General features: G+C 65.3%; 54 protein-coding genes and 3 tRNA genes (2 of these 57 only partly in view). 15 read left to right on the top strand and 42 right to left on the bottom strand.

Annotated features, from left to right (window positions below; genetic code table 11):
• Positions 1 to 1025: the final stretch of an Hsp70 family protein gene (locus EYF70_RS06355; RefSeq protein WP_131144653.1), read on the top strand. 1798 nt of this gene lie to the left of the window's left edge; the window shows 1025 of its 2823 coding nt (coding positions 1799–2823); its start codon lies beyond the left edge, outside the window; it ends in the stop codon at positions 1023 to 1025.
• Between the two features lie 39 nt (positions 1026 to 1064).
• Here EYF70_RS06355 and EYF70_RS06350 read toward each other — a convergent pair whose 3' ends face one another.
• The 9 genes from EYF70_RS06350 to EYF70_RS06315 form a co-directional block, all read right to left on the bottom strand.
• Positions 1065 to 1670: a tRNA-uridine aminocarboxypropyltransferase gene (locus tag EYF70_RS06350; protein WP_131144652.1), complete on the bottom strand. Its 606-nt coding sequence runs from the start codon at positions 1668 to 1670 to the stop codon at positions 1065 to 1067.
• Positions 1671 to 1701: 31 nt separating this feature from the next.
• On the bottom strand, positions 1702 to 3306 hold the full coding sequence (locus tag EYF70_RS06345) for a methyl-accepting chemotaxis protein (RefSeq protein WP_131144651.1): 1605 nt from the start codon (positions 3304 to 3306) through the stop codon (positions 1702 to 1704).
• A gap of 78 nt (positions 3307 to 3384) precedes the next feature.
• The gene (tssA, locus tag EYF70_RS06340; protein WP_131144650.1) at positions 3385 to 4407 is read right to left on the bottom strand and encodes a type VI secretion system protein TssA; all 1023 of its coding nucleotides are present in this window, start codon (positions 4405 to 4407) and stop codon (positions 3385 to 3387) included.
• 12 nt (positions 4408 to 4419) lie between these two features.
• Positions 4420 to 4554: a hypothetical protein gene (locus EYF70_RS31820; RefSeq protein ID WP_259772417.1), complete on the bottom strand. Its 135-nt coding sequence runs from the start codon at positions 4552 to 4554 to the stop codon at positions 4420 to 4422.
• The gene (gene tssE, locus EYF70_RS06335) at positions 4551 to 5015 is read right to left on the bottom strand and encodes a type VI secretion system baseplate subunit TssE (RefSeq protein WP_131144649.1); all 465 of its coding nucleotides are present in this window, start codon (positions 5013 to 5015) and stop codon (positions 4551 to 4553) included. The genes EYF70_RS31820 and tssE overlap by 4 nt, the downstream gene beginning before the upstream one ends.
• A 54-nt stretch (positions 5016 to 5069) precedes the next feature.
• Positions 5070 to 5561, bottom strand: a complete 492-nt coding sequence (locus tag EYF70_RS06330) for an Hcp family type VI secretion system effector (RefSeq protein ID WP_131144648.1) — start codon at positions 5559 to 5561, stop codon at positions 5070 to 5072.
• Between the two features lie 21 nt (positions 5562 to 5582).
• Positions 5583 to 7085 (bottom strand): type VI secretion system contractile sheath large subunit, encoded by a 1503-nt coding sequence (gene tssC, locus EYF70_RS06325; protein WP_131144647.1) that lies wholly within the window; start codon positions 7083 to 7085, stop codon positions 5583 to 5585.
• A gap of 1 nt (position 7086) precedes the next feature.
• The gene (tssB, locus tag EYF70_RS06320) at positions 7087 to 7587 is read right to left on the bottom strand and encodes a type VI secretion system contractile sheath small subunit (protein WP_131144646.1); all 501 of its coding nucleotides are present in this window, start codon (positions 7585 to 7587) and stop codon (positions 7087 to 7089) included.
• A gap of 9 nt (positions 7588 to 7596) precedes the next feature.
• Complete coding sequence (locus EYF70_RS06315) at positions 7597 to 8256, bottom strand: tetratricopeptide repeat protein (RefSeq protein ID WP_229420724.1); 660 nt, start codon at positions 8254 to 8256, stop codon at positions 7597 to 7599.
• 186 nt (positions 8257 to 8442) lie between these two features.
• Here EYF70_RS06315 and tssJ point away from each other — a divergent pair, with 186 nt between their 5' ends.
• Positions 8443 to 9033 (top strand): type VI secretion system lipoprotein TssJ, encoded by a 591-nt coding sequence (gene tssJ / locus EYF70_RS06310; protein ID WP_131144645.1) that lies wholly within the window; start codon positions 8443 to 8445, stop codon positions 9031 to 9033.
• Positions 9034 to 9180: 147 nt separating this feature from the next.
• Positions 9181 to 9957, top strand: a complete 777-nt coding sequence (locus EYF70_RS06305) for a DotU family type IV/VI secretion system protein (RefSeq protein WP_131144644.1) — start codon at positions 9181 to 9183, stop codon at positions 9955 to 9957.
• A gap of 27 nt (positions 9958 to 9984) precedes the next feature.
• Here the strand turns inward: EYF70_RS06305 and EYF70_RS06300 are convergent, their stop codons facing one another.
• From EYF70_RS06300 to EYF70_RS06285, 4 genes are all read right to left on the bottom strand, one after another.
• Positions 9985 to 10776, bottom strand: coding sequence for an OmpA family protein (locus tag EYF70_RS06300; protein WP_131144643.1), 792 nt, complete (start codon positions 10774 to 10776; stop codon positions 9985 to 9987).
• 12 nt (positions 10777 to 10788) lie between these two features.
• On the bottom strand, positions 10789 to 11766 hold the full coding sequence (gene tagF, locus EYF70_RS06295) for a type VI secretion system-associated protein TagF (protein ID WP_131144642.1): 978 nt from the start codon (positions 11764 to 11766) through the stop codon (positions 10789 to 10791).
• A complete protein-coding gene (gene tssM, locus EYF70_RS06290) occupies positions 11766 to 15545 on the bottom strand; it encodes a type VI secretion system membrane subunit TssM (RefSeq protein WP_131148925.1) in 3780 nt (1259 codons plus the stop codon). Before tssM ends, tagF begins: the two co-directional genes overlap by 1 nt.
• 73 nt (positions 15546 to 15618) lie before the next feature.
• Positions 15619 to 16449: a M15 family metallopeptidase gene (locus EYF70_RS06285; RefSeq protein ID WP_174800389.1), complete on the bottom strand. Its 831-nt coding sequence runs from the start codon at positions 16447 to 16449 to the stop codon at positions 15619 to 15621.
• Positions 16450 to 16569: 120 nt separating this feature from the next.
• Here EYF70_RS06285 and EYF70_RS06280 point away from each other — a divergent pair, with 120 nt between their 5' ends.
• The 3 genes from EYF70_RS06280 to EYF70_RS06270 all read left to right on the top strand — a co-directional run bounded on the left by EYF70_RS06280 (position 16570) and on the right by EYF70_RS06270 (position 18608).
• Positions 16570 to 17220 carry a hypothetical protein gene (locus tag EYF70_RS06280; RefSeq protein ID WP_131144641.1) on the top strand — a complete coding sequence of 217 codons (651 nt, stop codon included), beginning with the start codon at positions 16570 to 16572 and terminating at the stop codon, positions 17218 to 17220.
• A gap of 87 nt (positions 17221 to 17307) precedes the next feature.
• Positions 17308 to 17853: a type 1 glutamine amidotransferase domain-containing protein gene (locus EYF70_RS06275; protein ID WP_131144640.1), complete on the top strand. Its 546-nt coding sequence runs from the start codon at positions 17308 to 17310 to the stop codon at positions 17851 to 17853.
• Positions 17854 to 18035: 182 nt separating this feature from the next.
• Positions 18036 to 18608 carry a hypothetical protein gene (locus EYF70_RS06270; RefSeq protein ID WP_131144639.1) on the top strand — a complete coding sequence of 191 codons (573 nt, stop codon included), beginning with the start codon at positions 18036 to 18038 and terminating at the stop codon, positions 18606 to 18608.
• Between the two features lie 41 nt (positions 18609 to 18649).
• Here EYF70_RS06270 and EYF70_RS06265 read toward each other — a convergent pair.
• From EYF70_RS06265 to EYF70_RS06255, 3 genes are all read right to left on the bottom strand, one after another.
• Positions 18650 to 18725, bottom strand: a tRNA-Asn gene (locus EYF70_RS06265).
• A gap of 82 nt (positions 18726 to 18807) precedes the next feature.
• A complete protein-coding gene (locus EYF70_RS06260) occupies positions 18808 to 21042 on the bottom strand; it encodes a TonB-dependent receptor (protein ID WP_131144638.1) in 2235 nt (744 codons plus the stop codon).
• A gap of 182 nt (positions 21043 to 21224) precedes the next feature.
• A tRNA-Asn gene (locus EYF70_RS06255) sits at positions 21225 to 21300 on the bottom strand.
• Between the two features lie 209 nt (positions 21301 to 21509).
• Here EYF70_RS06255 and EYF70_RS06250 point away from each other — a divergent pair.
• The 5 genes from EYF70_RS06250 to EYF70_RS06230 are packed head-to-tail and all read left to right on the top strand — an operon-like array spanning position 21510 to position 25790.
• The gene (locus tag EYF70_RS06250) at positions 21510 to 22163 is read left to right on the top strand and encodes a hypothetical protein (protein WP_131144637.1); all 654 of its coding nucleotides are present in this window, start codon (positions 21510 to 21512) and stop codon (positions 22161 to 22163) included.
• Entirely contained in the window at positions 22160 to 22852 is a 693-nt protein-coding gene (locus tag EYF70_RS06245; RefSeq protein ID WP_131144636.1) for an ABC transporter ATP-binding protein, read from the top strand. Before EYF70_RS06250 ends, EYF70_RS06245 begins: the two co-directional genes overlap by 4 nt.
• Positions 22842 to 24068, top strand: coding sequence for an ABC transporter permease (locus EYF70_RS06240; RefSeq protein WP_131144635.1), 1227 nt, complete (start codon positions 22842 to 22844; stop codon positions 24066 to 24068). Before EYF70_RS06245 ends, EYF70_RS06240 begins: the two co-directional genes overlap by 11 nt.
• Positions 24061 to 24792, top strand: coding sequence for an outer membrane lipoprotein-sorting protein (locus EYF70_RS06235; protein WP_131144634.1), 732 nt, complete (start codon positions 24061 to 24063; stop codon positions 24790 to 24792). Before EYF70_RS06240 ends, EYF70_RS06235 begins: the two co-directional genes overlap by 8 nt.
• A gap of 14 nt (positions 24793 to 24806) precedes the next feature.
• Positions 24807 to 25790, top strand: a complete 984-nt coding sequence (locus EYF70_RS06230; RefSeq protein ID WP_131144633.1) for a hypothetical protein — start codon at positions 24807 to 24809, stop codon at positions 25788 to 25790.
• A gap of 21 nt (positions 25791 to 25811) precedes the next feature.
• Here the strand turns inward: EYF70_RS06230 and EYF70_RS06225 are convergent, their stop codons facing one another.
• Complete coding sequence (locus tag EYF70_RS06225; RefSeq protein WP_131144632.1) at positions 25812 to 26603, bottom strand: LytR/AlgR family response regulator transcription factor; 792 nt, start codon at positions 26601 to 26603, stop codon at positions 25812 to 25814.
• Complete coding sequence (locus EYF70_RS06220; RefSeq protein WP_229420723.1) at positions 26600 to 27703, bottom strand: sensor histidine kinase; 1104 nt, start codon at positions 27701 to 27703, stop codon at positions 26600 to 26602. The genes EYF70_RS06225 and EYF70_RS06220 overlap by 4 nt, the downstream gene beginning before the upstream one ends.
• A gap of 304 nt (positions 27704 to 28007) precedes the next feature.
• Here EYF70_RS06220 and EYF70_RS06215 point away from each other — a divergent pair, with 304 nt between their 5' ends.
• Positions 28008 to 28502 (top strand): tlde1 domain-containing protein, encoded by a 495-nt coding sequence (locus EYF70_RS06215; RefSeq protein ID WP_131144631.1) that lies wholly within the window; start codon positions 28008 to 28010, stop codon positions 28500 to 28502.
• Between the two features lie 29 nt (positions 28503 to 28531).
• Positions 28532 to 28747, top strand: coding sequence for a hypothetical protein (locus tag EYF70_RS06210; RefSeq protein WP_131148922.1), 216 nt, complete (start codon positions 28532 to 28534; stop codon positions 28745 to 28747).
• Positions 28748 to 29877: 1130 nt separating this feature from the next.
• On the opposite strand, the gene EYF70_RS06205 is transcribed toward EYF70_RS06210, so the two are convergent.
• The 3 genes from EYF70_RS06205 to EYF70_RS06195 form a co-directional block, all read right to left on the bottom strand.
• Complete coding sequence (locus EYF70_RS06205; protein WP_131144630.1) at positions 29878 to 30126, bottom strand: hypothetical protein; 249 nt, start codon at positions 30124 to 30126, stop codon at positions 29878 to 29880.
• 95 nt (positions 30127 to 30221) lie between these two features.
• A tRNA-Asn gene (locus EYF70_RS06200) sits at positions 30222 to 30297 on the bottom strand.
• A 122-nt stretch (positions 30298 to 30419) separates the two neighbouring features.
• The gene (locus EYF70_RS06195; protein WP_131144629.1) at positions 30420 to 31622 is read right to left on the bottom strand and encodes an amino acid aminotransferase; all 1203 of its coding nucleotides are present in this window, start codon (positions 31620 to 31622) and stop codon (positions 30420 to 30422) included.
• 201 nt (positions 31623 to 31823) lie between these two features.
• Here EYF70_RS06195 and uvrB point away from each other — a divergent pair, with 201 nt between their 5' ends.
• On the top strand, positions 31824 to 33908 hold the full coding sequence (gene uvrB, locus EYF70_RS06190) for an excinuclease ABC subunit UvrB (RefSeq protein ID WP_131144628.1): 2085 nt from the start codon (positions 31824 to 31826) through the stop codon (positions 33906 to 33908).
• Positions 33909 to 34120: 212 nt separating this feature from the next.
• Here uvrB and EYF70_RS06185 read toward each other — a convergent pair whose 3' ends face one another.
• The 20 genes from EYF70_RS06185 to ndk form a co-directional block, all read right to left on the bottom strand.
• On the bottom strand, positions 34121 to 34768 hold the full coding sequence (locus EYF70_RS06185; protein ID WP_131144627.1) for an SdpI family protein: 648 nt from the start codon (positions 34766 to 34768) through the stop codon (positions 34121 to 34123).
• Positions 34765 to 35052, bottom strand: coding sequence for an autorepressor SdpR family transcription factor (locus tag EYF70_RS06180; protein ID WP_131144626.1), 288 nt, complete (start codon positions 35050 to 35052; stop codon positions 34765 to 34767). Before EYF70_RS06180 ends, EYF70_RS06185 begins: the two co-directional genes overlap by 4 nt.
• A 145-nt stretch (positions 35053 to 35197) precedes the next feature.
• Positions 35198 to 35929 (bottom strand): sterol desaturase family protein, encoded by a 732-nt coding sequence (locus EYF70_RS06175; protein WP_131144625.1) that lies wholly within the window; start codon positions 35927 to 35929, stop codon positions 35198 to 35200.
• Between the two features lie 2 nt (positions 35930 to 35931).
• Complete coding sequence (locus tag EYF70_RS06170) at positions 35932 to 36528, bottom strand: MarC family protein (RefSeq protein ID WP_130188248.1); 597 nt, start codon at positions 36526 to 36528, stop codon at positions 35932 to 35934.
• Positions 36529 to 36789: 261 nt separating this feature from the next.
• Positions 36790 to 37332 (bottom strand): phosphoribosyltransferase, encoded by a 543-nt coding sequence (locus EYF70_RS06165; RefSeq protein WP_131144624.1) that lies wholly within the window; start codon positions 37330 to 37332, stop codon positions 36790 to 36792.
• A 37-nt stretch (positions 37333 to 37369) separates the two neighbouring features.
• Positions 37370 to 38683, bottom strand: coding sequence for an adenylosuccinate synthase (locus tag EYF70_RS06160; protein WP_131144623.1), 1314 nt, complete (start codon positions 38681 to 38683; stop codon positions 37370 to 37372).
• A gap of 4 nt (positions 38684 to 38687) precedes the next feature.
• Positions 38688 to 39848: an ATP phosphoribosyltransferase regulatory subunit gene (locus EYF70_RS06155; RefSeq protein WP_131144622.1), complete on the bottom strand. Its 1161-nt coding sequence runs from the start codon at positions 39846 to 39848 to the stop codon at positions 38688 to 38690.
• A gap of 242 nt (positions 39849 to 40090) precedes the next feature.
• Positions 40091 to 40969: a protease modulator HflC gene (hflC, locus tag EYF70_RS06150; RefSeq protein ID WP_131144621.1), complete on the bottom strand. Its 879-nt coding sequence runs from the start codon at positions 40967 to 40969 to the stop codon at positions 40091 to 40093.
• Complete coding sequence (gene hflK, locus EYF70_RS06145; RefSeq protein ID WP_131144620.1) at positions 40969 to 42249, bottom strand: FtsH protease activity modulator HflK; 1281 nt, start codon at positions 42247 to 42249, stop codon at positions 40969 to 40971. The genes hflC and hflK overlap by 1 nt, the downstream gene beginning before the upstream one ends.
• Positions 42250 to 42252: 3 nt before the next feature.
• Positions 42253 to 43389 (bottom strand): GTPase HflX, encoded by a 1137-nt coding sequence (gene hflX, locus EYF70_RS06140; RefSeq protein ID WP_131144619.1) that lies wholly within the window; start codon positions 43387 to 43389, stop codon positions 42253 to 42255.
• A 63-nt stretch (positions 43390 to 43452) separates the two neighbouring features.
• On the bottom strand, positions 43453 to 43689 hold the full coding sequence (hfq, locus tag EYF70_RS06135) for an RNA chaperone Hfq (protein ID WP_093558029.1): 237 nt from the start codon (positions 43687 to 43689) through the stop codon (positions 43453 to 43455).
• A gap of 500 nt (positions 43690 to 44189) precedes the next feature.
• The gene (gene der, locus EYF70_RS06130) at positions 44190 to 45536 is read right to left on the bottom strand and encodes a ribosome biogenesis GTPase Der (protein WP_131144618.1); all 1347 of its coding nucleotides are present in this window, start codon (positions 45534 to 45536) and stop codon (positions 44190 to 44192) included.
• 120 nt (positions 45537 to 45656) lie between these two features.
• Positions 45657 to 46811 (bottom strand): outer membrane protein assembly factor BamB, encoded by a 1155-nt coding sequence (gene bamB, locus EYF70_RS06125; protein WP_131144617.1) that lies wholly within the window; start codon positions 46809 to 46811, stop codon positions 45657 to 45659.
• A gap of 106 nt (positions 46812 to 46917) precedes the next feature.
• The gene (locus EYF70_RS06120; protein ID WP_131144616.1) at positions 46918 to 47571 is read right to left on the bottom strand and encodes a YfgM family protein; all 654 of its coding nucleotides are present in this window, start codon (positions 47569 to 47571) and stop codon (positions 46918 to 46920) included.
• A gap of 18 nt (positions 47572 to 47589) precedes the next feature.
• Positions 47590 to 48942 (bottom strand): histidine--tRNA ligase, encoded by a 1353-nt coding sequence (gene hisS / locus EYF70_RS06115; RefSeq protein WP_131144615.1) that lies wholly within the window; start codon positions 48940 to 48942, stop codon positions 47590 to 47592.
• A gap of 6 nt (positions 48943 to 48948) precedes the next feature.
• Entirely contained in the window at positions 48949 to 50229 is a 1281-nt protein-coding gene (gene ispG, locus EYF70_RS06110; RefSeq protein ID WP_131144614.1) for a flavodoxin-dependent (E)-4-hydroxy-3-methylbut-2-enyl-diphosphate synthase, read from the bottom strand.
• A 5-nt stretch (positions 50230 to 50234) separates the two neighbouring features.
• Positions 50235 to 51284 carry a RodZ domain-containing protein gene (locus tag EYF70_RS06105; protein WP_131144613.1) on the bottom strand — a complete coding sequence of 350 codons (1050 nt, stop codon included), beginning with the start codon at positions 51282 to 51284 and terminating at the stop codon, positions 50235 to 50237.
• Between the two features lie 13 nt (positions 51285 to 51297).
• Complete coding sequence (gene pilW, locus EYF70_RS06100; protein WP_131144612.1) at positions 51298 to 52152, bottom strand: type IV pilus biogenesis/stability protein PilW; 855 nt, start codon at positions 52150 to 52152, stop codon at positions 51298 to 51300.
• The gene (gene rlmN / locus EYF70_RS06095) at positions 52152 to 53324 is read right to left on the bottom strand and encodes a dual-specificity RNA methyltransferase RlmN (protein ID WP_131144611.1); all 1173 of its coding nucleotides are present in this window, start codon (positions 53322 to 53324) and stop codon (positions 52152 to 52154) included. Before rlmN ends, pilW begins: the two co-directional genes overlap by 1 nt.
• A gap of 100 nt (positions 53325 to 53424) precedes the next feature.
• The gene (gene ndk / locus EYF70_RS06090) at positions 53425 to 53850 is read right to left on the bottom strand and encodes a nucleoside-diphosphate kinase (RefSeq protein ID WP_131144610.1); all 426 of its coding nucleotides are present in this window, start codon (positions 53848 to 53850) and stop codon (positions 53425 to 53427) included.
• 347 nt (positions 53851 to 54197) lie between these two features.
• Between ndk and EYF70_RS06085 the strand changes: the two genes are divergently transcribed.
• Positions 54198 to 54881, top strand: a complete 684-nt coding sequence (locus tag EYF70_RS06085; RefSeq protein WP_131144609.1) for a Bax inhibitor-1/YccA family protein — start codon at positions 54198 to 54200, stop codon at positions 54879 to 54881.
• 309 nt (positions 54882 to 55190) lie between these two features.
• On the opposite strand, the gene pbpC is transcribed toward EYF70_RS06085, so the two are convergent.
• Positions 55191 to 55287, bottom strand: the 3' end of a protein-coding gene (pbpC, locus tag EYF70_RS06080; RefSeq protein WP_131148921.1) for a penicillin-binding protein 1C. Its footprint extends 2015 nt past the window's final position; the window shows 97 of its 2112 coding nt (coding positions 2016–2112); the start codon falls outside the window, past its right edge — the gene reads right to left on this strand; it ends in the stop codon at positions 55191 to 55193.

Here is a 55287-nt window from a genome sequence, read left to right as displayed (position 1 = left end):
GCGGCGAGGAAGAGGCAGCCGAGCCGCAAGCGGAGGCGCCACCGCCCCGCTTTGCCGACGCGGTGGAGAAGATCGACCGCATCTTCGGTTCGCGCGTGCTGCACGTCGAAAGCAAGGAAGTGCGCCAGTTGCGCGGCCAGCTGGAACAGTTGCTGGGCAGCCGCGAACGCTGGCCGACAGCGCTGCTGCGGCACCTGTTCGATGCGCTGATGGCGCGCGCCAAAGGCCGCCGCCGCTCGCCCGAACATGAGCGCGTGTGGCTCAACCTGGCCGGCTGGTGCCTGCGCCCCGGCTTCGGCGCGCCGCTCGACGACTGGCGCATCGCCCAGCTGTGGGCCCTGTTCGACAGCGGCGCCCAGTACTTCAAGGATGGCCAGGTGCGCGCCGAATGGTGGACGCTGTGGCGCCGCGTGGCCGGCGGCCTGTCGACCGAGATGCAGCTGCGGCTGCTGGACGACTTCGCGTTCAACCTGCAGGCCAGCGCGGCGGAACGGGGGCGCCGCCCCGCCACGCTGGTCGACGGTGGCGAGGAAGACATGCTGCGGCTGGGCGCCTCGCTGGAGCGCATTCCCGCCGCCTACAAGGCCGAGATCGGCGACTGGATGGTGGGCACGATCGGCAAGCTGCCGGTCGCCGGCCCGAAGTTCGATGCCAAGGCGGCCGCCAGCTTTACCCGCTACCTGTGGGCGCTGGGCCGGGTCGGCGCGCGCAAGCCATTCCATGGCAGCGCGCACGAAGTGGCGCCGGTGGCATCGGTGGAAGCATGGCTGGGCGAGATCCTGAAGCTGGACTGGAAGAAGATCGAACCGGCCGGCTTCGCCGCCGCGCACCTGGCGCGCATGACCGGCGACCGGTCGCGCGACATCGCCCCGGCCCTGCGCGACGAAGTGCTGCGCCGGCTGACGGCCGTGGGCGCGCCGCCGACGTGGAGCACGATGGTGCGCGAGGTGGTGGAACTGGACCAGGCCACCGAGCAGCGCATGCTCGGCGACGCCCTGCCGCCGGGATTGAAGCTGATCAGCTGATCGATTGAGCGGTTGATCGTTGATCAGATGATCGGTTGATCAGCCAGGCCGGTGCGCGGCGGCCAGGGCCTGCTGCTGGCCGACGAAGCCGTCGAACGCGTCGAGCAAGGGCGCAAAGCGGCTGTCATCCCCTTCGAGCCGGGCCAGCGCGTACGCCGCGGCCTCCAGTGTCGACAGCTGGCCGGGCGCATGTGCCTTGCGGATCAGGTAGTGCGAGGCCGGTACGTCGCGCAGCGCCAGCCGTGGCAGCGCCTGCAGTGCCGGATTCAGGTACAGCATCTTGCGGCTCTTGCGCCACGTGGCGTCGAGCACGACCAGCAGCACCTGTTCAGGCGCCGCGCCGCCGAACGGCGGCGGTGGCGCAATGCCGAGCGAGCGGTCGCCGGGCGTCTCCGGGTACAGCAGCACCGGCTGGCGCGGCCCCGCCAGCAAGTCCTCCATGTCTTCAAAGGTTTCGCCGATGGCGAGCGTGCTGCCGGGCAGGCACAGGTGCAGCAGGCGCGCGCTGTTCTTGGCATTCGCCGTTTCCATCGGATGCTGCAGGATCAGCAGCGCCGCGCGGCTCTCGATCGGGCGGATCCAGTGGCAGATGCAGGCGCTGGCGGCGCGCAGGCAGGTGGGGCATTGCGCCCGTCTTGTCGTCATGCGCGCATTGTAGCCGGGGCGCCCCCTTGCTTCAGGCGGACAGGGCGATGCGCTGCTCGTGGCCGCGATGATCCTCGCGGCGGCGCAGCGGCTCGGCCGAATCGAGCCGGAACACGGCCACCGCATCGGCCAACCGGTTCGCCTGCGCCTGCATGGTCGCCGCCGCAGCCGCCGCCTGTTCGACCAGCGCGGCGTTCTGCTGCGTCACCTGGTCCATCTGCGTGATGGCCGTGTTGACCTGCTCGATGCCGTCCTGCTGCTGCGCGCTGGCATCGGCGATCTGGGTCATGATCTGCGTGACCTTGGCGATCGCGGCCTCGATGTCGCTCATGGTGTGGCCGGCGCGATCGACCAGCGCGCTGCCGGCCTGCACCTTCTGCACCGAGTCGCCGATCAGTTCCTTGATTTCCCTGGCCGCCGCGGCGGAACGTCCCGCCAGCGCGCGGACTTCGGATGCCACGACGGCGAAGCCCCTGCCCTGCTCCCCCGCCCGCGCCGCTTCGACGGCCGCGTTCAGCGCCAGGATGTTGGTCTGGAACGCGATGCCGTCGATCACGGCGATGATGTCGACGATGCGGCCCGACGAGGCGTTGATGTCGTCCATCGTGCGCACGACATCGGCCACCACGCTGCCGCCCTGCCCGGCGATGGCGGCGGCGCCATCGGCCAGCGTGCGGGCTTCGCGCGCATTGTCGGCGTTCGAGCGCACGGCCGACGTGAGCTGTTCCATCGTGGCCGCGGTCTGCTGCAGCGCGCTGGCCTGCTGCTCGGTGCGCGACGACAGGTCGAGGTTGCCGGCCGCGATCTCGGCGGCGGCGGTGGCGATGGTCTCGGTGCCGTTGCGCACCTGGCTGACGATGGCCAGCAGGCTGCCATTCATTTTTTTCAGCGCGCGCATCAGCTGGCCCGTCTCGTCGGCCCGGGAGTCGTCGATGGCGCTGGTGAGATCGCCGGAAGAGACATTTTCCGCCACTTGCACGGCTTGCCGCAGCGGCGCGGTGATGGCGCGCGTGAGGCGCCAGGCCACCACCACGCCCGCCACGGTGGCGCCGAGGCCCAGCGCCAGCAGCAGGTTGCGTCCGGCGGCGTAGTTGGCCTGGATGGCGGCGGCGGTGACGTCGAGCGCGGCCTGCTGGGTTTTCAGCAGGCTGGCCAGGGCGCCCAGGTAGGCCCCGCGTGTCGTATTCAGGTCAGTGGCATACAGGCGCTGGGCGGTGGCCATGTCGCCGGCGGCCTTGGCTGCCAGCATGGTCTTGCGCGTATCCGTGTATTGCTTGCGCGCGGCCATCACGGCCGCGTGGCCGCGGCGCGAGTCTTCATCGGCCAGCGTGCGCCCCAGCAGGTCCTGGATTTCGGTGGCCCGTTTCGACGACGCCGCCATCGTGGCCTCGATGGCCTTCTGCGTGGTCACGTCCGGCGCGAAGAAGGCGGCGATGGTGCGCGCCGCGTTGACCTCGATGACGGTGTTCCACTCGGTCATCAGCCGTTCATTTTGAACCCGCTGGGAGACCAGTTCCTCGGTCAGCCGGCTGGCGCCCTGCATGCGCAGCACGCCGGTGACCGTCATCGCGGCCAGCAGTGCCAGCACGAGCGCGAAGCCGAGCGCCAGGCGCGTGCCGATACGAAAATTCCCCATATTGCCTCCCTGCATGATCTTTGCAAGCCAGTCTGCCGATAACGCAGGGAGAATGCAAGCGGAACGCGGCGGCGGCGATCAGTTCCCCGCCGCCGAAGCCGTGCCCAGCAACTCGTCCAGCTGCGCCATCTGGCCGGGATCCTTGACCACGGTGCGCAGCCATTGATGTAATGGCATCGCCGCCCAGGCCGCGGCCTTGTCGGCCAGATAAGCCACCGGGCTGTGCGGCTCCATGCGACGGAAGTACTCGGCCACTTCCTGCAGTTGGTCGATGGCCTGCTGCCGGGAGGACACCGTGCCGTCGGCGTGCGGGCTGCGCGGCGGCTGCGTGGCGGCTTCGCCGGTGGCCGCCGGCGCGGCGGGCGCCGCCAGCAGGCCGATGAAATCGACGGCGTGCTGCAGCGCCTCGCGGGCGGCCGTGAAGCTGGGGCCGGCGCCGCCGAGCCGCTGGTCGACCACCTCTTCGAATGCCTGCAGCGTTTGCAGGCAATACTGCGCATCGGCCAGCAGCGCGGTATTGAATGCGGCGCGATTGCGGCGCCGGCGGGCGTCGAGTTCTTCCACCGTGGGCCCGGCCACCACCGGGCGATGGCCCCACTCATCCGCCTCCTGCGCACTGGCGGCACGCTGGCGCGCGGCGTCGAAGTCGCCCAGCGACACACCGCCATCCTCGGCCAGCGGAATTTCCCTGACCAGTTGCGGCGACCTTGTGAGCAGCCAGAACAGGTTGCCGATGCGCTGCTCATGGTCGCCCTCCTCGGCGGCTGGATACAGGCCATCCCAGAATCGTTCGCACAGCCCGGCCAGCAGCGCGTAGCCGTCGCCGAGGCCACGGAAATGGCGCGTCTTCGCGTGGGCTTCGGCGAGCCAGACGGCGAGGCGCAAGTCCTTGCTGCGCGAGCGGATCAGCGTCTCGCAATGGCTGGCCACGTACGGCCAGTCCGCTTCCTTCAGCGCTTCGACCCATTCGCCCTGGTCGAGCGCGGGGTCGTCGTGGCGGCGGGCGTGGGCAATCGTGTCCACCTCCGGCGAAAAGCTCAGGTCTTCGCCGCACACCTGGGCAATGCTGATCGGCACGAGCAGTTGGGGGATGTCGAGCATGATGATGTTCTCCTATCGAATGGTGTAGCGCGGGTGTTCCAGGCCGGCCTTCCCGTGGTCCGTTACCGGGCATGGCCTGGTGGTCCGCGTGGCGGCCTGGCGCGTGGTGCCGTGCGGTTTCCCGATCAGCGTGTCCAGCTGCTTCATGGGCTTCCCCTGGCGTTGCGGCGAATCGAGTAATGCAGCGTGGACGGCTGCAGCACGGCGTCGAAATTGATGGGCTCCGATACCCCGGTGACGTGCAGCACGCCGGTGATGACGAAGTTGATCCGGTTGACGGTGCCGGCCCGCTGTTCGACCCTTGCCACCACGCTGCGCAAGCGCGGCTCGTGCCGCTCGATCGTGGTGCGCAACCCGTCGCAGATGCGGGCGCGGTCCGCGGTACTGGCCAGGCACATGCCGGCGATGTCGATCAGGCCGTAGGTGAGGATCGATGCGGCGCATTCCGGCCAGCGTTCCAGCATCTCGTCCGGCAGCGCCATGCGGGTGTTCAGCAAGTCTTCCAGGTCGCGCGCCACGGCGTCCTTCAGTTGTTCCAGCGACAGGCGCGGGCCATGGCCACGGTCGCCGAGCAGGCGGTCGAACAGGCCGGGCATGCAGGCAGTCATAGATCCTCGCATAAAAAAAAACCGCGGCGTGAGCCGCGGCAAAGTCCCCGCAAATCAGACGATCCGGTTCGCTGCCAGATCCCAGCCGCCGGATGTATTGCCGCCCGCGCCGCCGGTAATCTTCTGCTGGGTATAGCGCCAGCGGATCTTGGAGAATTTCAGCGACACCGATTCAGTGAGGATGTCGCCTTCCTCGACCGATGGCGAGACGGCGCCGATCAGCACATTCTCGATCTCGATCTCGTAGTACTTGATGCGTTCACCCTGCGCATCGGCGCGCATGAACTCGAGCTTGGCCTTCGGGATCGTGCGGCCCGCCGAGCAGGTTTGCAGCAGCACGGGCGAAGCCAGGTCGGCCAGTTTCTGGATCATGATGTCCTGGTGCTCGCAACGTTCGGCGGTGTGGCCGCCGCCGGTGGACGACGTGGCCGATTTCGGTTGCGCCACGCCCCAGCTGACCGACTTGCACTCGATCCAGTCCTTGTGGCGGTCGTCGGCCGACTCGCCCTTGATACCGTCAATTTGCAGATAGACGTCAATTGCCATTGCATTCTCCTTCGTGGTTGATCAACTGGTTGCTTTCGGCAGCTCCGCCACCAGGCGCAGCGAAACGGTCAGCTCGTCGAGCTGGAAATGCGGCCGCAGGAAGCTGACGGCACGGTAGACACCGGGCCGGCCCGGTACTTCATGCACTTGCACCGACGCTTCCCGCAACGGGAATTGCGCCTTCTGTTCCTGGCTGGCGTTATCGTCCAGCAGCACGTAGCGCATCAGCCAGCGGTTCAGGAAGTCCTCGACATTGGCCGCCGAGGCGAAGCTGCCGATCTTGTCGCGCATCATGGCTTTCATGTAGTGCGCGATGCGGGACACGGCGAAGATGTACTGCAGCTGGGACGACAGCACGGCGTTCGCATTGGCCGCCTCGGTGCTGTAGCGGCGCGCCTTCTGTGCCGACTGCGCGCCGAAGAACGCGGCATACGAGGTGTTCTTGCAGTGGACCAGCGAGATGAAGCCGAGGTCCGACAGTTCCTTCTCGCGCCGGTCGGTGATGGCCACTTCGGTCGGGCATTTCAACGCGATTTCGCCTTCGTCGGTCTTGAACGTGTGGGTCGGCAGGTCGTCCACCAGGCCGCCGCCTTCCACGCCGCGGATCGCCGCGCACCAGCCGAATTCCTCGAAGGCCTTGGTCAGCTTGGCGCCGAATGCGTAGGTGGCGTTGCACCACAGGTACTTCTGGTGGTCGGTGCCATCCACGTCCTCGACGAAGTTGAAGCCGTCGACCGTCATGCCGTCGAGCGGATTGAATGGCAGGCGCCCGAGGAAGCGCGGCAGCGTCAGGCCCACGTAGCGCGAATCCTCGGATTCCCGGAACGTCTTCCACTTGGTGTACTCCAGCGTGTCGAACACCTTGGCCAGGTCGCGCGGCTTGCCCAGGTCGCCGAAGCCTTCCAGGCCGAACAGCTCGGGCGACGCGGCGGTGATGAAGGGCGCATGCGCGGCCGCGGCCACGTGCGACATCTGCTCGACGAAATACATGTCTTCCGGCTGGCGCGAGATCTCGAAGTCACCCAGCAGCGCCGCATACGGCGCGCCGCCGAACGTGCCGAATTCCTCTTCGTAGATCTTGCGGAACATGGCGCTCTGGTCGAATTCCAGCGCGCTCTGGAAATCGCGCACCAGCTCGCGCTTGGTGGCGTTCATCATGCGCACCTTCAGCCCCGTGCCCGTGGTGGTGTTGCGCACCAGGTAGTGCAGCCCGGTCCAGCTCCGCTCCAGCTTCTGGAAGGCCGGCGCATGCATGATGGCGGACAGCTGCTCGGAAATCAGCCGGTCCAGCTCCGCCACGCGCGCATCGATGGTGGCGGTCAGGTTGTGGGAGACGATCACCGTGCCTTCCAGCACCTGGCTCACCAGTTCGCCGATGATGTCCTTGGCGCGCTCGTGCTCCGCGCTGGACTTGGCGACCTTGCTGCGTTCGACGATCTGGTCCAGCAGCGCCATGCCATCACGATCGGGACGGTTCGCGTCGGCGGCCTGGGGCAACGCCGTTGCCTGCGGTTGAGCTGACATGTCATGCCTCCCCGGCCGGCGGTTTCAGTTGCGACAGCTGGTCGGTGTTCCTCAGCACATCGGTGAGGATGTCTTCCAGCTTGTCGTTGCCGGCCAGCTTGTTGCGCAGGTCGGCCAGCTTGGTGCGCGCATCGAGCAGCTTCGACAGCGGTTCGACCTGGCGCACGATCGACTCGGGACGGAAGTCGGCCATCGCGCGGAAGTGCAGTTCGACCGACAGGTTGCCTTCACCGGACAGGCGGTTCGGCGCCTGGAATTGCGCGGCCGGGGCCACGCCGGCCAGCACCTCGTCGAAATTGTCCCGGTCGACGTTGACGAAGCTGCGTTCCTTCAGGCGCTTCTGTTCCCGCTCCGGATTGCCGCCGTAGTCGCCGATCACGCCCAGCACGAACGGCAGCTCCTTGTTTTCGATGGCGTCGCCGATTTCCACGTCATAGGTCATCTGCACCCGAGGCGGCCTGACCTTGGTGAGACGCTTTTGCACACTGTCGCCTTTTGCCATTGCCTGCTCCTATTTCAGTGCGCCGAACGGATCGGCGCTGGTCGTTTGATTCGATGCGGTGCGCTTGATGGTGCCGGCCGGCTTCTTCGCCGCTGCCGGCTTGCCGTTCCGGTTCGGTACCAGCACCTCTTCGCCCAGCGTGGTGCGCAGCAGGCTGGCCAGCTGCTGGGCCTCGGTGCGCAGCGGGCCGCCCAGGTGGTTGTGCTGGCTCAGGTCCGCCACGGCCTTGGTCGACAGGCGCAGGCCGGCGACGGCCACGATGCTGTTGCCCTGCCGGTCGCCGGGATCGCGCTGCAGCGCTTCCAGTGCATGCGTGATCGCTTCGCCGTAGCTGCCGCGATCGAACTTCAGTTGGGCGATCTGCACCCAGGGGGCTTTCTCGGCCGGGAAGCGGCTGCCGGCGCCGCGCAGGATCGTGTAGGCCTTCTCGGCGTCGCCGGCCGCGACGCTGCGCTCGGCGTCGGCCATCGCCGCCTCGAGCGTCGCGGCGGCCGGTGCCGCCGTGGTGATGGCAGGGGTGGTGGAGACGGCGCAGGCAGACAGCAACAGGACGCCGGCGAAGCAAGGGATGAGGCTCGAGATGAAACCGGGGACGAGGCAAGCAGCGTGGCCGGGGGCGGAGCCTGGGGTGGAACTGGGGGCGGGACGGGAGATCGGGCGTCGTTTCATGGTTTCCTCCGTGCAATCGGTGAAAGCAATTATTGAAGAGTTGCTGTCAGGAGAAATTGCGTTGGCGCAAGCTCATGCAACAGTACTTGCGTGAACGCAAGTTCAGCCGGGAGCCCGGCCGGTTAAATGGAAGACCGTCCTGCAACGATCCACCACGATTCACGATGATCACCACGAGGAGCAAACATGAAGGCAACCGCATGCATCGCAGCGGCCGTCGCGGTAGCGACGCTCGGCGGCTGCACCGGCGCATCGATCGCCGGCGCCGTGCTGCAGATCGCCGGCGTCAACCGCCCGCCGGAACAGCCCGAGGCGCAGAAGCCGCCGCGCAACGTGAACATCAGGCTGCACGCGGCGCCCACTCTCAACAGCGGCAACGGCGGTCCGCCGCTGGCCCTGGTGGCGCGCGTCTACACGCTGCGCCAGGCCGAGGCGTTCGAGCGCCTGTCGTATGCGGCATACGCGGGCTCGGCCAGCATGCAGGCGGAACGCGAGCTGCTGGGGGCCGACCTGCTCGAGGTCAAGGAAGTGCTGCTGATCCCGGGGCAGCGCTACGAAGTGACAGAGAAGGTCAGCCGGGAAGCGGGCTATGTCGGCGTGGTGGCCCTGTTCCGCGCGCCGGACGGCAAGCGCTGGCGCGCCGCGTTTCCCGCCATCGACGCCGAGAAGTCCGGCATCACGCTCGGCCTGCATGCCTGCGCGATGACGGTCGGCCAGGGCGCGGCGGCGCGCCAGCCGCAGGTGGCCCGGCCGCTGCTCCAGTCGCCCTGCACGTGACGAGACCACTGTCCAGGCGCGATGCGCCTGATTCCACACCTTTCAGGCGCGATGCGCCGGATTCCACACCTTTCAGGCGCGATGCGCCTGATTCGATCACCTTTCAGGCGCCATCCGCCAGCTTCCATCACTTTCCAGGAGAACACCATGACGACGCAGATCGAACGGCGCGCCGCGCCATCCCTGTTCGCCGGCCGCCCCGTCGCGCCCGACGGCATGCGCATCCACTCGCTGCTGGACCTGATGCACGAGGGCTTCCACCTGCTGTTCCTGCTGAAGACGAGCTGCGCGCCGCCGTCCGAAGTGGAGTTCATGCCGCGGATCAGCGCCTTCCTGAACGACTTCGACCGCGAGGCAAGGAAGCTGCGCGCCGAGGGCGACGACATCGAAGCCGCCAAGTACGCCTGGTGCGCCGCGCTGGATGAAACCCTGCTGACCTCCGCGTCGCCGCTGCGCGACACGTGGGAACGGCATCCGTTGCAGTTGACGGTGTTCGGCGACCAGCTGGCGGGCGAGCACTTCTTCGACCGGCTCGAGGAGTTGCGCGGCAAGGGCGGCGCGCGGTTGCAATCGCTGCAGGTATTCCACATGTGCCTGCTGCTGGGCTTCAAGGGCAAGCACGCGATGGACAGCGGCGACAGGCTGGCCTACATGACGGCCCGGCTGGGCGACGAGATCGCCCACATCAAGGGCAGGAGCAATGGCTTCGCACCGCGCGCCGGGCGGCCCGACCAGGTGTTCCACAAGCTGCGCAGCGACGTGCCGCTGTGGGCCGTCTCCGCCGTGTTCGCTCTGGTGGGCCTGGGTGTGTTCACGGGGCTGCGCACGTCGCTGCGCACGGATGCACAACAGGCGATGGCCGGCTATTCCGACCTGGTCAGGCTGGCGCCCCGCGCGGCCAGCCTGACGATCACGCTGCCGTGATCACACGGCAGGCCGCCGCATGCCGCGTCACTCCACGACGCGGAATTCGATCCGGCGATTGCGGGCCCGCCCTGGCGCCGTCGCATTGTCGGCCACCGGGCGGTCCGGCCCCTGGCCCGACACGCTGATCATCGCCGGCGCGACGGCCTTGCCGGCCAGGTAGGCACGCACCGCTTCGGCACGCGCAAGCGACAGCGCGAGGTTGCTTTCGCGCAGGCCGGTATTGTCCGTGTGGCCGATCACTTCCACCCGCCTGCCCTGCAGCTTGAGCAGCGCGGCGGCCATCTCGTCGAGGATCTGCAGGCCGGACGGGCGGATCACCGCCTGGCCGCTTTCGAACTCGATGATGCGCCGCGCCAGCGTGGCGTCCAGCAGGTTCTGCTCGCTGGCGCCGACCCGCAAGCCGTTCTTGACGAGATAGGTGGGGTTCAGGCTGGCGGCGATGTCGCCGGCGATCTGCTGCCGCTGCGCTTCGTTGGCCACTTCGCCCTGCACGGTGACGTTGTTGCCATCCACCTTCAGCTGGCCCTTGCTGATCAGCTTCAGGTTCGGGCTGATGAGCTTTTGCACGTAGCCGTTCCAGTTCGGCGGCTGCACCACGTTGCCGATCGCGACCTGGTCCACCACGCGCCCGGCACCGTACAACTCGCGCACGCGCGCCAGCACGGCGGCCTTGCTGGCTTCGTCCGGCACCGTGCCGCTGACCAGGACCGGACTTTCCGGCGCGGGCGCCTGCGCCCCGGCGGCGCCGGCCACTATTGCCAGGATGGCCAGGATGGCCAGCGCCGGCAGCCGCGGCGTTCGAGTCATGCTCTTCATGTGGTTCTCCCGTCAGGCAAAGGTCTCGTGGAACAGCCCGAGCGCGGCGCCCAGCGACAGGCTGCCTTGCGCCAGGCAGGCGGACAGGCGCTGCACGGCGGGATCGCCGGCGATCATGCCGTCGACCCACGCCGTATCGTCGAAGCCGATCAGCCGGGCGGCCGCCGCTTCGGGATCGATGACCGCCTGGAGGGCCCCCGCGGAGGCACCGGAGAAGCCGACGACCAGCATCGGCCGCCCGCCGACCTCGGCGTGGAACAGGGCCAGTTCGATCGCCGCGCCGCGCAGGAAAGGCGCGATCAGCGCCAGCCAGAACGCCGCCACGGCGGGGCGATGCTCCGGCGCCCCGGGCAGCGGCAACGCCAGCGCGCGGTCCAGTTCAGTGCGGCCGGTCCAGCCGAACGGTTGCAGCAGCAGGCCGATACCCAGCACGATGCCGCGCACCGAGCTTGCCGGTTCACCGTGACTGCCGTATGCCAGCAGGGCTTCCAGCGTGGCCATGTCGGTGCCGGCCGCGAAGCGTTCCAGCGCGGCGGCATGGCTGTCGCCGCCGGCATCGGCGCCCAGCACCGCCCTGCTCAATGCCTGCAGCGGGACGGCGGGATCGGCGGCCACCAGCACCTCGTCCGCCAGGGTGCCGAGTTGCTGCCACAGCGGCGCCAGCGCAAATGCGCTCATGGCAAGGAAGGACTCCGGCTGCGGCACTTCCAGCGTGCCGGCCACGATGAACGGATAGCGGCGGCCCGCCTGGTCGTTGCTGGCCGCCAGGTGGCCGGCCACCGCGACATGGTTGCGCGGCCCCACGAACGCGAAATGCAGCGGCTGCACGGCGTCGTAATGCTGTTTCCAGCGCGGGTTGGTCGTCAGCTGGTTCATCATGCCCGCCAGCCACTCGTCGATCAGGCCGGTGAGTTCATGCTGGGCGCCGCCCTTGACGAAGTCGGCGCGGGCCGGCAGTTTGCCGAAATAACCGATATGGAACGTGCTCATCACTGTACCCCTCCCATGGTCGCGGCCGCCGCGCGGGTGATTGCCGCCGGCGCACCTTGTGTCACCGCCACGGGCGCGCCGCCGACGATGGTTTCCGGCAAGCGCATGCCGGTGAAGCCCTGCTGCGGCGACGCCGCATCGCTGGCCACGGCCGGACTGCTCGTGATGCGCAAGTCGACGGCGATGCTCAAGCCCTCGGCACGCCAGCGCAGCTCGTGCACGCCGCCCTCCTTGCGCTTCTTCTCGGCCGCCTCGATCAGCCGTTTCAGCCCGAACTGCCCGGCCTCGCTGAACAGTTCGACGGTGCGGCCATCGAACGCGACAGCCGTGACGCGCGCTCCGGGCACGCCCTGCGTGCCCGGATGGACCATGCTGGCCCACTGCGGCGGCGTGTTCCGGTAGCGCAGCTGCTGGCCATCGATCTCCACCGTGTATTCGATGGTGCCGGGCGACGGGATCGGCAGGAGCTGGAACACCGTCTGCGCCGGTGCGGCCGATGGTCCGGCGCCAGCGGCCGCCACCCAGCCCGGGAAACGCTGCACTGCCTGCGGCTGCAGCGTGATCCCCATGTCGGCCCAGGTGCGCGGCGCCAGCACGTCGCCGCGGCGCACCACCAGCGGCCCCATCGACGTGTTGACGAACTTCGCGACCAGCCCCTCCGGCCCGAAGAACTGGGCGATCTCCGCCTGGCTAGCTTCGATGCGCGCCGATTCCGCGAACGGATACTTGGCGGCCAGCGTGCGGTTGAACGGCTCGTACACCTGCGCCAGCCAGGTCTTGTTGATTTCCGCCTCGGCCGGGCCGACGATCACGGCGAACGTCTGCATCAGCGGGCGCACCAGCAGCGGCCGGATCGCGGCCCTTTGGGTATCGCTGATCCCGTTCAGCATCTGCTCGTCGACGAAGCGCAGGGCGTCGGCCAGCTCGGACCCGCCGCCTTCCAGCGTCTGCTGCATGAACGCCTTGGCCCCCGGCCCCGGGTCGCCCTGGTTCTTCAACGCGTTCAGGCGGGTGCGCAGGCGCGACAGCGTATCCAGGTAGGAGCGCAGCAGCGAGGCATCCTTGTCGTGCCGGCCGACGATCCGCGCCACCGGGGCGAATTCGCGGCCGACGGGGCCCGGTGCCCGGTCGAAGCCGCTGCCGGCCAGCTGGACATTGAGGTTGACATTCGCGTTCACCTGCGATGGCGCGCGCTGCATCACGCGCGTCTTGATCCAGTTGACGAAGCCGGTCTGCGCCTCCTTCATTTGCGCGTTCAGCGCCACCGGGTTGTCCCAGGCGGTCTGCTCGTGGATCGTGTCCAGGATCTTCGCGATCGGCGAGGCCTGCGGATCGCCCAGCCGGTTCATCGCCGCCACCGCGCCGTTGAAGCCGTGCATGTCGGCGATGGCGATACCCTGCACGAACTTCTGCCATTCGCGCGTGTAATCGGCCTTGTACATGGCGACCAGGTTCTTCTCGATCTGTTCCGGGCTGCCTTCCAGGGTCAGGTCGTCGCGGCTGGCGGTCTTCAGCACCCAGTCGGTGCTTTGCAGCTCCTTCGCCGACACATCGCGGATCGCGCCGGCGACGTATTTTTCCCAGGCCTCGCGGGTAAACGTTCCGGCAATCGCATGGCTGCCCTGCACCAGCGCCGCATCGTGCTCGCCGACGATGCGGCCCACCGTCATGGCTGGAAAACGTGTCGCGGCGCGGGCACGGATCTCGGCATACACGCGGTCGCGCGCCGGCATGCCGCGCACCACGCGCCGCAGGTTCTCGCGCGCGCTGTCCACCAATGCCAGCTTCTGCTCGATCCGGGGCCACGCCGGGTCGCCCAGCTGCGCCAGGTGGAACGTCAGCAACCGCTCGGCACTGCGGATCATCTGCTCGCGCGACATGGTGCCACGGTTGGCTTCCAGCCAGCCGCGCCAGAACCGCGTCAGCTGGTCGTTCAGGTGGCCCGGCTCGGCGAGCGCCGGGTCGGCCAGCATCAGGTAGGTCTTCAGCGCGTTATAGCCATCTTCCACGCTGGTTGGCGAGGCATCGGCATACGCGCGCGCGGGCGCCTGCACCGGTGGCTGCGCGGGCTGTTGCAGCGTTGCCGCCGGCGCGGCCAGCTGGCCGGCATTGGCGTTCATCTCGTACAGCAGCGCCTCGAGGTTGCCGGCCACCGGTTTCACCATCACCTCGCGCACGCCGCCGAAGAACTGCTCGCGCAACTTGAACTCGAGCAGCTCGCCCTGGTAGAGACCCAGCGACAGCGCCCACGGGCGCTCCCGGCGATACTGTTCGAGCTGCTCGATGCGCCGCTGCAGCACGTCCAGCGCTTCGAGCCGCGCCTGCAGGTCGAGGCGGCCATCCTGCAGGCGCACCACCTTGTCGAGATCGCCCTGCACGGTGGCCAGCAACTGCCGGTTGCCGAGGTAGGACCAGCTCCATCCCGCCAGCGACAGGCCGAGCGCCACCGCCACCGCGATGAAGGCACCGTACTTGAACTGGATCTTGCTGCGGCTGGCGTACTGGGACACCAGGTTGCGGTCTTCGAAGATCACCTTGCGGAACAGGTCGAGCAGGAAGTAGCCGATCTGGCGCATGTCGTGCACCGGGCCTGGCTGCGCCGTTGCCGCCCGGCGCGACAGGGCGAAGCGCTGCATCACGTGGCGCGACTGCGCGCATTCGGGCAGGCCTTCCTGCTGGGCGCTGGTGAAATAGAAGCCGCGGAACACCGGCTTGAACTGGAATGCGTTTTCCTCGAACAGCGTGGCGAGGAAGGCGCGCAGCGGCACCCGCAGCGACGCGAACTCGAACGGGAATGTGAAGATGCCGGATGGCAGGCTGTCGCGCCGCTGCAGCGACATGTTGGCGATGCAGGTCTCCTTCAAGCCTTCATGCAGCTCGTCGAACGCGCCGTCGAAGAAGGCCAGGATTTCCTGCGTGCCGGCGCGGCGCTGGTAAGGCATGGTGGCGCCCCACGGCCGTTCGCGCTCGGCCCGCTCGAACGGCGCGAAGAAGTCGGCGAATCCGGCGATCAGGTCGGCCTTGGTGAATACCACGTAGACGGGCGCGAACACTTCGAGCCGCTCGATCAGGTCCTGCACGCGCTTGCGCAGGTTGCGGGCCAGCCGGATGCCGGCATCGGCGTCGGCCCCGCGCAGCTCGGCGATGCTGACGGCGACCAGGATGCCGTTGACGGGCGCCCGCGCACGGTACTTCTTCAACAGGTCGAGAAAGCCGTGCCACTCGCCGCGGTGCTCGTCGTCGACCGAATAGCGGCCCGCGGTATCGAGCACGATGCCTTCGGTAGTGAAGAACCAGTCGCAGTTGCGGGTACCGCCCACGCCCTGCACCACCTTGTTCTCGGCGATCGGAAACTGCAGGCCGGAGTTGACGATGGCACTGCTCTTGCCGGCCGCCGGATTGCCGATGATCATGTACCACGGCAATTCGTACAGCGCGCGGCTGCCGGTCTTGATGCCCAGCTTGGATCCGCGGATCGTGTCGATCGCTTTCAGCAACCCGCTGCGGAGCACCTCGACATCACCCTCGACAGTGGCCGCGGGCGGTGCGGAGCTTTCCTCGATCGCCCGCTCCAGCCGCGCTGCGCTGCGCGCGGCCAGCACACGCCGCAGCCAGCGTACCAGCAGCCAGCAGAGCACCGTGGCGCACGTGGCCGCGATCACCCAGATCAGCGCCAGCTCCAGCAGTTCGGCGCCGAGATAATACAGGCCCGCCGTCGCGGCCAGTCCAAGGATTGCAAAGTGACGGGAGTCCGTCAGGAACAGCCAGATTCGTCGCATCATGGGGCACCCGTTTGTTTCGTCGGATGATGGTGCCACTATCCACGGGGCAATTTGTTGACTATGCGCAATTTCAACGGCGGCGTGTGCGCAATTCCACATGGCCGAAATCCATCATCTTCCAGCGCCCGCCCCATGTCAGCCCGGCCGCTTCCGCCACCTGCCCGTACAGCGCGTAACCGCGCATCGCCCACGGATCCTTTTCCGTGATCACCACCTTGCCGTTGCGCAGGAAGGCACAGTCGCCGGCCAGGCCGAACTGGTGCCAGCTCTGGAACGCGCGCGCGTTGGTGACGTGCCCGCCGGCGTCGGCCAGCCGGTTCTGCCGCTCGGGACTGCGATAACCCTCCAGCAGCACCATGTCATAGCCGTACTGGTCGCGCATCACCTTGAACACCAGCAGCAGCCGCTGCGTGAAGTCCGGGTCCAGCAAATCCCAATTGCGGTTCGCGCTGGCCAGTTGCGGGCGCACCAGCGTCACTTCGGCGGTGGTGAAAGCGGCCGGCGGCAATGGCGCCGGAGCGATCAGCCGTTCACCGCGCAGCAGCTCGGCCACCTGCCTGTTGATGGCATGGTCCTGTGCCGCGACACCGGGCAGTTCCGCGCGCCCGGCCAGCAGCAGCGCGGCCAGCGGAGGCAGCAGCACCAGGGCTGCGCAACCGGAGGCCAGCAGCGGATAGCGACGCAGCAGCCGCGCCCCGCGGGCAAATGCGGCCCGCGCGCCTTCTCCGGCCGAGCACACGCCTCGCGCTCCCTGGGCAGCCATCTGCCGCCATGCGCGGTCGGCATCGCGGCCGAGCCGCCCCGCCACGGCACCAGCCCCGTCCCGGCCTGCCGGGAACAGCATCAGCCAGCCGGCCAGGCAGGCGCCCACGAACAGCATCAACATGTAGATGGGAAACATCGTGCGCTCCGTCAACACCATAAAAAGTGCCGGCGCGAAACTGTCTGTCGACCGGACGCCCATCGTATGACACGGACCGGCCGGCGCAAGACCGTCCACATCAAGCTTTGGAGAAGCAACTTGGATTCATCAAAATCCGGCAGGGGCATACTGGCCAGCCTCGAACGCAAGGCCGCGGCACCGGTGCGGCGCCCCGCCATTGCCACGCCTTCGGCAGTACATGGCGTTGCCCTGATCGTCGGTAGCGGTGTGGTGACCGGTGCGCTGCTGATGTGGTGGCTGTCCAGCGGCCCCTCGCCGCTGATCGTGCACGAAACGCTGCCGCCCTTCGTGCAGGTTGCCCCGGTCCTGCCTCGGCCCGCCCCGCCGGGGCCGATCGAGGCCGCCGCCATCGTCGACGAAGTACCGGCGTCGGCGTTATTCCCACCGGCCGCCGTGCTGGCGCCTGCACGCATTCCGGCAGTCGCGATGGGCTACGACCAGGCGGTAATGGGTCCGTCGCAGACAGCGCTGAAACCGATGACGAAACAGGCCGTGGCGGCACGCGAGAAGGCGCGCCGCACGCCGCATGCGGTCGCCGATACCGACGTGGAGTTGCTGTCGGCCCTGGTCGCCCATGCCAACGAGGTCGACATCGTCGAAGCGCGCCTTGACGACCCTACGGAAGACCTGCTGCAGCGTTGCCGGCGTGTCGGTGGCGAAGAAGGCCGCCTGTGCGGCATGCGCATCTGCGCCACCCGCGCCGGCGATACGGCCTGCCACGTCGAATAGAACCTGGCCTGGAGCGTACGCGCACGCACATCCCGCCGCGAGGCGCCGTGGCATGCTTTCGCCCTCGTATTCACACAGGAGAACACGATGACGCAACAACTCAATGGCAAGAAAGTGGCGGTACTGATGACGGATGGCGTGGAACAGGTCGAATATACCGAACCTCGCAAATTCCTCGAGCAGCATGGCGCGCAAGTCACGCTGGTGTCGCCGAAGGGACAGGGCGAACAGATCCAGGGCTTCGACCACCTCGACCCCGCGGAGAAATTCGAAGTGGAACGCGATGTGCGCGATGTCCGCCCCGCCGATTTCGATGCGCTGGTGCTGCCGGGCGGCGTGGCCAACCCGGACCAGCTGCGCCTGTCGACGGAAGCCATCACCTTCATCCGCGAATTCGGCCGCGAGAACAAGCCGATCGCCGCGATCTGCCACGGCCCGTGGACGCTGATCGACGCCGACCTTGTCAAGGGCAAGCGCGTGACCAGCTGGCCGACCTTGCAGCGCGACCTGCAAAACGCCGGCGCCCAGTGGACCGATGAACAGGTGGTCGTGGACGGCAAGCTGGTCACCAGCCGCAAGCCGGATGATATCCCCGCGTTCAACGAGGCAATCCTGAAGCAGCTAGCCGCCTGACGCCGCACCGCCGTAAACGGAAAAAGCCCAGCATCGCTGCTGGGCTTTTTCAATCCGTTGCCCGGAGTGATGGCTCCCGGGTATCGATTCAAAGGGACTCGGCCGCATCTCTACACGTGCCGCGTGTCAAACAATCCTCCCATTCAGCTCGATATGATCGGCGACATCCAGGAGGAGACACAATGCGCGCTTATATGATTTCCCTGTCATTCTCGGTCCTTCTAACGTCGAGCATGAATGCCGCGGCACAGAAAAATGCTGCCGCGATTTACACAAATCTCTCCGGTAACGCTTGTAGCAAGGCCATCGACGATGTGGCAACCGGCGCCCATACATTGGACTGCCCTGGAATTGCAGGCTATCGTCTGCAGGTCCTGCTGGACGATGAGCGCAATTCCCTCAATGTCGTGACGCCGGGCAAGCGAGTACTTCCACTCGATTACTGGGAAGTGGTCACGCGCGGGTTTTCAACACTGGGCGAAAAGGCCGAGTGGCGCATCGCCAAGACTAGGGGACGGATCACGCCCATAGCGATCATTGTCCGCGTTGACACCTTTGAGCAAGGCAATCCGGAGCAGCCGAAACGCGTACCGATGCTGGTCATTGCCAGGATCTTCCATGACACCGCTTGCGTTACAGGAGCCATGAACGCAAATGTTCGTGACGCAAGCGTGAAGGCACGGCGAATTGCCGACGACGAGCACCTGCCTTGCCTGCTTCGCGAGTCGAATCCGCACGAAGCGATCCAGCCGTAAATGCAAAAAGCCCAGCATCGCTGCTGGGCTTTTCTGTATTCTGGCTCCCCGACCTGGACTCGAACCAGGGACCTGCGGATTAACAGTCCGTCGCTCTACCGACTGAGCTATCAGGGAAAAGAGGCCGTATTATAGCGGCCGCTTTGACCGCTGGCAAGAAGGAATATTTCTTTCGCCAGCGGCATCAAACAATGGACTCTTAGAAGAGACCTTTGAGCTGCACACCCCACTGGCGCGGCTCGTTGACGAAGCCGGTCAGGTTGTTGAAGTCGATCGCGCCCGTGATGCGGCGCTGGTCGGTGATGTTGCGGCCGAACGCGGCCACTTCATACTTGCCGCCCTGCCAGTTGTAGCCGACGCGCAGGCCGCCTTCCGTCAACGGCGCGCCGGTGAACTCCTTCGCCTCGTACAGGAAGAAGTTGACCTTGCTGCGGTACGACCAGTCGGTCAGCACGAACAGGTTGCCTTCGGCCAGCGGCCAGTTGTAGCGCGCCGACAGGTTGACGATCCACTTCGGCGCCTGCGGCAGCGCGTTGCCGTCGATGACGACGCGGCCGGCGGCGTTGAGCGGGTCCAGCACCGTGCACTGGGCGCACTTGTTGACCGACAGCGAAGGATCCTGGATCTTCGTGTAGTTGTAGCTGGTCGATGCCGACACCTTGAAGTCCGGCGTGACGAAGCCTTCGATCTCCGCTTCGATACCGCGGCCCTTGGTCTTCTCGGCGTTGATCAGCGCGGTCACGTTGGAATTGCCGCCCACCACCGTCAGCTGCTGGTCCTTCACGTCATAGTCGAAGATCGACAGCGAGGCGCGGGCGCGGCGGTTCAGCAGGTCGGCCTTGATGCCGGCTTCATACGAGGTGATGGTTTCCGCATCGGCGATCGTGGCCGGACCGGAAGCCGACGGCGCGCCGATCGACGGTGCGCGGAAGCCCGTCGCCACGCGGGCGTAGGCCGACACGTCCGGGTTGATCGCATACGTTGCCGACAGGTCCCAGTTGGTCTTGTGGCGTTCCGCGTTGATCGTCGACGGGCCCTGCAGCGTGGTGCCGCTCGCCTCGATAGTGCGGAAGTCCTTCTTGTCGTTGGTGTAGCGCAGGCCGCCGCGCACGGTCAGCGCATCGGTCACCGCGTAGTTGACGGAACCGAATGCCGCCCAGGCCTTGTTGCGCTGGTTGCTCACGACGCGGCTGGTGCGCGCGCCGGCGGTGTTGAAGTTGTCGCTGCCGCCAGTGGCATCTTCATCGAAGTAGTACACGCCGGCCTGCCAGCTCATCGGGCCAGCCTTCTTCGATTCGATACGGAATTCCTGCGTGTACTGCTTCAGGTCGGGCAGCACGGAAGCCGTCTCCACCTGGAACGGCACCACGCCCGGGCCGTAGACCGGATTGCCGCCGTCGATGTCGCCGCGGCTGTTGTACTCGGTGATCGACTCGTAGCCCGTCACGGAGTACAGCTTCACCGCACCCAGGTCCCACGACAGGCGCACGTTGCCGCCGCGCGTCGTCAGGTTCTGGTAGTTCTGGCCGTTGGTGAAGACCGCGCCTTCATCGTAGTTGTCGACCAGCTGGTTGCTGCCCTTTTTGATGATGTTGGCCTGGAACAGGCGCGAATTGCCGCTGGTGGTACGCTGGTGCACGTTGAACAGCGCGTTGAACGTGCCGTTCGGCTGGTACAGCACCTGCACGCGTTCGGCGTGCTCGTTGTAGCCGTCCAGCGACTCGCGGCCGTCGGTGAATTCGTTGCGGATGTAGTCGTCGCGGTGCTGGCGCAGCGTCGATACGCGCAGTGCCCACTCGTTCGACAGCGGAATGTTGGCCGCGCCTTCGACGTTGGTGGTGCCATGCGACGCCACGGAGAAGTTGTAGTAGCCTTCCACGCCTTTCAGGCTCGGCTTGGCCGATTCGAACTTCACCACGCCGGCCGGGGTATTGCGGCCGAACAGCGTGCCCTGCGGGCCGCGCAGCACTTCGATGTTGGCCAGGTCGAACATCGGATAACCCTTCAGGATCGGGTTTTCCTGCACCACGTCGTCATAGATCAGCGACACGGGCTGCGAGGCGAAGATCGAGAAGTCGGCATTGCCGTAGCCGCGGATGTAGAAGCGCGGGAACACGCGGCCGGTCGACGATTCCACGTTCAGGCTGGGCGTCTTGCCGGCCAGCACGCGCACGTCCTGGCCGCCGGACAGGATCACGTCCAGCTTCTCGTGCTGCAGCATCGACACCGACACCGGCACTTCCTTGATGTTCTCGGCGCGGCGCTGGGCCGTCACCGTCACGGTTTCCAGCTGGCCGCTGGCGACCGGCTGCTGCGCGGCCTGCTGGGTGCTTGGTTCGGTATTTGCCTGGGTGGCGTCCTGGGCCATGGCGGCCATGGGCAGCGCGGCCGTCAGCGCGAGGAGACGCTTGTGCATCTTGGACAGTTTCATGATGTGCCTTCCTGGGTTAAGAATAATGCTGCAAGGGTGGTCAACGCTGTCTCCGGATTTTTAACGTCCTCGTGCGGATGCCCAACGGCGCGGCTCCGTCTCTGTGGTTGCACTGCCAACTACCTGTTCTTTCGTCATCGCCGCGGATAACAAAAAGCCGCGTCGAAACGCGGCTTTTGCAATTCTGGCTCCCCGACCTGGACTCGAACCAGGGACCTGCGGATTAACAGTCCGTCGCTCTACCGACTGAGCTATCAGGGAAAGGAGGCCGCATTATAGCGGCGCCCGGCAAAGTCGACAACACCATTTTTTAGCGCCCCGTCGTGACGCGAAGCAAAGGCAAGCCGGGCGGGCTGCCACACGCTGCCAGATCGCGGTTTCACCGCCGGCAAAACCGGTTTCGTCGCATCCCGGTGGAAGGCTCTCCGGATGGCCGGCAGCATGCGGCCATTACACCACCGGAGAACCCCATGAAATTGCCTTTGTTCGCGCTGCTGCTGGCGGCCAGCTTTGCCGCAGCAGGCGCCCCTGCCCATGCTTCCTCCCCGTTCGCGCAGGCACGCGACCAGTTCCTTGCTGCCACCCGTGGCGACACGGCCGCGCGCGACGCCGCCATCGAAGCGTTCGCGAAGCTGGCCGAGAGCCAGCCCGAACATCCCGTCTATCTCGCCTACCACGGCGCCGCGCTCACGCTGAAGGGCCGCGATGCCAGCAAGCCGTGGGAAAAGATGCGGTTCGCCGAACAGGGCGCCGACCGCATCGAGAAAGCCCTCGCCCGCCTTGGCCCGCAGCACGATGCTGCGATCGCCGACGGCAGCCCGGAAAGCATCGAAACACGCGCCGTCGCCGCCAACAGCCTGCTGGCGCTGCCCGCCATCATGCACCGCGGCGGCCCCGGCAAGCGTGCGCTGCAGGCGGCGCTCGACTCGCCGCTGCTCGATGGCGCGCACGCTGCCACGCGGGCCAGCGTGTTCGGCGCGGCCGCGCGGCTGGCCGCGAAGGAAGGCCGTGCCGCCGACGAGGCGCAATGGCAGCGCAGGATCGTCGCCCTGCCCGCCAACGCGGCAGGCATCGCGGCCATGCGCGAGCGCGCGGCGGCCCGCCTGAAGGAGCTCGGGCAATGAGGCCGGCGCTGCTGTCGCTGGCGGATGTGCGCCGCACCTACCGGCTCGGGTCCAGTGCCGTACATGCGCTGCGCGGCGTCGACCTGCACTTGCAGCCCGGCGAAATCGTCGCCGTCACCGGCCCGTCCGGCAGCGGCAAGAGCACGCTGCTGAACGTATGCGGCTTGCTGGACCGGGCCGACCAGGGCCAGGTGCTGTTCGATGGCACCGCGCTGCATGGCGGCGACGACGCCGGCCGCACGCGGCTGCGCCGCCAGGCGATCGGCTTCGTGTTCCAGAGCTTTCACCTGGTGCCGGTGATGAATGCGTACGACAACGTCGACTATCCGCTGGCGCTGCTGGGCGTGCCCGCTGCCGAACGGCGCTTGCGTGCTGGCGATGCACTGGAACGGGTGGGCCTGGCCGGCTTCGGCCGGCACTTGCCGGACCAGCTGTCGGGTGGGCAGCGCCAGCGCGTGGCGATTGCGCGGGCGATCGTCAAGCGCCCGCGCCTGGTGATCGCCGACGAACCGACCGCCAGCCTGGACGCGGCCACCGCCGGCCAGGTCACCGCGCTGCTGCGCCAGCTTGCGCACGAACAGGGCACCGCCTTCCTGGTGGCCACGCACGACGACCGCGTGCTGCCCCATTGCGACCGTGCGCTGGCACTGGACGATGGCGTGCTGGCGGGAGAACGCCATGCGCATTGATGTCACCTGGCTGGCCATGGCGTTGAAGAACACGCTGCGCAACCGGCGCCGCTCGCTGGTCACGGTGGCGATCGCCGCCACCGGCACGGCGGCGGCGCTGCTGGGCGCCGGCTTCGCGCAATACACCTACCAGTCGCTGGCCGAATCGGCCGCGCGCGACACGGGTCACGTGATCGTGGCCGCGCCGGGCGGCTTCGACGGCATCGACGACACGCCGCTGCAGCATGGCCTGCAGGGCGGCCCGGCGCTGGCGCGGCAACTGCTGGCGCGCAGCGGCGTGCGGCGCGTGCTGCCACGGCTGCAGTTTTCCGGACTGCTGAGCAATGGCGAGAAAAGCGAAGTGTTCGTTGGCACCGGCGTCGATCCGGCGCAGGAATTCGCCGTGCGCGGACCGTTCATCAAGGTGATCGCCGGCGACCTGCTGGAACCGGATGCCGCGCGGCCCGGCATCGTGCTGGGCAAGACGCTGGCGCGCAGCCTGGGCGCCGCGCCCGGTAACGTGCTGACCCTGCTGTCGACCACTACGGGCGGCAGCCTGAACGCGGTCGACGTGACGGTGACGGGTGTCGTCAGCAGCGGCTTCGCGGAGCTGGACAAGCGGATGGCGCTGGTCGACCTGGCCACCGCGCAAGGCCTGCTGGCCACGGATCGCGTGAGCACCCTGGGCGTCTACCTCGAAGCGCTGGACGACAGCGCCGCCACGGCGGCGGCCCTGCGCGGCACGTTCGGCAAGCGGTACGAAGTGCGCGACTGGCGCGACCTGGCGCAGGTGTACGCCAGCGTGCGCGGACTGTACGACCGCATCTTCGGCTTCCTCGGCGTGATCGTGCTCGTGATCGTGCTGGGCGCGGTGGCCAACACGCTGGCGATGGCGGTGGTCGAGCGCACCCGGGAGATTGGCGCGCTGCGCGCCATGGGCACCACGCCGCGCGAAGTGATGCGCCTGTTCACGGTGGAAGGCATGGCACTGGGTGCCACGGGCGCCGCGCTGGGCATGCTGGGCGCGGCCGGCATCGGCGTGGTCCTGCTGGCCGCGGGCATACAGATGCCGCCGCCGCCCGGCCGCACCGGCGGCTATCCGCTGGACATCGTCATCACGCCGGCGATGTACGCCGCCGCCGGCATCGCCGTTACCGTGCTGGCCGGCATCGCCGCGCTGGCCGTCAGCCGCAAGGCTGCCCATCGTTCCGTCGTGGAGGCGCTCGCCCATGTTTAAGACAATACTCCTCATGCTGTCGCTGTCCCTCGGCGCTTCCACCCAGGCCGCCGACGTGGCAGCCATCCTGAAACAGGCCGATGCCTTCCGCCTGCCGGAAGGCTCGGCCCAGCTGGACACCCTGGTGCAGACCACGAAGGATGGCCAGCCCGACCGCGAGAAGCGCTACCAGGTGCTGGTGCGCGGCGATGGCAAGGCACTGATCCTGTTCCGCTCACCGGGCGAGACGGGCCACAAGGTGCTGGTGTCGGGCGACGATTTCTGGATGCTGCTGCCCGGCAGTGCCCGGCCGATCCGCATCACGCCGCTGCAGAAACTGCTGGGCGACGCGGCCACCGGCGATATCGCGACGCTGACCTGGTCCGGCGACTACAGCGGCAGCGTGGCGCGCGAGGTCGATGTCGATGGCGTGCCCTGCCTGGAACTGGACCTGGCGGCGCGGCGCCCCGCGCTGAGCTACCAGCGCGTGGTGCTGCGCGTGGCGAAGCACGATTCCCGCCCTGTGTATGCGGACCTGTACGCGGCATCGAACCGCAAGCTGAAGCAGGCCCGCTTCGAATTCGGCACGCGCAATGGCCGTACCGTCGTCACCCGGATGACGCTGCAGGATGAAGTGCAGACCGGCCGCGCCACGGTGGTGACGACGTTGTCGTCCACGCCGCGCAAGTTCGCCGACGCGCTGTTCAATCCGATGACGCTGAGCCGCGGCGACGTGGCGCCATGAGGCGGACGGGCCCAATGCGCGTGCCTGCGGCGGTGCTGGCGGCGGCGCTGGCCCTGCCCTGCGCCGCCGAGAACATCGTGTCCGGCCAGGCACGCGCGCAGGCCGAGACCTGGCACAGCCCCTCCCCCGCACGAGATGGCACGCAGCCGCGCCAGGCCATCGACCTGCGCTGGCAGGTGGCCGCACCGGTGGGCGCGCAGCTGCATGGCAGCGCAGGTCTCCGCCACGATGCAGCGGGAACCGGCGTGCGCCTGTTCGAACTGGCACTGGAGCGGCCGCTTGCCGGCGGTTACGCGACGGCCGGCAAGAAGGTGATGAGCTGGGATGTCGGCTATGCGTTTCGCCCGCTCGACGTGGTGCAGCAGGAAGACCGCCGCGCGCTGTACCCCGGCACGCTGGAAGGCGTGCCGCTGCTGGCCTGGGAAGCGTTCGACGCCGAGCGCGCCGTGACCGTGGTGTGGTCCAATCCCGGCCACGGCAAGGCCGGCCAGCCCCGCGACGATGGCGCGCTGGCCGTGCGCCTGTACCGCCAGCGCGGCGCGCGCGATGAATACGCGGTGCTGCGCGCCTCGGCACGCAACGGCATCGAGGCCGGCGCCTCGTTTTCCCAGGTCGTCGACGAAGGCCTCGAGCTCCACGGCGCGCTGCTGGCCCAGCAGCGCCACGACGAATGGGACGGCATGCGCTGGCAGCCCCGCACCGGTGGCGGCAAGGCGCTGGCCGGCTTCACGTGGACCACCGAGGGGCGGTTGTCGGTACTGGGCGAGGCCTGGGTCGACCGCACGGTGCTCGCGGCGCAGCGCCGCAACCTGCTGCTGCGCGCCGCGCAAAAGCTCGGTGACGTGGAACTGGTGGCCGATGTGCTGTGGCGCCGCGCCGGCCGCGTGGCGACGCTGGGCGCCAGCTGGAAACCCGATGCCTGGCTGCTGTCGGCCACCTGGCGCCGCTACGACGGCATCGGCAGCGTGGCCTTGCTGACGGTCGAGCGGGGATTCTGATCACATGCCATGGCGCGCTTGTCACATCTGGCGGAACAGGTGCGCGTACAGTGGACTGACACGCACTTTCTCGGGCCGGTGTTTCATGTTCAGCGCGAGCTTGCCGGCTTCGTCCTTCACCGCGCTCAGCACGCACGTGGCGTTCACGATCGTGCCCCGGTGCACCTGCCAGAACTGCCGGTCGTCCAGCTGCGGCAGCAGGTCCCTGAGGCTGGTGCGGATCAGGGCTTCCCCTTCTGCCGTGACCACGTTGACGTATTTGTCGGTGGCTTCGAAATACACCACCTCGGCCACCGGGATCATCCTCACCTGGTTGCCGACGGCCGCGCGGATCACGGCCAGCCGCTCCACGGGCGCCTGCGCGGGCTGCGGCTGGAGCTGGGCGACCGCGCGCAGTTGCGCCAGCAAGGACTCCATGCCGCCGGCCGGCTGCGCTTCCAGGCGCTGGCGCAGCCGCTGCACGGTGCGGCCGAGGCGTTCGTCGCTGACCGGCTTGAGCACGTAGTCGGCGGCGGCGTTGTCGAACGCCTGCACGGCGTATTCGTCGTAGGCGGTGACGAACACGATCTGCGGGAACGCCTTGCCGGCCGGCCATGCATCGGCCAGTTCCTCCGCCACGTCGAGCCCGGTCTTGCCGGGCATTTTGATGTCGAGGAACAGCACGTCCGGCTGGCGCGCCAGCGCTTCGGCCAGCGCCGCCACACCGTGCGGGCACGTGGCCACGATCTCCAGGCCGGGCCACAGCCGCTTCAGGCTGGCCGCCAGCGTGGCGGCGAGGATCGGTTCGTCTTCGGCAATCAGGGCAGTCGTCATGTCTTGTCTTGTTCGAGGGGAATGGTGATGCGGGCCACCGCACCGCCGGTATCGGCCGGCTGCAGCGTGACGGAGGCGCGTGCGCCGAACAGGACGTCCAGGCGCGCACGGGTGTTGGACAGGCCCAGGCTCGTGCCGGCCTTGCCCGGCCCCGCCGCCAGGCCACGGCCGTTGTCGGCGACGCTGAGGGTCAGCAGCTTGTCTTCGCATCGCGCGGTAACGTGGATATGGCCGCCGTCGATGGTGGGCTCCAGCCCATGCGCGATGGCGTTTTCCACCAGCGGCTGGAGCAGCATCGGCGGAATCTCGACGGCGCGCAGCGCGTCCGGCAAGTCGAAACCATACGAAAGCCGGGCGCCCATGCGCACCGACATCAGGCCGAGATAGGCTTCCAGCAGCGCGAACTCCTGCGCCAGCGTGGTCCGCTGTGCGCGCGAGGACGACAGCGTGGCGCGCAGGTACTGGATCAGCTGGTCCAGCATCTGCTGGGCGCGTTGCGGATCGAGCGCGATCAGTCCCTGCAGGTTGGCCAGCGTGTTGAACAGCATGTGCGGCTCGATCTGCGCCTGCAGCAGTTGCAGTTGCGCCTGCAGCGCCTGGCGCTCCACGGCTTCCGCGCGCGCCCGCTCTTGCGCGGCAGCCGCCTCGGCCCGTGCAAGCCTGTCGCGGCTGGCGAAGAACAAGGTCACCGCGCCCGTGGCGAGCAGCGTGAACACGAGCATGCCGGTGGTGCGGCTGGATCCCAGCGTGTGCAACCCCGTCAGTTCGCGCCCGAGCAGCCACCCCGCCAGGCGCGCGCCGGCGATCTGCCCGACCGGCACGCCCACGGCGATCAGTGCGGCGAACGCCAGCCAGTGCGGCCGCACCTTCTCGCCCCAGAACGCCAGGCGCACGCCGTCGATGATGGCAAAGGCGATCGTGCCGATGCAGGCCGAGACCAGCAGGTTGATGCCGAAACCTGTGCCGTCGCCGAACGACCAGGTGATGACCACGGCGCAGATCACGACCAGCACCAGCATCCAGCATGCATCGGTGGCGAAACGCCGCCACGGGAAGCGCCGTCCGGGGCGGGGTCGATCGAGGGTGGCGGTATCGGTCATGGCGGCTCGCGGTGGGTGATCCGCCATTCTGGACCGGCACTGGCCAGGTTGGCAACGGCGGGGCGACGAAACCGCTGGGGCGGGGAGTGAATCGGGTGTGAGGCGGCGCCACTATTCAATCCCATGACTGGATTCGACCGGCACTCGCGCAGCGGTGACAAAAAAATGCTGGCGGTGGTACGCGCCCCTGCCTATATTACAAACCAGGGCACGCGAGTGTGTCAGGAGTTTTAGCGATTGGCGCCTGGCGGCCGCAGGGCCAGTTCCCAGGGAAAGTATTGAATTCTTGAATGCGAGGCTCCTCATGGGAGACAGGTACGCAGAAGAGCGATATGACCCCTCACTGGCGATGTGCAGCAAGCTCGCACTCACATTCAATGGGAAGACGCTTGCAATGACTGGCGGAAGCAAGACATATTCTTATCCAGCCGCCTCTGGGAAGCCGGACAAGAGTGGGGCGTTCAGCTACACAAAGGAAGCGCAAATTGCCGGGTTCAGCGGGCCCATACCGGAGGGCATTTACTGGATCAACCCCGATGAGCTATGGGTCAATCGCTGGTATAAGCGCGGAAGTGAGGCCTCGTGGGGGAAATACCGCATCACAATCCATCCGTTCACCACTACCGAAACCTACCAGCGTGGAGGATTTTTCATTCATGGAGGCAAAGTTCTCGGCAGTATTGGCTGTATCGATCTGACCTCGCATATCGATGCTTTTGTCGCCGATCTTCAGGTGGAAGGCGCGATGCGCAAGTGCCAGATCCATTTGTCCGTCCAATACGCACCGGCCACGCCGTGAAAACACCAGGCTTCGCGATCCTCACGTTCATCATTGCAGGCTTGCTGGTCGCCGGAGCGGCTTTCGTGAGCTACCAGGCGCTGGTGGAGGCATATGGCCCAGGCCCGCCGTACTACTCGCGCACCACCAATATGGACAAGTGGAGCGATCCGCTGCCCGAAATCGTCATTGCCGACGTCATCGCCCTGGCGATTGCAGCGGCTCTCGTGCGGACAGGAGTCCGCAGGCTGGGGAAAACCGACTGATGACAGCGTGGCGCGCAGGTACTGGGGGGCAGTATCGGTCACGGCGGCTCGCGGTGGGTGTTCCGCACTCTGGCCCGGCGCTGGCCCGCTTGGCAACGAAGGGGCGACGAAACGCTGCAGCGGGGAGTGAAACAAATAGACGACAGCATGAAACCTATGGCTTAGCGCAAGCCATATACTTGAAGATCACGGGTCGCTACTGTCAGACGATTGCAGTTGATCAGATCATCGCACCATGACACATTGCTTTCGAGTCGAACCAACTGAACGCGGCAACTATGCCACCGAACCTGAAGAAAAGCCCGCGGTCAATTGCGGGCTTCAAGATTTTCATTGACGCTGCTCTTTCGTGGCGCAAGGTATTAGCAATCTACATTGGTCTCGGTGTCACCAGTTACAAGATTGATTCCGATCCAGCACCGGTAGGGACCGCCTTTTGCTTTCACATCGGCCGGGTCATATACACAATAAATACCCTTCTTGCGTCGGTCTCGGTTCCCCGCCCCTCCATCACAAGTCGGCTGCACGTCAGGCCCGATCGAATCAAAGATTTCCCGTGCAGCATTGCCATCCACATGGACCGTCAGCTTGCGATCGCGCCCTGCTGGCGGCGTACGATCAGCAACACTTCCAGAGTGGACTTTGTAGATACCCGGGAAGATCTTCCATAGCCCGGATGGGTCGCCCGACAGATTAGCAGCTTGCGAGATGGAAAACCCTGCCGCCGCTACGGACGCTAACCAAGTTACGAGACGCACGATTAACCCCCTGATAGTGTCGATCTCTTTGAGGAATGGAACTGCCTGGCACGTTAGCGACTGCGATGCGCTGGCCAGTGCAGTGGAGGATGACTCCTCCTTCGGCATTTTCAATGGCTGAGATGCGCTTGACATTGAAACGCGTCAATATTGCTTTTCTTTACACAAAGAATATTGTTGACTGCGAATCCAGCTCAGTTGAGGATGCAGGAATCCAAGCTGCGGGCAGCAAGGTGGCGTAATGGAGCAAGATGACGACGGTGGTGAGAGCAAAAATAGAATGGCCGCGCTCGCGCGCGGCCATTTAGTCTGAAGCCCTGTTCGAACGACGTCCTACTGGCCCGTCGTAAGCCTCAAGACCTCAAAGCATAATTATTGCCCCAGGCAGATGATCTTCGTGTCGTATTCATGGGCGCCGGCTTTCTTCTTCTTCGCCCAGTCGACCGCTTCCTGCGCCTGCGCGATCGTCATCACGGTCGCCTTTTCCTTGTTCTTGATGAAGGAAACGCCTTCGAACACGCCTTCCTTGCTGCGCATGACCTTGGCGAACACGGGCGGCTTTTTGTCGCCGTCGCTGATTTTGTTTTGCTGGACCAGGTAGCGCTGATCGGTGTTGTCCATGATGGCTCGAATCGAAAAATGGATGAAAGGATCACAGCCGGGCCGTGAAATGCAAAAAGCCCAACCGGTTAAGGCTGGGCTTCTCACATGAATTCTGGCTCCCCGACCTGGACTCGAACCAGGGACCTGCGGATTAACAGTCCGTCGCTCTACCGACTGAGCTATCAGGGATTAGAAGCAGTATTTTATACGTTCAGAGCAACATTTGCAAGCTTGCTTTTTGGTACTGTCTACTGCCAACTACTTTGTTTCTAGCTTTCTTCGCTGACGTGCATCAACGAAGAAGCAAGATTTTAGAGAACTTTGGCGATCGCGTCAACAACGATGTCGATATTCTTGGAGTTCAGCGCGGCCACGCAGATACGGCCGGTGTCCACCGCGTAGATCGACTGTTCGCGCAGCTTGGCGACCTGCTCTTTCGTCAGGCCCGAGTACGAGAACATGCCGACCTGTTCGCGCACGAAGGCGAAATCGTGGCCGGGAGCTTTCTCTTTCAGCTTTTGCACGAACTCGTCGCGGGTGGCCTTGATGCGCACGCGCATGGCGCCCAGCTCGTCTTCCCACAGCTGGCGCAGTTCCGGCGTAGCCAGGACGGTGGCGACCACTTTGCCGCCGTGTACCGGCGGGTTCGAGTAGTTGGTGCGCACCACGCGCTTCAGCTGCGACAGCAGGCGGGACGCTTCTTCGGCGGTGGCGGCCACGACGGACAGCGCACCCACGCGCTCGCCATACAGCGAGAACGACTTCGAGAACGAGTTCGACACCAGCAGCGGCACGCCGGTGGCGGCGAAGCGGCGCACCACGGCGCCGTCTTCGGCGATGCCGGCACCGAAGCCCTGGTAAGCCATGTCCAGGAACGGAATCAGGCCGCCGGTCACGACGGCATCGATCACCTGGTCCCACTGCGGCTGGGTCAGGTCGGCACCGGTCGGATTGTGGCAGCAGGCGTGCAGCACCACGACGGCGCCTTGCGGCATCGCCTTCAGCGCGGCCAGCATGCCTTCGAAGTTCACGCCATGGGTGGCGGCATCGTAGTACGCGTAATTGTTGACCTTGAAGCCGGCGCTTTCAAACAGCGCGCGGTGGTTTTCCCAGCTTGGATCGCTGATGAAGACTTCCGACGATGGCGAGAAACGCTTCAGGAAATCGGCGCCCAGCTTCAGAGCGCCGGTGCCGCCCAGGGCCTGCACGGTGATCGCGCGGCGCTCTTGAACTACGGCACTGTCGGCCCCAAATACCAGTTCCTGCACCGCCTTGTCATACGCGGCCAGGCCTTCGATCGGCAAGTACGTGCGCGGGGCTGGCTGTTCAATCAGGATGTTTTCAGCTTTCTGCACGCACGACAGCAGCGGCACTTTGCCATTGTCGTCATAATAAACACCCACGCCCAGGTTGATCTTATTGGGGTTGGTGTCGGCGTTAAAAGCTTCGGTGATACCCAGGATCGGGTCGCGCGGAGCCATCTCGATGGCACTGAAAACGGAAGGATTCGTCATGATAGGATTGGATTCGATTGGATGCGATTCGCAGCGGATGAGCACTACAACATTACTGAGCAAATTCAGCGGCAATTACTCTGGACAGTGATGACGGTGCACAGCAATTCCGATGCGCGGCGTTGGCCAGGTGTGCCGGCCACCGCGCAATGACTGCACAATGTGGTGTGCAACTCCCTATTCTAGCAAAGGTCTGACTTCATGGCTGATTTATCACTGGCCGGCGCTCCCGAGCCCACCGTGCTGACGTTCCCGGATTCACCGTTCAAGCTGCACCAGCCCTTCCCGCCCGCCGGCGACCAGCCGACCGCGATCGAGGCCCTGTGCGAAGGCATTGGCGACGGCCTGTCGTTCCAGACGCTGCTGGGCGTGACGGGTTCCGGCAAGACTTACACGATGGCCAATGTGATCGCCCGCATGGGCCGTCCGGCGATCGTGTTTGCGCCGAACAAGACACTGGCGGCCCAGCTCTACAGCGAATTCCGCGAGTTCTTCCCGCAGAACGCTGTCGAGTATTTCGTGTCGTACTACGATTATTACCAGCCGGAAGCCTACGTGCCGCAGCGCGACCTGTTCATCGAGAAGGATTCGTCGATCAACGAGCACATCGAGCAGATGCGGCTGTCGTGCACCAAGTCGCTGATGGAGCGGCGCGACGTGGTCATCGTGGCCACCGTGTCGGCCATCTACGGTATCGGTAATCCGAACGAATACCACCAGATGATCCTGACCCTGCGCGCCAAGGACAAGGTCAGCCAGCGCGACATCATTGCCCGCCTGATCCAGATGCAGTACACGCGCAATGAAGTGGACTTCGGCCGCGGCACGTTCCGCGTGCGCGGCGATACGATCGACATCTTCCCCGCCGAACACGCCGAACTGGCGGTGCGCCTGGAAATGTGGGACGACGAACTGGAGTCCATCCAGCTGTTCGATCCGCTCACGGGCCGCGTGCGCCAGAAGATCCCCCGCTTCACCGTCTACCCCGGCTCGCACTACGTGACGCCCCGTTCGACGGTGCTGCGGGCCATCGAAAGCATCAAGGCCGAATTGCGCGACCGGCTCGAGTTCTTCCGCAAGGAAGGCAAGCTGATCGAGGAACAGCGCCTCGAGCAGCGTACCAGGTTCGACCTGGAAATGATGGCCGAGATCGGCTTCACGAAAGGCATCGAGAACTATTCGCGGCACCTGAGTGGCGCGCTGCCGGGCCAGCCGCCGCCAACCCTGATCGATTACCTGCCGCAGGATGCGCTGATGTTCATGGACGAATCGCACGTGCTGGTCGGCCAGCTCTCGGCGATGTACAACGGCGACCGTTCGCGCAAGACGAACCTGGTCGACTATGGCTTCCGCCTGCCGTCCGCGCTGGACAACCGGCCGCTGAAGTTCGAGGAATTCGAGGGCAAGATGCGGCAGACGATCTTCGTTTCCGCCACGCCGGCCGAGTACGAGCAGAAGCATGCCGACCAGGTCGTGGAACAGGTGGTGCGCCCCACCGGCCTGGTCGACCCGCAGGTGATCGTGCGGCCGGCGCGCACGCAGGTGGACGACCTGCTCTCCGAGATCAACGACCGCATCGCCAAGAACGAGCGGGTGCTGGTGACCACGCTGACCAAGCGGATGTCCGAGCAGCTGACCGAATACCTGTCGGACCACGGCATCAAGGTGCGCTACCTGCACAGCGATATCGAAACGGTCGAGCGGGTGGAAATCCTGCGCGACCTGCGCATCGGCACGTTCGACGTGGTGGTCGGCATCAACTTGCTGCGCGAAGGCCTGGACTTGCCGGAAGTGTCGCTGGTGGCGATCCTGGATGCCGACAAGGAAGGCTTCCTGCGCTCCGAACGTTCGCTGATCCAGACCATCGGCCGCGCCGCCCGCAACCTGAACGGCGTGGCGCTGCTGTACGCGGACCAGATGACCGATTCGATGAAGCGCGCGATCGACGAAACCGAGCGCCGCCGCGCCAAGCAGCTGGCCCACAACGAGAAGCACGGCATCATCGCGCGCGGCGTGAACAAGGTCATCAAGGACATGATCGACGGCGTGTACGACCCGAACAAGGCATCCACCAACCTGAAGGCGGCCCAGGAGACAGCGAAGTACGAAACGATGAGCGAGAAGCAGGTCTCGAAAGAGATCAAGCGCCTCGAAAAGCTCATGATCGAGCATGCCAAGAACCTGGAGTTCGAGAAGGCCGCGCAGGTGCGCGACCAGCTGCACCTGCTGAAGGAGCAGATGTTCGGCGCGCCGGGGGCCGACGTGATTTCGATCACGGGCAAGTAGGCCGGAAAATATGCTGCCGAACAAGCCAGCCCTGCATGAAAAACGCCGCGTTCACGCGGCAATGCTGTTCAGATAAGGCCACCCCAAGTGCAAATTCCGGGGTCAGACCCGGCGGGTCTGACCCCAGCCCTTCGCTGTTGGGGTGAATGCATGCACTATCGATGAGCCGGCGACGTTTAACTGAACGGCATTACCGCGTTACGCGGCGTTTTTTATAGCTGCCCTGCCCGCTCCAGCCGCTTGTACAGCACCAGCGAATACAGTACCGGCAGCAAGGCGCCGATGACGACGAGTCCAATCGCCAGCTCGCCCGATGCGCCGAGCAGCACCGCCAGCAGCCCCACCACGCCCGCCCCCACCATCAGCTTCGCACCCACGCGGTGGGTTGAATACCACACTCGCTCGCTCGCCAGCGTCCATGGGGTGCGGATACCGATATAGAAGTTGCGGCGCACCTTGCTCAGCGAGTTCCCGATCAGGGCCAGCACCAGGCAGATCCCGGCTGGCACGGCGCGGCCCACGTCGAACGTTGCGTTGAAGATCGAGGTCAGGAGCAGCACCTGCATCAAGCCCATCAAGCCAACCACCAGGGTCATGATATAGCCGGCTGTCGAGCCAGACGCGCCCACGTCGTACCCTTTCGGCGACAGGTAAGGCAGCGCGGCGCCGATCGCCAGGGCGAACGCCATCGTTCCCGGCCCGGTCAGCCAGACGATCCAGCGCGGACCGAAACCATCGGCTTCGCCCTGCGCATTCCAGTGGATGGGGATGGTCTCGGCGAGGCTGGGCCAGCACAGCGCGGTCAGCACCGTGGCGGCCAGGATCAGGGAAACGCTTGCAATCAGGTGCTGACGGTTCATGCCTTCCTCCTTTTGGTCTGTGGTTCGGTCAGGTCCATCATCCATGCCACGACATCCTGCAGCACCGTCGTGTTCAGTCCGTACCAGATCGTCTGGCCCTCGCGGCGACGGGTGATCAGGTCTGCGTCGGCCAGCACGGCAAAATGGTGCGACATGGTCGGCCGCGTCATATCGAAATGCTCGGCAAGCTGCCCTGCCGTCATTTCGCCGTCGCGCAGCAGGCGCAGGATCTCGCGGCGCGCCGGATCGGCCATGGCCTTGAAGGCATCGGTGGGGGCTGGCATCGTATTTCGATCAATCGCTAATTAGATGGATATCTAAATATAGGATAAAACGATTCCGTGCGCAAGCTGCGCATGAGGACGTCATGCGGTCGTCTCGCTGTTGCCACCCGGAGCTGCTTGCCGGACTGCCGCCCGGTCTTGCTGCTCAGCTGGGGCGATGAACATCCCGGAACAGCAGCATGTCGGCGATGCGCTCCGGCTTGTCGCCGTCGAATCCCAGCTCCGTGACCCGATGCTCGGGATTCGTCCACGTGCCGAACGCCAGGTCCCAGATGGGGAGGCCGTAATTCTGGGCGTGGTGGTGCAACTGATGGTGGACCGTGTGCATCTCCGGCCGCTGCACCAGGTAGCCGAGCCAGCGCGGTGTCGCGATGTCGCCATGCAGGAACAGGTCGAAGGTACCTGTCAGGAGCAACGCCACCGCGGCCGCAGCAGGACTTGCCCCCAGCAGCAGGTAGCTGGCGCAGCCACTGATGCAGATGGCCGCGGCCGAATCGAGCGGATGGGCATAGAAAGCCGTCAGTGCTTCCACCCGCCGCGCGCTGTGATGCAGCTGGTGGAAGACGCGCCACAACAGGTCGAAGCGATGCGTGGCGCGGTGCCACCAGTAAAACAGGAAACTGGTGACCAGGAAGCTGGCGAAGCCGGTAACGATGACCGGCCATCCGCTGCTGTCGATCAGCGCCGTTTCGCTGATTGCGGTACTGAAGAACCAGCCGGCGGCCAGCGTGACAGCCACGGTGGCCGCACCGGTACCACTGGCCAGGATCAGCCAGCGCCGGTCGCAATGATTGCGCGAGGCCGGCGCAATGACCTCGCGGGTGAACAAGGCAACGAAGGCGAGCGCCAGGAAAGGGAGGGCCAGCAACTCGCTCATGGCTACAGCGTCTTCACGAATTCGCGGATCCCGCCCAGCATCATCTCGACCGACATCGCCGCCAGGATAAGCCCCATCAGGCGCTCGAACGCCGTCATCACCTGCGTGCCCAGCACCTTCTGCAGGCGCTCGGCGCCCAGGAACACGGCCAGCCACACCACCACCACGGCGGCCAGCGCGGCCACGTGGATCATCACATCGCCGCGGGTTTCGCTGGAGAACAGCAGCACCGTGGCCAGCGCGGACGGGCCGGCCAGCGCGGGAATCGCCAGCGGCACGATGAATGGCTCGCCGCCCTCGTTCCGGCCGAGCACACCGTCCGGGTGCGGGAACACCATGCGGATGGCGATCATCAGCAGGATCACGCTGCCGGCGATGCGCAGCGAGACTTCGGAAAGGCTCAGCGCGTGCAGGAACGGCCGGCCGAAGAACATGAACACCAGCAGCACCGCGAAGGCGATCAGGCATTCACGCACCACGATTTTCGGCCGCCGGGCCGGCGCCACCGGTTGCAGCGCGGCGGCGAACAGCGGCACGTTGCCGAACGGGTCGGTCACCAGCAGCAGCAGGATGAAGGTCTGGAAGAAGTTTTCTGTCATATGCAGGGTTTACCCTTCTATTATTATCGGATCCTACATGAGGCAAGGAAAAGCTGGAGCAACAAAGCAAATGGCGGAAAGCCTTTCAGCTTTCCGCCATTTCCCAGTGTCCCACCAACGTCTCGGGACCTCGAGAAACCGTAATGAGCGGCGTCTGGTCTGGTCTCCGGTGCTCATCGTACTTTATGTACGATCGGTCCGCCGCAGCGGAGCACCGGAGACCAGCATCTGGCGCCGCGCAATAGGTTTATCGAGGTTCCTTCAGTTCTTTTCGCCTTTTTTTAGCCACGATGCCAGCTGGTGCGGGCGCAGGCCGTCGTAGTCCTCGAACGGCTGGTGGATCCACGGGTTGTGCGGCAGTTCCTGCATCTGGTAGTCCGGCTTGAAGGCCGAGCTGCCCTTGGTCCAGATCACGGCCGAACGCACTTCCTCGACATCCTTGTAGTTCGCTTTCAGATGGTCGATGACCTTCATCAGCGTGACGCCGGAATCGGCCAGGTCGTCCACCAGCAGGATCTTGCCGGCCAGCGAGCCGCGCGTCACCGTGATGTACTTGGCGATATCGAGGTCGCCCTGCACCGTGCCCTTGTCGGCACGGTAGGAGCTGGTCGACAGGATCGCCAGCGGCACGTCGAAGATCCGCGAGAACACGTCGCCGGGGCGCACGCCGCCGCGCGCCAGGCACAGCACCATGTCGAACTTGAAGTTCGATTCGTAGACCTTCAGCGCCAGGCCTTCGACCAGGCGGTTGTACTCATCCCAGGTCACCCACAGGTGCTTGTCGTCGGATTGAGGGGAGCTCATGTAATTCCTTCCTGCTTGTGGCGTGGTTTGCCTGTTTTTATTCGAACGGGTGACGGAGCACGATGGTTTCTTCGCGGTCCGGACCAGTGGATACCATGTCGACGGGTACGCCGACCAGTTCCTCGATGCGCTTGATGTAGGCGCGGGCGGTGGCCGGCAGCGCCGCCAGCGATTTCGCGCCGACGGTGCTTTCTTTCCAGCCTGGCATTTCTTCGTAGATCGGCTCGCAACGCGCGGCGTCTTCGGCACCGACCGGGAAGATGTCGACGTGGCGGCCGTCCAGCATGTAGCCGGTGCACAGCTTCAGCGTTTCCAGGCCATCCAGCACGTCCAGCTTCGTCAGGCACATGCCGGACACGCCGTTGATCTGCACCGAGCGGCGCAGCAGCGCGGCGTCGAACCAGCCGCAGCGGCGGGCGCGGCCCGTCACGGTGCCGAATTCATGGCCGACTTGCGCCAGGTGGTGGCCCACGCCGGCATCGGTCGGCAGCTCGGACGGGAACGGGCCCGAGCCCACGCGGGTGGTGTAGGCCTTGGTGATGCCGAGGATGTAGTGCAGCATGTTCGGGCCCACGCCGGCGCCGGCGGCGGCATTGCCGGCCACGCAGTTCGACGAGGTCACGAACGGATAGGTGCCGTGGTCGACGTCCAGCAGCGAACCCTGGGCGCCCTCGAACAGCAGGTTGGCGCCGGCCTTGTGCGCGGCATACAGCGCGCTCGACACGTCGGCCACCATCGGGCGCAGGCGCGGCACGTAGGCCAGCGCATCGTCGAGGGTCTTCTGGTACTCGACCTTCGGTGCCTTCAGGTAGTTTTCCAGCACGAAGTTGTGGTAGTCCAGGTTCTCGGCCAGCTTTTCGGCGAAACGCTTTTCGTTGAGCAGGTCGGCAACGCGGATCGCGCGGCGGGCAACCTTGTCTTCGTAGGCCGGGCCGATACCCTTGCCAGTGGTGCCGATCTTGGCGGCGCCGCGGGCGGCTTCACGGGCTGCATCGAGCGCGGTGTGGTAAGGCAGGATCACCGGGCAAGCCTCGGAGACCTTCAGGCGCGACGCCACTTCCACGCCCACGGCTTCCAGCTTGTCGATCTCGCGCAGCACGTCCGGCACGGACACCACCACGCCGTTGCCGATGTAGCAGGCCACGCCCGGGCGCATGATGCCCGAAGGGATCAGCTGCAGCGCGGTCTTCACGCCGCCGATCACCAGCGTGTGGCCGGCGTTGTGGCCACCCTGGAAACGCACCACGCCTTGCGCGTGTTCCGTCAGCCAGTCGACGATTTTGCCCTTGCCTTCATCGCCCCACTGGGTACCGATGACGACCACGTTTGTTGCAGTGATTTTTTTTGACATCACACTAACCTAAGTTTTTAAGAATCCAGTTACTACCACTCTCGTCGAGCACCAGCGCGCGGTCGCACTCGAACTCGTCCTGTTCATCGCTGTGACCCGGCAGGGACTGGATCACAACCTCGCCGGACTTGCGCAGCTCGGCGATACGTTCCTTCAGTTCGGGCGAGTTGCCCCACGGTGCCCGGATCGCATGCTTGCGGTCGGCCGTGGGCAGCAGCCGGGCCAGTTCGCGCAAGTCCATCGAATATCCGGTGGCGGGACGGGCGCGCCCGAATGCCTCGCCCACGTGATCGTAGCGGCCGCCGCGCGCCACGGCGTTCGGCAGGCCCGGCACGTAGAGCGCGAACGTGGCACCGCTCTCATACTGGTAGCCGCGCAGGTCGGCCAGGTCGATCGCCACTTCGGCGCGGCCGATGGCCGATGCCGCCAGCGCCGCCAGTTCGGCCAGTGCCTTGGCGATGCCCGGCAGGTCGGGCAGCGCGTGCTTCGCGGTGGCCAGCACATCCACGTCGCCATACAGGTTCGGCAGGGCCAGCAGGGCATCGCGCGTGGCAGGCGCGTAGCCTTCTGTCAGCTCGCGCAGTCCTGGCACATCCTTGGCGCGCAGCAGCTGCACGATGGCATCGTGGTCGCGCTGCGCGGCGGCATCCTGCTCGAGGATCGCGCGCAGCACGCCAACGTGGGCCAGGTCCAGGCGCACCCCGGTGAAGCCGGCCATCTCCAGCGAGGCCAGGGCCAGCTCCTGGATTTCGGCATCCGCTTCCAGGCCGGCATGGCCATAGATCTCGGCGCCGATCTGCAGTGGCTCGCGGGTGGCATGCAGGCCCGAAGGACGGGTATGCAGCACCGGGCCGGCGTAGCACAGGCGGGTGACGGAAGCGCGGTTCAGCAGGTGGGCGTCGATGCGGGCGACCTGGGTGGTCATGTCCGCGCGCAGGCCCAGCATGCGGCCGCTGATCTGGTCGACCAGCTTGAAGGTACGCAGGTCGGTATCCTGGCCGGCGCCGGTCATCAGCGACTCGACGTATTCCAGCAGCGGCGGCATCACGAGTTCGTAGCCGTAGCGGCGGAAGTTATCCAGCATCAGGCGGCGCAGCTCCTCGATCTTGCGCGCCTCGGACGGCAGCACGTCCGCGATATGTTCGGGCAAAAGCCAATTCGGCATGGGAAAACCGGTTTGTTGAAAAACGTTCAATCGGCACGACGCGCAAGCGGATGGCGCAGGCCGAACCGCATATTTTACGCGAAAACGTGGCTAAACAGGTAAAACTCTGGCGACCGAGCCATTCCAGGGGCAGCGCATTTGCAAAACAACGAACCCTAAAGGCAAAAAACTGGGGTCAGACCCGGTGGGTCTGACCCCTGCTTGTGCACTTGGGGTTTTGCCTCGACAGCGCAGTGCCGGGCTTATTTACCAGCCGAACCGCTCCCCTTGAAGTACTTGAAGAACTCGGAGTTCGGGTCCACCAGCATCACGTCGGCCTTGGTCCTGAACGACGAACGGTAGGCTTCCAGGCTGCGGTAGAACTTGTAGAACTCGGGATTGCGGCCGAATGCCTCGGCATAGATCGCGCTGGCTTTCGCATCGCCTTCGCCGCGCACCTTCTCGGCCTCGCGATACGCTTCGGCCAGGATCACGGCGCGCTGCTTGTCGGCATCGGCACGGATCTTTTCCGAATCGGCCGCACCGGTCGAGCGCAGCTCGTTGGCCACGCGCAGGCGCTCGGCCTTCATCCGTTCGTACACCGAGTTGTTGATCTGCTCGACATAGTCGACGCGCTTCAGCCGCACGTCCAGGATCTGCACGCCGATCTGCTTCGCTTCATTCTCCACCTTGGCGCGCAAGCCTTCCATCACCTTGCCGCGCTGGCCCGAGATCACTTCGCGCACGGTGCGCTTGGTGATTTCCTCGTTCAGCGCCGCCTTGACGATCTGCGCCATGCGGTTGCCCGCCCGCCCTTCGTCGCCGCCGAAGCGGACGAAGTACAGGCGCGGGTCGACGATGCGCCACTTGACGAACGAATCGACCAGGATGTTCATCTTCTCGGCCGTGATGAAGCGGTCCGCTTCCGGCGAATCGAGCGTCTGGATACGCTTGTCCAGGTAGATCACGTTCTGGAACGGCGGCGGCAGCTTGAAGTGCAGGCCCGGCTCGCGGATCACCTGCTTGACTTCACCCAGCGCGAACACGATGGCGAACTTGCGCTGGTCCACCACGAACACGGTGGACGACAGCAGCATCAGCGCGATGAACGCGGTGACGACGAGAGTAACGATACGGTTCATTAACGGCCCTCCCGGCTACGGGACGATTCACGCGCGCGGTTCTGGTCGCCGCTATAGGGTTGATCGGGCTGCGGCAGCAGCACGGCGGTCGGCGGCGGCGCCGTCACGTTGGCGCGCTGCGCCTCGGTGGCCGCCACTTGCGCGATCAGCTTGTCCAGCGGCAGGTACAGCAGGTTGCTGCCGGCCTTCGCATCGACCATGACCTTGCTGGTATTGGCGAAGATCTGCTGCATCGTATCGAGGTACATGCGGTCGCGCGTCACGCCCGGCGCCTTCTGGTACTCGACCAGTACGGACTTGAAGCGGTCGGCGTTACCAGAAGCGTTTTCCACCACCATCGAGCGGTAGGCTTCCGCCTCCTGCAGCAGGCGGAACGCGGCGCCGCGCGCCGTCGGCACGACCTGGTTCGCGTAGGCCGCACCTTCGTTCTTCAGGCGTTCGCGGTCCTGGCCGGCCTTGACGGCGTCGTCGAACGCGGTCTGCACCTGCTCCGGCGGCTGCACGCCCTGCATCGTCACGTTGGTGACCAGCGCACCGGACGCGTAGCGGTCGAGGATATCCTGCATCAGCCGCTGCGTGTCGTAGGCCACCTTCTCGCGGCCTTCGTACAGCACGTAGTCCATCTTGCTGCGGCCGACGATCTCGCGGATCGCCGTTTCAGCCACCTGGCGCACGGTATCTTCCGCGTCGCGGTTGTTGTACAGCCAGGCCACCGGATCGCTCAGCTGGTATTGCACGGCGAACTGGATGTCGATGATGTTTTCATCATCGGTCAGCATCAGCGATTCGCGCGCCTGCTTGTTGCGGGTGTTGCCGCGATAGCCCACTTCCACCGTGCGCACCTGCGACACGTTGACGGTTTCGTTGGCCTGGAACGGATACGGCCAGCGCCAGTTGAAGCCGGCCGGGGTTTCATGGCTGAAGCGGCCGAAGGTGGTGACGATACCCTTCTGGCCTTCCTGCACGATGAAGGCGCCGCTGGCCAGCCAGACCAGCAGGGCGATCACCGCGACGGCACCGATGGTCACGCCGGCACCTTTCAGTTCGCCGCCGCCATTGCCACCGCCGCCGCCTCCGCCGTTGTTGTTGCGGTTCTTGTTGCCGAACAGGCCATTCAGGCGCTGGTTGAAGTCGCGCCACAGCTGGTCGAGGTCCGGCGGTCCGTCGCCGGGCTTCTTGCCTTCCTGGGCCTGCCTGTTGTTATCCTTGTCCTGGCCCCAGCGGGGGTCGTTCAGGGACAGCTTCAGGCCTAATCTTTTCGCTAGTGAGGAAAGAGGCATGTTTTAGACATCGGTGAATGTGGAAATGGCATCGGGTGGCGTGTCGTCCTTCGGACGCAGGTTCGCTTCCCGTTGTACCTGGGCTGTCTCGGTAATGGCCGCGCGCAGAAGATCGAGACCTTCGCCCGTGCGGGCACTGATGAATACGCGTGAAATCTTATCATGTTCATCACGTTCCACCGCCGGCTCCAGGCCGGCCGCGTCGATCTTGTTCCAGACCAGGATCTGGGGAATATGGTCGGCGCCGATTTCGCGCAGCACGGCATTGACTTCCTCGATCTGCTCCATCCGCACCGGGCTGGCGCCATCGACGACATGCAGCAGCACGTCGGCATGGATGGTTTCCTCCAGCGTGGCGCGGAAGGCGGCCACCAGCTGGTGGGGCAGTTCGCGCACGAAGCCGACCGTATCGGAAATCACGACATTGCCGGCATCCTCGCCCATGTACACGCGCCGCGAGGTGGTGTCGAGCGTGGCGAACAGCTGGTCGGCCACGTACACGCCGGCCTTGGTCAGCGCATTGAACAGCGTCGACTTGCCGGCATTGGTATAGCCGACCAGCGACACCGAGAAGGCATTGTTGCGGCCGCGCGAACGGCGCTGCGTTTCATGCTGCTTGCGCAGTTTCGCCAGCCGCGCGCGCAGCATCCGCACCCGTTCGCCGATCAGCCGGCGGTCGGTTTCCAGCTGGGTTTCACCGGGGCCGCGCAGGCCGATACCGCCCTTCTGGCGCTCCAGGTGAGTCCAGCCGCGGATCAGCCGCGTGGACAGGTGCTGCAACTGCGCCAGCTCGACCTGCAGCTTGCCCTCGTGGCTCTGGGCACGCTGGGCGAAGATATCGAGGATCAGGCTGGTGCGGTCCAGCACGCGGACGTTCAGGCGCTTTTCCAGGTTGCGCTGCTGCGCAGGCGACAGCGCATGGTTGAAGATGACGATCTCCAGCCCGTGATCCTGCACCGCATGGCCGATCTCGTCGGCCTTGCCGCTACCGACGAAATAGGCGGCATCGGGGCTGGATCGCTTGCCGGTGACGGTCGTGATGGGCTCCGCTCCCGCGGAACGCGCGAGCAGCATCAATTCGTCGATACTGGCGGCGAAGTCGCCCTGACCGAAATCCACACCGACTAAAGCTGCGCGCATGGGACGGTCAGAGGAAGATGAAGCGGATGGCAAAGCTGCGGCGTTGTCTCAACGATCAACGCGTTACTCCGCCTCGGAATCGATATTGAGGTTGACGGCGCGGGCCGGCACCACGGTCGAGATGGCGTGCTTGTACACCATCTGCGTGACGGTATTGCGCAGCAGGACGACGTACTGGTCGAACGACTCGATATGGCCCTGCAGCTTGATGCCGTTGACCAGGTAGATCGAGACGGGAACGTGCTCCTTGCGCAGCGCGTTCAGGAATGGGTCTTGTAACAATTGCCCTTTATTGCTCATAACAGCTCCAGTTTATGTTGTTGTGTTGGAATTGGAGGCGAAACGCTTGAATTCAAGTGCCGGCTACTCCTTATTGCAGAGGTAAAAATACCCTCCGCCAGACGGAAATGCTTCGAAGCTACTGTAACCGGTTTTTGCGATTTATGCAGGGGTGTCCGAATGAAAACAAGGAAAAAATTGCATTCGGAATGTGAAGTCGGTGTGCCTGCAACCGACCACTCGGCCGGTCATTGCAGGCGTGCGAACACCGGGGTTTGGCGCCAATGCCGTGAAGTCAAGCGTGACAAAACATATTGAAAGCGCATGAATTCACCCCAACAGCGAAGGGCTGGGGTCAGGGAGGAATGCTGGCATGCATGCCTGCATCGTTCTGCAGGCGCGAAGCAGGCTTCGCGAAACCCCTGCTACACCCCGCCGGGTCTGACCCCGGAGTTTGCACTTGGGGTGGGCTTATCCAAGCGGCATCGGTGTCCTACACCAGTTCCTTTACGCCACGGGGATCAGCTCTTCTCGCGCTTGTCGAACGGGTTCTTACCCGTCCGCAATTCGATGCGCAGCGGCGTACCGACCAGCTGGAAGGTGTCCCGGAAGTGCTTTTCCAGGTAGCGCTTGTAGGGCTCGCTGATGGCATCCAGCGAGTTGCCGTGGATGACGATCACCGGCGGGTTCATGCCGCCCTGGTGGGCGTAGCGCAGCTTCGGCCGCAGGCCGCCCTTGCGCTTCGGCTCCTGCTTTTCGATCGCTTCCTGCAGGGCGCGCGTGAGCTTCGGCGTCGACAGGTCGGCCGTGGCGGCCGCGTAGGCGGCGTCGACGGACTTCATCAGCGGGCCGATGCCGGTACCCTTCAGCGCCGAGATGAAGTGCGTCTTGGCGAAACCGAGGAAGTCCAGCTTGCGGTCCATGTCGTTCTTGACCTGGTCGCGCTGGTGCGTCTGCAAGCCATCCCACTTGTTCACGGCCAGCACCAGGGCGCGGCCCGATTCCAGGATGAAGCCGGCGATGTGGGCATCCTGTTCCGAGATGTCCTGCTGGGCGTCGAGCATCAGGATCACCACGTTCGCTTCCGAAATCGACTGCAGCGTCTTGACGACCGAGAATTTCTCGATCGCCTCGAACACCTTGCCGCGCCGGCGGATACCCGCCGTGTCGATCAGCGTGTAGTGCTTGCCGTCGCGTTCGAACGGAATCTCGATCGAATCGCGCGTGGTGCCCGGCATGTCGAAGGCGATCACGCGCTCTTCGCCCAGCAGCGTGTTGATCAGCGTGGACTTGCCCACGTTCGGGCGGCCGACCAGCGCCAGCTTGATGCCGCGCTCGGACGGCAGCAGCTCTTCGGCATCTTCCGGGCGCGAGGCGAAGGCCTTGTCCAGCGCTTCATACACCAGGTCCGTCACGCCGTCGCCGTGCGCGCCGGAGATCGCATACGGATCGCCCAGGCCCAGCTCGTAGAAGTCCGACACGGCCGAGGTGTACTTCATGCCTTCGGCCTTGTTTACCACCAGCAGTACGGGGCGGCCGCTGCGGCGCAGGAAATCGGTGATGGTCTTGTCGTGCGGCGTCATACCTTGGCGGCCGTCGACGAGGAAGATCACCACGTCCGCTTCGGCCACGGCCTGCTTGGTCTGCAGGGCCATCTGGAACATGATGCCTTCCTTGGCGACCGGTTCGAAACCGCCCGTATCGATGACCAGGAAAGGACGTTCGCCGACGCGGCCCTCGCCATAGTGACGGTCGCGCGTCAGACCAGGCAAGTCCGCCACCAGCGCGTCGCGCGAGCGGGTCAGACGATTGAAAAGGGTCGATTTCCCGACGTTCGGGCGGCCCACGAGTGCGATTACCGGCTTCATTTGTTTTCTGCTCGACCGCGTTGGCGGTCATTAGTACTGCTTGGTTTTTGAAAATACTGAATGACCGCGCTCGCGGTCATTCTCACTGCGCAGCTGCTTGTTCAGTTACGAATTGCTGTATTACTCGACCGCGATCGCGGTCACCGTTCCCGACTGGGTCTGGAAAATCATGTTCGAGCCGGCCACCACGGGCACCGACTTGATCGGGCTGCCATCGGTGGCCACGCGGCCCAGCATCGCCCCGTCTTCGCGCGACAGCAGGTGCACATAACCCTGGAAATCGCCGACGGCCACCACGCGACCGTACGACAGCGGCGTGGACAGGGCGCGGTTGCCCAGGGAATCGTTCTTCCACGCGCTGGCACCGCCTTCGCGGCTGAACGCGGACACATGGCCCTTGTCGTCCGCCACGAAGACGAAGCGCTGGTCGGCGCCCACGCCCACGTCGGACGATGCCGGCTTGCTCCACTTGGCCGCGCCGGTCGACAGGTCGAAGCAGCCGACCTTGCCCTGGTACGTGACGGCGCAGATATCGCTGCCGATGACGACCGGCGTGCCGCCGATGTCGGACACGCGTTCCAGTTCGGTGGCGCCGCGCGGCTCGGCCACGGAGACCTCGAAGCGCGGCACGCCGTTCGACAGGGCCAGCGACAGCAGCTTGCCAGCCGGCTGCGCGACATACACGTTCGGCTGCGCCACCACCATTCCCGGCGCGTTGCGCAGGGTCAGCGGCGGCGTGGTGCGCTGCAGGAACCACTTGCGATCGCCCGTCTTCGTATCGTAGGCGGTGATCTTGTTGTCCATGCTGCGCACGATGACCAGCTCGTCGGTCACGGCCGGTGCCGACAGCACTTCGGACGATGCCTGCACTTTCCACTGCACCTTGCCGGTGGCCGCGTCGAAGGCCATCACGGTGCCCTTCGCGCCGCCCACCGCCACCAGCTTGCCGTTGGCGCCCACGCCCGCGGTCAGGTCGGTGCCGGCCTTCACTTTCCACTGCGAGCGGCCGGTGGCCGCATCGAGGCGTTCGATATTGCCGTCGGCATCGGCCACGAACAACGCATTGTCGGCCAGCGCCGGCGAGAACACATACAGGCCGGCCTTGCCGACGGAATGCTTCCACACGACCTTGGCGGGAATCGGCGACTTGATATCCACCAGCGCGGCTGGTGGGTTCTTGTCCTTTTCCTTGAACGGATTCAGCGAGCTGAGGGAACTGCACGCGGCCGTCATGGACAGCAGGCTCACGCCGATGAGTTTACCGGTGATACGCATAAATTAAACCTTGCTCCTTACAAGTGGAAGGCGGTGCGGGTGACGCGTGCCCGCGCGGTCAAGCCGGCCGCGGGCGGGATGCGACTGCCGCTCAAGCTGCCGGGAATCAGGCAGCGGCGGGTTTCGGTTCCGGCACCGTGCCGCCGACGGCTTCGAGTTTCAGCTCGATCAGCTGGCGCGCCGGATTTTTCTCGTCGGTGCCCGAGAGCGCGGCCTGGTAGGCGGCACGGGCCTCGGCCAGCTTGTTCTGCGCCGCCAGCACGTCGCCCTTGCGGTCGCTCACGGCGGCCTTGAACTGCGCCGGCACATCGCCGTCGAGCGTTTTCAGGGCGTCGGCATAGGCCTTCTCGTCCAGCAGCAGCCCGGCCAGGCGGATCTTCGCCACCGCCTTGTATTCGTCGTTGCCGTGTTCCACGACCCACTGCAGCTTGGCCTTGGCGGTCTTCAGGTCGTTCGCGTCGAACGCGCTTTTCGCCGCCGTCAGCGCGGCCATCTGCGCATACAGCGTGCGGCCATAGCGGCTCTCGATATCGCCGGCGGCACGCTGCACCTTGGCGTTATCCTTGCCGACCGAGGTTTGCAGCTCGTCGTACAGCGCGGACGCCTCGACAGCCTGGGTGCGCTGGTAATACTGCCAGCCCGCCCAGCCGGAATAGGCGGCCAGGCCGGCCACCAGCACCCAGGTGGCGGCGTTGCCGTACTTGGCCCACCATGCCTTCAGGGATGCGAGCTGTTCTTCTTCTTGGTGATCGAATGCCATGGAATCTATCCTTCGGGATCAGTGATGGTGGTGGTGGTCTTCGCAGTCGTCGCCGCAATCGTGGCCGCCGATGATCTGGTCGACCACGTAGCCGACCACTTCCTCGAACGCCACCGTGGCCTGCTGCTGCTCGCCTTCGGCACCGCGCAGCGCCTTCACGCTGGCAGTATTGTTGGCCACTTCGTCTTCGCCGATGATGATGGCGAACGACGCGCCGCTGCCGTCGGCCTTCTTCATCTGGCTCTTGAACGAGCCGGCGCCGGCCGCGGTGGCGCAGTGCAGGATCACGTCCAGCCCGGCGTCGCGGATGCGTTCGCCCAGGATGAAGGCCTGCATCTGCGCTTCCTCGCCCTGGTGCACCAGGTACACGTCGCACTGGTTCGGCGCGGCCGTTTCGCCGGCCGACTTCATCAGCTCGATCAGGCGCTCGATGCCCATCGCGAAGCCCACCGCCGGCGTCGGCTTGCCGCCGAACTGCTCGATCAGCGGATCGTAGCGGCCGCCGGCGCACACGGTACCCTGCGCGCCCAGCTGGTCGGTGACCCATTCGAACACGGTGCGGTTGTAGTAGTCGATGCCGCGCACCAGGCGCGTGTTGACGGTGTACTGCACCGCGTTACGGTCGAGGATGTTCTTCACGCCTTCAAAGTGCTTCAGCGATTCCTCGCCCAGGTAATCGAGCAGCTTCGGCGCATTGTTGACGATGTCCTGCAGGGCCGGATTCTTGGTATCGAGGATGCGCAGCGGATTGGTGTGCAGGCGGCGCTTGGCCTCCGCATCCAGCAGTTCCTCGTGCTGTTCCAGGTACTTGATCAGGTCCACGCGGTGGGCGGCCCGTTCGGCGGCGTCGCCGATCGAGTTCAGTTCCAGGCGGATCTCCGGCAGGCCCAGGTCATCCCACAGGCGGCGGCACAGCATGATCAGCTCGGCGTCGATGTCCGGGCCCGTGAAGCCCACGGCTTCCGCGCCGAACTGGTGGAACTGGCGGTAGCGGCCGCGCTGCGGGCGCTCGTGGCGGAACATCTGGCCCTTGTACCACAGGCGCTTCGGGCCGTCGTACACCAGGTTATGTTCCAGCACGGCGCGCACCACGCCGGCCGTGCCTTCCGGACGCAGCGTCAGCTGGTCGCCGTTCATCGAATCCTCGAACGAATACATTTCCTTTTCGACGATGTCGGTCACGGCGCCGATCGCGCGCGCGAACAGGCGGGTTTCCTCGACGATCGGCGTGCGGATGTTCTGGTAGCCGTAGCTTTGCAGGATGGACTGCGCGGTGTTCTCGAAGATTTCCCACAGGTGGGCATCGGCCGGCAGGATGTCGGGCATCCCTTTGACCGAGGTGATCTTCTCTGCTTTTTTGTTTTCGGACATGGTTTTTTATACCGATACTGATGTGTAGTTTTTCTGTACGTAATCCAGCACGATCTGCTGGAACTCCTGCACGATCGTGTCGCCGCGCAGCGTGGCCACCTTCTGGCCATCGACGAAGACCGGCGCGGCCGGCGATTCGCCGGTGCCCGGCAGGCTGATGCCGATGTTGGCGTGCTTCGATTCGCCGGGGCCGTTGACGATGCAACCCATCACGGCCACGTTCATCGCTTCCACGCCCGGGTGGCTCTTCTTCCATTCCGGCATCTGCTCGCGCAGGAAGGTCTGGATATCGTCCGCCAGTTCCTGGAACGTGGTCGACGTGGTGCGCCCACAGCCCGGGCAGGCGATCACCATCGGCATGAACTTGCGCAGACCCATCGTCTGCAGGATTTCCTGGCCGACGATGACTTCCTTCGTGCGGTCGCCGCCCGGCTCCGGCGTCAGCGAGATGCGGATCGTGTCGCCGATGCCTTCCTGCAGCAGCACGGACAGTGCCGCCGTCGAGGCGACGATGCCCTTGCTGCCCATGCCCGCTTCCGTCAGCCCCAGGTGCAGCGCGTAATCGCAGCGCCTGGCCAGCTCGCGGTACACGGCGATCAGGTCCTGCACGCCGGAGACCTTGCACGACAGCACGATCTTGTCGCGGCCCAGGCCGATTTCCTCGGCGCGCTGGGCATTCTCGATGGCGGACGTGATCAGTGCTTCGTACATCACCGCCTGCGCGCTCCACGGATTGGCGCGGGCCGCGTTCTCATCCATGATGCGCGCCAGCAGCGCCTGGTCCAGCGAACCCCAGTTGACGCCGATGCGCACCGGCTTCTGGTGGCGGATCGCCACTTCGATCATCTGGGCGAATTGCGTGTCGCGCTTGGCGCCCTTGCCCACGTTGCCGGGGTTGATGCGGTACTTCGACAGCGCGGCGGCGCAATCCGGATACTCGGTCAGCAGCGTGTGGCCGTTGTAGTGGAAGTCGCCGACCAGCGGCACGTCGACGCCCATCTTGTCGAGCTGCTCGCGGATGTAGGGCACGGCTTGCGCGGCCTCGGGCCGGTCCACCGTGAGGCGCACCAGCTCGGAACCGGCCCGGGCCAGCTCCTTGATCTGGATCGCGGTGCCGACCGCATCCGCGGTATCGGTATTGGTCATCGATTGCACGACGACGGGATGGTCGCCGCCGACCCACACCTTGCGGTCGCCATGCGCCACCAGCACGCCCTTGCTGGAGCGGCGCGCCAGGGGGCCGGAAGGGATCGCGTTAGAAGGTATGGCGGTAGTAAGTTCGGACATGCTCATTACTTGATCTGGACACGTGAAATGGTGCCGTTCGCTACTTTCGGCAGCGGCAGCGGCTGGCCGCGCAACGTGGCGCGCACGCCTTCCGGCGCGCCGACGGTCAGCTGCGACTGGCGATCGATCTCGAAACTCTCGGTACTGCCGGCCTTGACGAGGCGGGAAATCAGCGGCGATGCGCCGGGCCGCTTGATCTCGACCCACGAATCGGCCGTGAAGACCAGCGTCAGCGTATTGGCGCCCTGCGGTGCCGGCGTGGCCGCGGCCGGAGCCGGCGTGGTGGCGGCTGGCGCAGTGGCGGCGGGTGTCGTGGCAGCCGGCGTCGTCGCAGCCGGTGTCGTTGCAGCCGAATTCGTCGCCGGAGCGCCCGCGATCGCGGTGTTCGGCGGGGTCGTCACCAGCGGCGCGGTATTTTCCGGCGTTGCCGGCCCCTGCGAAGGCGTCGATACCAGCGGTACGTTCGGCGACAGCAGCGGCGGCGTGGTGGCGGTGGTGCCGGCGGTACCTGGCGCGGCCGGCGCGGTAGCCGCTGGCGCGGCCACGGTGGCCGGTTTGCTGAGTGCGGCCGGCGAGATCAGGCCGGCCTGCCATGCGCCGGCACCGGCGATGACGGCCAGCGCCACCACGCCACCGATGATCCAGACCTTCGGCTTCGACTGGCGCGAAGCCAGCGTGGGAAAGCGCGACTGGGAAAACGTGGTGGGAATCTTTTCGCGCCTGATCGGCGCATGTTCGCTCGACGTGGTGACCGATGGCGTGACTTCGATCTGCGCCACCAGCGGTGCCGGATCGAGCCGCACCACCTTCGCATAGGCGCGAATGAACCCCCGCGTGACGGCCATGTTCGGCAGCGAAGCGAAGTCGCCCTGCTCGAGCGCGACGACCTGGCGCGGCGCCAGCTTCAGCTGATCGGCGATCTGTTCCACGGTCAGGCCCATCGCTTCGCGCTGCGCGGCCAGCGTTGCGCCCGGCGCGGCGGCATGCTGCCGCTCCTGTGCGTGCCCCTGCCCGTGAGGCTGACCCTGCGGCTGCTTTTGCCCTTCTGAATCCATTATTACCCCTGTCTCACTCATCAAACGCCCCGCGCTGATACGCAGCATACTCGGGCGAGGCGGCATGGTGGCGCCGCAGCTGTGTCGCCCAAGCTTCTTCCGCCCCCTTGTCGCCGAGCCGGTGCTGGACCCGGACCGCGAGCCACAGCACATCGGCCGGCAAGCTGTCGGGCCGGGCAACCTTGCCAAGCCGGGTAAGGAAGAAGTTGGCGCGCGCGTAGTCGCGACGCTCGTAATAGACCCGCGCCAGGTTGGCGCTGGTCGACGGCTGATCCGGGGCCAGCTGCAATGCTTGCAGCAAGTATTGCTCGGCCCGCTCGTAATCCTTGCTCTTCAGCGCGCAACTGCCCGCATTGTTCATCGCCTTCACGGGCGAAGAATACTGCCGGCTGGCCAGTGCCGCGTCGAACCAGCGGAACGACTCGGCCACGCGACCGTTCTGGCACAGGAACGAGCCATAGTTGTTCGCGATATCCGGGTTGTTCGGCGCCAGTTGCAGCGCGCGCTTGAAATTATCGTCCGCCAGCGTCGCCTCGCCCATGCCCATGTAGATCAGCGCGCGCACGCCGTAGGCGTCCGCATAGCCGGGATCGGCGGCGATCGCCTTCTTGATCTCATCGAGCGCGACGGGCAACTGGCCCTGCTCATAGTAGCCGACCGCCAGCTGCATGCGGATCTGGGCGCGCTTTTGCGCAGCCGTGGCATCCGACAGCGTGGGCAGCTCGGCCCTGCCGCTGGTAGCGCCGGCACCGGTGCCCGCGGGGCCGCCCGTACAGGCGGCCAGCAGCAGCATGGGCAACAACGCGCCCAGCAGCCCGGCGGAACCGAGCCTGGCGCTGCGCGCGCGGCACTGGGCGGCTGCGGTCATCAGGACCGGATCTCCACGATCTTGCCGAAATCGGCACCGAACTTGGTTTTATATTCGGCCATCTTTTCCATGCGCTCGGCCACGCGGGTACGGTCCTTGACCTCGCCGGCAAGCTGGCCGCAGGCGGCGTCGATGTCGTCGCCACGGGTCTTGCGGATCGTCGTCACGATGCCGGCGTTCATCAGGATTTCCGAGAAGGCCTTGATGCGGGGATTCTTCGAGCGCGTCAGGCCCGATTCCGGGAAGGGGTTGAACGGAATCAGGTTGAACTTGCAATTGATGCCATATTGCGGATGGTTCACCAGCGCGATCAGTTCGCGCGCATGCTCGTCGGAATCATTGAAACCGTCCAGCATGCAGTACTCGAACGTGATGAAGTCGCGCGGGGCGAATTCCAGGTAACGCTTGCAGGCCGCCAGCAAGTCGGCCAGCGGGTACTTCTTGTTCAGCGGCACGAGACCATTGCGCAGCTCGTCGTTGGAAGCGTGCAGCGACACGGCGAGCGCTACCGGCACGTCCTGCGACAGCTTGTCGATCATCGGCACCACGCCGGAAGTCGACAGCGTGACGCGGCGGCGCGACAGGCCATAGGCGTTATCGTCCAGCATCAGCTTCAGCGCGGTGGCGGTCGGCTCGTAGTTCAGCAGCGGCTCGCCCATGCCCATCATCACCACGTTGGTGATCTGGCGCTCGCCTTTCGGCCCCGGCTCGATGCCCTTGGTCTTGCGCAGTTCGAACTCGGCCATCCACAGCTGGCCGATGATCTCGGCCACCGTCAGGTTGCGGTTGAAGCCCTGCTTGCCGGTCGAGCAGAAGCGGCAGTTGACCGCGCAGCCGGCCTGGGTGGAAATGCACAGCGTGCCGCGGTTTTCTTCCGGAATGAACACGGTTTCCACGGCATTGCCATTGCCGACATCCACCAGCCACTTGCGCGTGCCGTCGGTCGAGGTATGGTCGCTGATGACGGCCGGCGCCGTGATATGGGCGCGCGTCTTCAGCTTCTCGCGCAGGGACTTGGCGAGGTCGGTCATGCTGTCGAAGTCCGACGCGCCGAACTGGTGGATCCAGCGTTGCAGCTGCTTGGCGCGGAACGGCTTCTCACCCAACTGCGCACAGTAGTCGATCAGTTGCGCGGGATCGAGGTCCAGCAGGTTGGTGAGGGTCGTTTCCATAACTAGTTTCAATCTTTTTTCAAAACACCTCCGCCCCGGACATGCCGGGGCGTCAGGCGATACTACCGATGTAGTGCTATCGCACCGTTAATCTTGGCGATTAACGGGAGTACACGTTCAGTGCTGGGAAGAAGTAAGCGATTTCCGTGGCGGCGGTTTCGGCGGCGTCCGAACCGTGAACGGCGTTGGCATCGATGGAGTCGGCGAAATCGGCGCGGATCGTGCCTTTTTCAGCTTTCTTCGGATCGGTTGCGCCCATCAGGTCGCGATTCTTGGCAATGGCGCCTTCGCCTTCCAGAACCGTGATCATCACCGGGCCGGAAACCATGAAGTCCACCAGGTCCTTGAAGAAAGGACGGGCAGCGTGCACGGCGTAGAAGCCTTCGGCTTCGGCGCGCGACAGTTGGGTCATGCGGGCAGCCACGACTTTCAGGCCAGCACCTTCGAAACGGCTGTAGATCTGGCCGATCACGTTCTTGGCCACTGCGTCCGGTTTGATGATGGACAGGGTGCGTTCGATTGCCATTATTAAAAACTCCAGTAAAAAGAAAGGGTTAAAACGTAATTGATTTCTCGATCAACCTTTGATTTTAGCATACAACACCCCATATACTATGCGTGTTGGGGCGGAAGATGGCGTAACAAGCGGCGGAAAGCCGTATCGAAACCCTGGAATGCGCACCGAAGCGGACGGTATTGGCTGGGAAGCCCAGCCGTTCGCAGGCAGTTGGGCGGATTCCGGAGGATTTCAAGAGCCGGATCAATGGATCGATCCGGCATCACAGACCATCCCGGCGGGCTTCAGCCCTTTTCGGCACCACGCGTGCTAAGCTTTGGCAAGGGTACACCGTACCGACAAAAGGAGTGCAAACTATGGCGAACTTGGAAAAAACTTATCAATATGCGGGCGGGCAGGCAGTCACCCAGAACCGCGTGCTTCGCAACACCTACTGGCTGCTGTCGCTGTCGATGGTCCCGACCGTGCTGGGCGCGGCCGCCGGCATGACATTCGGCATCCCGATGCCGGGCGGCTTCCTCGGCGCGCTGCTGTTCCTGGGCATCGCGTTCGGCTTCATGTGGGCGATCGAGAAGAACAAGCACAGCGGCGCGGGCGTGGCCCTGCTGCTGGGCTTCACGTTCTTCATGGGCCTGATGCTGACGCCATTGCTGATGCGCACGCTGTCATTCGCGAATGGCGGCACGCTCGTCATGCTGGCCGCCGGCGGTACCGGCGCGATCTTTGCCGTGCTGGCAAGTATCGCCACCGTGTCGAAGCGCGATTTCTCGGGTGTCGCGAAGTTCGCGTTCATCGGCCTGGTGCTGATCATCCTGGCATCGCTGGCGAACATCTTCTTCCAGATCCCGGCCCTGTCGCTGACGATCTCGGTGCTGGCCATCGGCATCTTCTCCGCCTTCATCCTGTATGACGTGCAACGCATCGTCAACGGCGGCGAAACCAACTACATCAGCGCCACGCTGGCGTTGTACCTGGACGTGTACAACATCTTCACCAGCCTGCTGTCGATCCTGGGCTTCACCAGCGGCGACCGCGAATAAACACTGCATGCAGCATCCCGAAGCCGGCCTAGTGCCGGCTTTTTTATTGCCCCGATACTGCCGAGCTGGTATCAAGACAACACCGAGGACAGTCCCTAATGCCGTCAAGTTGAGCGTCATACGGCTCATTGGACGCGCATGCATTCACCCCAGCAGCGAAGGGCAGGGGTCAGACCCGCCGGGTCTGACCCCAGAATTTGCACTTGGGGTGGACTTAACTGACGCATGGGGACAGTCCCCGATTTTTTTGCAACACAATCGTTGAAGTGGCGCGACGGCGCAGGTTGTTGCTGATGCGCTGCCCCGACGCTATTCGGCGCCGCGCACGGTGAACGTGGTGCGATCGACTTCCCTGCCCGTTCCGTCCAGCAGCACCAATTCATGCTTGCCGGGCGCGGGAGCCCAG

The organism is Pseudoduganella albidiflava (genome assembly GCF_004322755.1).
GTDB classification, from domain to species: Bacteria; Pseudomonadota; Gammaproteobacteria; order Burkholderiales; family Burkholderiaceae_D; genus Rugamonas; species Rugamonas albidiflava.
The sequence above is the reverse complement of the archived record's forward strand: the minus strand, read 5'-3'. Positions and strand labels throughout refer to the sequence as shown.

Excerpts from the sequence above, each read along its gene's own strand:
- EYF70_RS06350 (WP_131144652.1), bottom strand. The coding sequence starts at position 1,670 with ATGACGACAAGACGGGCGCAATGCCCCACCTGCCTGCGCGCCGCCAGC.
- EYF70_RS06345 (WP_131144651.1), bottom strand. The coding sequence starts at position 3,306 with ATGGGGAATTTTCGTATCGGCACGCGCCTGGCGCTCGGCTTCGCGCTC.
- tssA (WP_131144650.1), bottom strand. The coding sequence starts at position 4,407 with ATGCTCGACATCCCCCAACTGCTCGTGCCGATCAGCATTGCCCAGGTG.
- EYF70_RS31820 (WP_259772417.1), bottom strand. The coding sequence starts at position 4,554 with ATGAAGCAGCTGGACACGCTGATCGGGAAACCGCACGGCACCACGCGC.
- tssE (WP_131144649.1), bottom strand. The coding sequence starts at position 5,015 with ATGACTGCCTGCATGCCCGGCCTGTTCGACCGCCTGCTCGGCGACCGT.
- EYF70_RS06330 (WP_131144648.1), bottom strand. The coding sequence starts at position 5,561 with ATGGCAATTGACGTCTATCTGCAAATTGACGGTATCAAGGGCGAGTCG.
- tssC (WP_131144647.1), bottom strand. The coding sequence starts at position 7,085 with ATGTCAGCTCAACCGCAGGCAACGGCGTTGCCCCAGGCCGCCGACGCG.
- tssB (WP_131144646.1), bottom strand. The coding sequence starts at position 7,587 with ATGGCAAAAGGCGACAGTGTGCAAAAGCGTCTCACCAAGGTCAGGCCG.
- EYF70_RS06315 (WP_229420724.1), bottom strand. The coding sequence starts at position 8,256 with ATGAAACGACGCCCGATCTCCCGTCCCGCCCCCAGTTCCACCCCAGGC.
- tssJ (WP_131144645.1), top strand. The coding sequence starts at position 8,443 with ATGAAGGCAACCGCATGCATCGCAGCGGCCGTCGCGGTAGCGACGCTC.
- EYF70_RS06305 (WP_131144644.1), top strand. The coding sequence starts at position 9,181 with ATGACGACGCAGATCGAACGGCGCGCCGCGCCATCCCTGTTCGCCGGC.
- EYF70_RS06300 (WP_131144643.1), bottom strand. The coding sequence starts at position 10,776 with ATGAAGAGCATGACTCGAACGCCGCGGCTGCCGGCGCTGGCCATCCTG.
- tagF (WP_131144642.1), bottom strand. The coding sequence starts at position 11,766 with ATGAGCACGTTCCATATCGGTTATTTCGGCAAACTGCCGGCCCGCGCC.
- tssM (WP_131148925.1), bottom strand. The coding sequence starts at position 15,545 with ATGCGACGAATCTGGCTGTTCCTGACGGACTCCCGTCACTTTGCAATC.
- EYF70_RS06285 (WP_174800389.1), bottom strand. The coding sequence starts at position 16,449 with ATGTTTCCCATCTACATGTTGATGCTGTTCGTGGGCGCCTGCCTGGCC.
- EYF70_RS06275 (WP_131144640.1), top strand. The coding sequence starts at position 17,308 with ATGACGCAACAACTCAATGGCAAGAAAGTGGCGGTACTGATGACGGAT.
- EYF70_RS06270 (WP_131144639.1), top strand. The coding sequence starts at position 18,036 with ATGCGCGCTTATATGATTTCCCTGTCATTCTCGGTCCTTCTAACGTCG.
- EYF70_RS06250 (WP_131144637.1), top strand. The coding sequence starts at position 21,510 with ATGAAATTGCCTTTGTTCGCGCTGCTGCTGGCGGCCAGCTTTGCCGCA.
- EYF70_RS06245 (WP_131144636.1), top strand. The coding sequence starts at position 22,160 with ATGAGGCCGGCGCTGCTGTCGCTGGCGGATGTGCGCCGCACCTACCGG.
- EYF70_RS06240 (WP_131144635.1), top strand. The coding sequence starts at position 22,842 with ATGCGCATTGATGTCACCTGGCTGGCCATGGCGTTGAAGAACACGCTG.
- EYF70_RS06235 (WP_131144634.1), top strand. The coding sequence starts at position 24,061 with ATGTTTAAGACAATACTCCTCATGCTGTCGCTGTCCCTCGGCGCTTCC.
- EYF70_RS06230 (WP_131144633.1), top strand. The coding sequence starts at position 24,807 with ATGCGCGTGCCTGCGGCGGTGCTGGCGGCGGCGCTGGCCCTGCCCTGC.
- EYF70_RS06225 (WP_131144632.1), bottom strand. The coding sequence starts at position 26,603 with ATGACGACTGCCCTGATTGCCGAAGACGAACCGATCCTCGCCGCCACG.
- EYF70_RS06220 (WP_229420723.1), bottom strand. The coding sequence starts at position 27,703 with ATGACCGATACCGCCACCCTCGATCGACCCCGCCCCGGACGGCGCTTC.
- EYF70_RS06215 (WP_131144631.1), top strand. The coding sequence starts at position 28,008 with ATGGGAGACAGGTACGCAGAAGAGCGATATGACCCCTCACTGGCGATG.
- EYF70_RS06205 (WP_131144630.1), bottom strand. The coding sequence starts at position 30,126 with ATGGACAACACCGATCAGCGCTACCTGGTCCAGCAAAACAAAATCAGC.
- EYF70_RS06195 (WP_131144629.1), bottom strand. The coding sequence starts at position 31,622 with ATGACGAATCCTTCCGTTTTCAGTGCCATCGAGATGGCTCCGCGCGAC.
- uvrB (WP_131144628.1), top strand. The coding sequence starts at position 31,824 with ATGGCTGATTTATCACTGGCCGGCGCTCCCGAGCCCACCGTGCTGACG.
- EYF70_RS06185 (WP_131144627.1), bottom strand. The coding sequence starts at position 34,768 with ATGAACCGTCAGCACCTGATTGCAAGCGTTTCCCTGATCCTGGCCGCC.
- EYF70_RS06180 (WP_131144626.1), bottom strand. The coding sequence starts at position 35,052 with ATGCCAGCCCCCACCGATGCCTTCAAGGCCATGGCCGATCCGGCGCGC.
- EYF70_RS06175 (WP_131144625.1), bottom strand. The coding sequence starts at position 35,929 with ATGAGCGAGTTGCTGGCCCTCCCTTTCCTGGCGCTCGCCTTCGTTGCC.
- EYF70_RS06170 (WP_130188248.1), bottom strand. The coding sequence starts at position 36,528 with ATGACAGAAAACTTCTTCCAGACCTTCATCCTGCTGCTGCTGGTGACC.
- EYF70_RS06165 (WP_131144624.1), bottom strand. The coding sequence starts at position 37,332 with ATGAGCTCCCCTCAATCCGACGACAAGCACCTGTGGGTGACCTGGGAT.
- EYF70_RS06160 (WP_131144623.1), bottom strand. The coding sequence starts at position 38,683 with ATGTCAAAAAAAATCACTGCAACAAACGTGGTCGTCATCGGTACCCAG.
- EYF70_RS06155 (WP_131144622.1), bottom strand. The coding sequence starts at position 39,848 with ATGCCGAATTGGCTTTTGCCCGAACATATCGCGGACGTGCTGCCGTCC.
- hflC (WP_131144621.1), bottom strand. The coding sequence starts at position 40,969 with ATGAACCGTATCGTTACTCTCGTCGTCACCGCGTTCATCGCGCTGATG.
- hflK (WP_131144620.1), bottom strand. The coding sequence starts at position 42,249 with ATGCCTCTTTCCTCACTAGCGAAAAGATTAGGCCTGAAGCTGTCCCTG.
- hflX (WP_131144619.1), bottom strand. The coding sequence starts at position 43,389 with ATGCGCGCAGCTTTAGTCGGTGTGGATTTCGGTCAGGGCGACTTCGCC.
- hfq (WP_093558029.1), bottom strand. The coding sequence starts at position 43,689 with ATGAGCAATAAAGGGCAATTGTTACAAGACCCATTCCTGAACGCGCTG.
- der (WP_131144618.1), bottom strand. The coding sequence starts at position 45,536 with ATGAAGCCGGTAATCGCACTCGTGGGCCGCCCGAACGTCGGGAAATCG.
- bamB (WP_131144617.1), bottom strand. The coding sequence starts at position 46,811 with ATGCGTATCACCGGTAAACTCATCGGCGTGAGCCTGCTGTCCATGACG.
- EYF70_RS06120 (WP_131144616.1), bottom strand. The coding sequence starts at position 47,571 with ATGGCATTCGATCACCAAGAAGAAGAACAGCTCGCATCCCTGAAGGCA.
- hisS (WP_131144615.1), bottom strand. The coding sequence starts at position 48,942 with ATGTCCGAAAACAAAAAAGCAGAGAAGATCACCTCGGTCAAAGGGATG.
- ispG (WP_131144614.1), bottom strand. The coding sequence starts at position 50,229 with ATGTCCGAACTTACTACCGCCATACCTTCTAACGCGATCCCTTCCGGC.
- EYF70_RS06105 (WP_131144613.1), bottom strand. The coding sequence starts at position 51,284 with ATGGATTCAGAAGGGCAAAAGCAGCCGCAGGGTCAGCCTCACGGGCAG.
- pilW (WP_131144612.1), bottom strand. The coding sequence starts at position 52,152 with ATGACCGCAGCCGCCCAGTGCCGCGCGCGCAGCGCCAGGCTCGGTTCC.
- rlmN (WP_131144611.1), bottom strand. The coding sequence starts at position 53,324 with ATGGAAACGACCCTCACCAACCTGCTGGACCTCGATCCCGCGCAACTG.
- ndk (WP_131144610.1), bottom strand. The coding sequence starts at position 53,850 with ATGGCAATCGAACGCACCCTGTCCATCATCAAACCGGACGCAGTGGCC.
- EYF70_RS06085 (WP_131144609.1), top strand. The coding sequence starts at position 54,198 with ATGGCGAACTTGGAAAAAACTTATCAATATGCGGGCGGGCAGGCAGTC.